Source organism: Bifidobacterium amazonense, from assembly GCF_018555435.2.
In the GTDB taxonomy this organism is placed as follows: Bacteria; Actinomycetota; Actinomycetes; order Actinomycetales; family Bifidobacteriaceae; genus Bifidobacterium; species Bifidobacterium amazonense.
Genome location: NZ_JAFEJT020000021.1, coordinates 1 through 47,995, shown reverse-complemented (window position 1 = coordinate 47,995; position 47,995 = coordinate 1). Strand labels below are relative to the sequence as shown.

The following is a 47,995-nucleotide window of genomic DNA, read 5'->3' as shown; positions in this document are numbered from 1 at the left end:
CCGATCGTCGCGCAACTGCCTGCCCTCTCGCAGGCGTTCGCCCAGCTCGGAGAAGCGCTCGTGGCCGTCGGGCAGCAGAGCGCGCCGTCAATCCGCCTGCTCATGGACACGATCGCGCAGGCCGCGGCCCAGATCGCGCCCATGCTGGCCCAGCTCGTGGCGAGCCTCGTGCCTTTGGGAGCGAGCATCGTCGGCATGCTGGCCCAGCTCGTGCCGCCCATCATGCAGATCGTGACCACGCTCGTCAGTGCGCTCGTTCCGGTCATAGGCCAGATCATCTCGGCCGTCGTGCAACTGCTGCCCGCGGTCATGCAGATCGTGACCACGCTCGTGAGCGCATTGGTGCCGGTCATCGGCCAGATCGTGAGCGCTCTGGCGTCGCTGCTGCCCGCGGTCGTGCAGATCATCTCGGCCGTCGTGCAGCTCGTGCCGCCCATCATGCAGGTCGTCACGACCCTCGTGTCGGCGCTCATGCCGGTCATCTCGACCATCGTGACGGCCATCACCGCATTGGTGCCGGTCATCGTGCAGCTCGTGACCACCGTCGTGAGCGCGCTCATGCCGGTCATCACCGCCATCGTGACGGCCATCACCATGCTCGTGCCGATCATCGCGATGATCGTGACCACGCTCGTCAGCATGCTCGTGCCGGTCATCACGACCATCGTGAACGTGATCACGGCCCTGCTGCCGATCGTCACGAGCATCATCCAAGGCATCGTGAGCGTCGTCGTGCCGATGGTCACGACCATCAGCGGCGTCATCCAAGGCGTCATCACCGTGCTTCAAGGCGTCATCACGTTCCTCACCGGCGTGTTCTCCGGCGACTGGAGCATGGCATGGCAGGGTATCCAACAGGTGTTCTCCGGCATCTGGCAGGCCATATCCAGCTACTTCACCGGCATTTGGAACACGTTGCAGGCGGCCCTACAGGCCGGCCTCAACGTCATCCAGACCGTGTGGAGCAGCGTATGGAACGCGGTCAAGGCCGTGGCGCAGACCATATGGGACGCGATCAAATCGCTCATCGGCTCGGCCGTCGACGGCGTCAAGAGCGCGATCAGCAACGCGCTCAACGCCATCAAGGGCGTGTGGGACTCCATCTGGAACGCCATCAAGAGTGTCGCGCAGAGCGTGTGGGACGCCATCAAGAGCCTCGTCACCAGCGCCGCCAACGGTGTCAAGAGCACCATCGACGGCGTCATGAACGGCATCAAGAGCATGTGGACCGCCGCGTGGAACGCCGTCAAGACCACCGTGCAGAACGCATGGAACGGCATGGTCAGCGCTGTCAAGAGCGCCGGCAGCAACATGCTCGGCGTCGTCAAGTCCATCCCGTCCAGCATCCAAGGTGTGTTCTCCGGCGCCGGCTCATGGCTGCTCAACGCCGGCCGCAACATCGTCCAAGGCCTCATCAACGGCATCAAGGGCATGATCGGCAACGTCGTGAACACCGTGAAGAACATGGCCTCGTCTGCGCTCGACGCGGCCAAGAGCTTCCTCGGCATCCACTCGCCGTCCACCGCGTTCTACTATGTGGGCGAAATGAGCGGACAGGGTATGGTCAACGCCCTCGCTGACATGGCCCCGACCGTTCAGACCGCGGCCGAAGGCATGATGCCGAGCGTCAACCCGCTCGAAGCCGACATCACACCGCCCGGATACGCACAACACACTCCGGCCACGGCCTACGTTCAGGCATCGCCGCAGGAAAGCCAACAGGCCGACCTTGAGGCCGCGTTCACCACCGCATTGAGCAAGCTGCCGCTCGTGATCACCTACACCAACGAACGCGAGGCGGCGCTCGCCCTCGCGCCCGCGTTCAACCGTCGCATCGGCGAACTACAGGAAATGGAGACCCTACTGTGAGCCGCTTCAACTACCGCCCCGGAGACGACAGCCTACTGCTCGGCGGACACCCCCTGTCCTACTGGAGCTGCTTCATCGGCCCCGACGGCATCACCGTCGAAGCCGCCGAACCACGGCTCACCCGCACGTCGATACCCGGCCGACACGGCCTCTTGGACCAAACCCTGAGAGACCGCAAAGGCCGGGCCTACGACGACAAGGGCCGCGACATCACCGTGGACATCGTCATGACCGCCGACGAACTCGACCAACGCAAGCTCCGCCAACGCCTCGGCGAATACCAAGGCATGCGCACGAGCATCTGGTGGCAGCGCATGTGGGACGGCGAATACCGCGGAACCCTCCAGATCGGCGAATGGAAGGACGTCATACTGCCAGGCATGCGCTACCTCTGCACCGGAACCACGCTCACCCTGTCCGCCGACGACAGCGTCCAACACGGCCCCCGCGAACGCCTCGCGCTCAACGAGGGCCGTAACCAGCTCGGCATCAAGGGCAACCGGCTCGCCATGCCCACCCTCGACCTGACCACCAAGAACGTCACCGAGATCAGCGTCAACGACGGGGCGAACACGCTGCGCTTCACGCAGGAAACCGCGTTCGCGGCAGGCCGGGCGCTCGCCGTCGACAGCGAACAGGGCACCGCCACGCTCGACGGCACGCCCCTCGCCCCGACCTTGGACAGCGACTATCCCGAACTCGCCAGCCCCCAGACCACCATCACCCTCACCGGGTGCGACGGCTGGATTGAATACGAACCCCTCTACTTCATCTAAGGAACTGCCATGCGTTTCCTCCACATGGACCGATGGGGCCAGCCCATCGCCGACGGCCAACTCCACGACGTCGTCAAGGCGTCGCGCGAGCTCGGCACCGACGGCACCAACACCCTCACCATCACCACCGGCACCCCGGTCGATCAGGGCGACATCATCGCCTACCGGGACAAGAGCGGCATCTGGCGCGAGCACAGCGTAAGCGTGCCCGAACAAGTCCACGACACGGCCGGAAAACCATACTGGCAAGTCACCGCCCCCACCATCCTCAACGAACTATCCCTCAAGGGCATCGACCGGTACAAGCTCAACGGGGGAGCACAGGGCGCGCTCGCGTACTGCCTCAACCAAACCCGCTTCAAGGTCGGCAAGGTCGAATCCAACGGCGTGAACACCGCCGACCTCGACATCTCGCAGACCAACGCCCTCGACATGCTCCAGCAGATCGCCAACACCTACGATCTGGAGATCGAGGAAACCTGCGAGCCGGACGAGACCGGCACGCGCATCGTGAACCGGACCGTGAACCTTCTGGCCTCGACCGGCGACGAGCTCGGCCGGCGCATCGAATGGGGGCGCGACCTGACCGGCGTCAGGGTAGCCACCGACAGCCGCCGTCCGATAACCCGCCTGTACGTGTACGGCAAGAGCAAGATCGGCGCGGACGGCAACACCAGCGACGACAAGGTCTCCATCGATTCGGTCAACGGTGGGAAGAAGTACATCGACGTCACCGACCCCGCCCTGCTGAAGCTCTACGGGCGTCCCGGGCCTAACGGTGAAATCCTCCCCTCCGAGGGCTTCATCGAATACGACTCCGACGACCCCGCCACGCTGTTGCGCTTGGGCAAGGCCCAGCTCACCAAGTGGAGCACCCCGTCGGTCACCTACGAGATCAACAGCATTCAATTGGAGCAGGCCGGTCAGGGCGTCAAGGGCATCGGCATCGGCGACACCATCCAAGTCGTCGACCGGCTCTTCCCGACCCCGCTGCGCCTCTCCGCCCGCGTCCTCAAGATCGAGGAAGACCTATTGGAGTCCGCCAGCGGCACCACCCTGACCTTCGGCAACGTGACCCCCAGCTTCACGAAGACCAACAAACAGGTCCAGAACACCGTGCAGCAACTATGGTCCCATTCGGGCGTCTGGGACGACGCCGCCAACCTCACCGGCCCCTACTTGGACGGCGTCATCAACGGCCTCAACGGCAAAATGAACCAGACCGGCGGCTACACGTACCTGAAACCCAACGAGGGCATCATCGTCTACGACAAGCCCCTCCGAGCCGACGGCAGCGACCGCGACGCCACGATGGCAATCCAGATCGGCGGCGGCTACTTCCGCATCGCCAACAGCCGCAAGTCGGACGGCACATGGAACTGGAGAACGATGGGCACCGGCGCCGGCCTCGTCGCCGACACCATCGTCACCGGCATCATCCAAGGCGGCAGCAGCTACTTCAATCTGGACACCGGCGAAATCAACTTCACCAGCGGCATCATCCACAACAACGCCAACACCGTCAGCATCAACCTCAACACCGGCGAAGTCATCCTCAAACGAGGCCGCATCACCGACGGCGCCGGCAACACATGGGACCTCACGAGCGGCGGCGGCATCCAGATCACCGACGGCACCATCCGCATCAGCGGCTACGTCGACGGCAAATGGACCACCACCACCATCGACGCCAGCGGCTTCCACGTCACCGGCAGCGGCGGAGACGCCGGCACCATGACCGACTACAACGGCAACGTCAGCCTCAGAGGCAACACCATCGGCCCCGACGACAACAACTACCTCACCGTAGGCGGCAGCAACGCCATGAAACTCGTCTCCAGCGGCCGAGAACTCTTCACCATCGCCGGAAGCACCAGCTACTCAAGCCTCTTCCGCGCCAGCGCCCTCGGAAACCAGCCGTTCCTCGAAGTCGGCAACGACCCGCAGGGGCAAAGCGGCAGCACCGTCATCCACACCGCCAGCGGCGACGACTACCCGTGCATCGGCATCAGCCCCAGCGCATGCTACATGCTGCTCACCGGCAACAGCTACCTCGTCGCCAGCGACTCAGGATGGGCCAACGTCAGAGGCATCGAAATAGGCAACCACGGATACCACGTCTACGCCACCGACAACAGCATCCAACTCCTCACCCCAAGCCACAACGCCCGCATCGACGTCACCAACAACTACAGCGCCATCGTCTACAGCAACTACCACGTCATGGTCAGCGCCGACGGCGTCGGCACCGTCACCAAAGCCGCCAGCGCATCAACCGCCAGCACCAACGTCCTCGACACACTCCTCATGGCGCTCGCCGACGACGGGCTCGACCTCGACAGCCCCGACGCCTACACGAGCATGCCGGCCGGCATCGAGGAAATCCCGCTCGGCAAGCTCCATGACGTGCTCAGGCTGCTCGTGGACGGCGACACCGCCGGGGCCAAGACGTTGCTCGACCAATACGAGAGCGAACAGAAGGTGTGGACCCAAGCCGACTACGACCAAATGGACATCCCCGTCCCATCGGCGTCGTTGTCCCTGAAGTAAAGGAAAACCAATGGCAGACAAGCTCAACGACTACAAGGCCATCACGCTGCGCTGCGACACCGCGTCCGACTACATGCCGCAGATCGCGGCCGTGACCGGCGACCGCAACGGGCGAGTCGTCCGCGCCGTCCTCACCAACGGCGGCAAGGACGTCGACCCCGAGGGCATCACCGCCCGACTGCTCTACGACCCCGAACCGGACAACCCGAAGGTGTTCGGCGACCGCATCACCATGACCCCCGTCGCCGGGGCGGCCACCGCGACCTTCGAGGCGCCCATCCCATCCAGCGCCATCCAATCGGTCGGCAAGAAGACGCTCGGCCTCCAGTTCACCCAGAATGATGGCAAGGCCAACGAAAGCACCGTCGTCACCCGCCCCTTCACGCTCTACGTCGAGTCCGGCGTCCTCAAGGTCACCTCGGGCGACGCCGCCGGCGAGTTCGAGGAAGCCGTGCGCCGAGCCGAGGCCGCGCGAGATCAGGCCGAGGTATCCGCCGCGAACGCCGCCGACAGCGAGAAACTGGCCGCCCAGCACCTCGCCGACATCGGCACCAGCAAGGAAGAGGCCGCAGCAAGCGCCGCCGCGGCCCTCGCCTCGCAGAACGCCGCCAAGGCCTCGCAGGACGCGGCCAAGACGAGCGAGACCAACGCCAAGGCCTCGGAAGCCGCAGTCGCCACCAGCGCAAGCAACGCGGCCGACTCGGCCGCCGCGGCCCTCGCCTCGCAGAACGCCGCCAAGGCGAGCGAGGACGCCGCAGCGGCTTCCGCGGCGGCGGCCAAGGTCTCCGAGACCAACGCCAAGACGAGCGAGACCGCGGCCAAGACCTCCGAGACGAACGCCAAGGCCAGCGAGACCGCGGCGACCGAATCCGCCGCACAGGCGGCCGCCAGCGACGCACAGGCCGGCCGCTACGCCGATCAGGCCGAGGAATCCGCGACCGACGCCGCCAGCTCGGCCACCACCGCGACCCAAGCCGCCGACAGCGCCACCGCATCCAAGACCGCCGCCAAGGCATCGCAGGACGCCGCCGCAGCAAGCGCCGCCGAAGCGAAGGCCGCCGTGGACGGCTTCGGCCTCGTCGTCGACCAAACCAACACCGTCGCGCCCGGCACCAAGGCCAATGTGGCCCTGACCAAGACCGGCAACACCTACCACGCCACGTTCGACATCCCGCAGGGCGAACGAGGCGAGAACACCGCCGCCATCTCATCGATCACCCTCGAATACACACCCGGCACCGGAACCCCGGACGTCCACGTCGAAGCCGGCGGCACACCCACCGACCGCACCCTCAAGTTCGTCATGAGCAACCTCGAAGGCGCGGACGGCCACACGCCCCTCGTCAAGATCGGCACCGTCACCACCCTCGACCCCGGAAGCAAGGTCACCGTCACCGGCACCACCGACGGCAACGGCGACGTCACCTTCGACTTCGGCATCCCCCGCGGCGCCGACGGCTCGAACGCCACCGTCACCGCCGGCAACGGCATCACCGTCACCGACGGCGTCGTCACCGCCAAACCGGCCCCCGGCAAGGCTGTGAACGTGTCCGCCGACGGCATCGGCGTCCAAGTGGACGACACCACCGTCAAAATCGTGGACAACAAACTCACCGCCCTCGGCGGCGCCCACATCATCAACGCCACCTTCGCCGTCGCCGACTTCGACGACAACCTCACCGCCACCAAAGCCATCCAAGGCCTACAGGCCGTGAACCTCGTCAGCCCGGCCACCACCAGCGTGGACAACGTCGAGACCTACATCAACGCCAACCCCGTCATTCAGGACCACACCGACAACCCCGACGTCCCCGACGGCTCGCTGCGCATGATCTGCACCAACGAACCCGACGGACCAATCACCATCCGCATCGCAACCATGAAGGAGAACTGATGGTAGTCATCCAAACCCTCTACGGCTCGTTCAAACCCGCCGTACCAGTCACCGGCGTCACCCTAAGCAAGACCGCCGCCACACTGAAGACCGGCGAATCGACCGACTTCACCGTCACCATCGCCCCGGACACCGCCAGCAACAAGCGGTTCACCGTCGCCGTCGACAAGCCCGACCTCGTCACCCTCACCAAGGGCGCCGGCAACACGTACACCGTGGCCGCCAAGGAAGGCACGGACGGCGGCACCGCCATCGTCACCGTGACCTCCAAGAGCAACCCCGCCGCGACGGCCAAGCTCACCATCACCGTGCGCGTCCCCGTCACCGCGATCACCGTCGACAAGCCCACCGTCCAAGGCGACACCAAGACGTCCGTCGATGTCACCTTCACTGTCGCGCCGACGAACGCGACCGACAAGACCCTCGTCGTCACCTCCAGCGCCCCGACGATCGCCAGTGTGGCTCTCAAGTCCGGCACCACGTACACGATCAGCTACCTCAAGGGCGGCGAGGCGACCATCACGGGCGCTTCCAAGAGCGACCCGACCGTCAAGGCCACCGTCGCCGTCACGTCCATCCAGACCGGCCCCACCGACGACGAGAAGGTCAAGTACTACACCGACAACCTCGCCAAGGCCAAGGCAGGCACCTACGTCGGCAAGGAAATCAAGGCCGGCGTCGAGCTCTTGGAGGGCTGGACCCCGTTCGACGACACCGGCAAGGCCACGCCCGCCGAAATGGTCGCCGCCATCGCCAAGGCCGGCGACGCGAACATCAACGCGATCATCCCCGGCGACTACTTCAACGTCACCGCCGGCGGCACCACGTACAAGTACGTGTGCAACGGCCGCGATCAGTACTACATCAGCGGCGACGCGACCAACGGCAAACACCACTTCACGTTCGTGCCGGACAAGCTCTTCCCGACCGCGATGGCCTACGCCTCCAGCAACTCCAACGACTGGGGTAATTCCGACCTCAAGAAGTGGATGGAAGGCACCTTCTACAACAGCCTGCCCACCGCGGTCAAGAACAGCATCGTGGGCCTCAAGGTGCCGTTCACCAACTACAGCGGCCAGCGCAGCGGCGTCGTGTCCAAGGTCTTCCCGCCCAGCGAATGGGAAGCGTTCGGCAAGAAGAACTACTCGGCCGAGACCGCGGGCGGCACCCCGCCGAACAACGCCTACGTCGTCCTATCCCGTAGCGACGCCAACCGCAAGCGCACCGGCGCCAATAACTGGTACTGGCTACGTTCTGCCGGCTCCGGCCGCACGAACTACGTGCCCATCGTCTACACGGACGGCACCGCGAACGTCAACTACGCCAACATCGCGTACGGCGCTGCCCTGCCCTGCTTCAACCTCGGCTAACCGACAGGTTAGCCGTCCACGCCCCGCGCCCTAGCGCGGGGCCATCCACTGGAGGAAACCCCTATGAGCGTGCCGGTCGGCAAACGCAAGACAAGCCCACTCGAATGGCAGGTGCTCGCCACGGACATCCGCGTCGAGATCATCCGCCTCATGGGCAGCGAGAAGATCGTGCCCAAGAGCATGCGCTTCACCTTGGCACTGCCTACGGTGAAGGACGCGCACGCGCTCGTCCGATCGGTCATCCACGCCCGCGACGTCTACCCGACCGACCGGCAGGCCTACGAGCTGCGACGCCGGCATCTCATGGACGCCGTCGGCTGGTGCGACGTGCTGGAGGACGACATGGCCCTGATAAAAGCGATCTGGGACAACGCCGACCTCAACAGGTTCGACCACGCCATCGGCCGTCTCGAACGCGAGAAACTGCTGCTCCGCAACCGCATGGCCGCGGACAGGAAGACCGCGCGCGACAAGGGCTTCCTCCCCTCATGATCTTGGTTGACGGCCAGTAACGTTCTGCCAACTCCGGCAACACGAACAACGTGCCCAACGTCAACACGGACGGCACCGCGAACAACAACAACGCCAACAACACGAACGGCGCTGCCCTGCCCTGATTCACCAACCGACCCCGGTCGGCCCCAGTCCAAGTAGCGAAAGCGAACGCAGCGGGATTCTTTGTTGAAGGGGCCGTCAACCATCGCGAAGCCCCTATGGGGCCGAGCGTGAACAAGCACCCGGACGGCGCGGGGCAACCCGCTGTCGTGCATGGCCGGACACTGCCGCTCGCCGTCGAACCGGCTCCATGCCCACGCGCCTACGCCACCTGACCCCGACGGCGCACAGAGGTGGCGCCGGGTGCCCCCATTTCAGGAAAGCCCATATATGTCCAATCAGGACCGGCGCGAGGCGAGACGACGCCGTCGCGACGCCAAACGCCAAGCCCATCGCGAAGCCCGACGGGCGGAGCACTCGTATGACCGCATCCTCGACCTCAACGTCCTCCATCGAGCCGCGCACGACGCGGCCAAGGGCGTCCGATGGAAGACCGGCACGCAGGCCTACGAAACCCACCTCATGCGCCAGCTTCTGGCGACCCGCGACAAGCTCGCCGCAGTGGAGGACGTCACCATGCCGCTCCGCAGGTTCGACCTCATGGAACGCGGCAAGCTCCGGCACATCCAAGCCGCCAAGTTCCCCGAGAAGGTCGTCCAGAAGGCCCTCACCACCCAGCTCATCCGCCCCGTCTACAGCCCGTCCTTCACGGCCGGCAACTCGGCGAACATGAAGGGCAGGGGCACCAAGTACGCGATGGACCGGCTCAAACGCCAGCTCGTCCGCCACTACCGGAAACACGGGCGGGACGGCTGGATACTCCTAGTCGACTTCAGTGACTACTTCGGTTCGATACCCCATGAGGGCGTCATCCGACAAGCCTCGACGTACATCACGGACCCGCGCACCATGCGCCTCATCACCCAGCTCGTCGACCGCGAGGACGGCACCCACGGCCTCGGCCTCGGCTCGGAACCCTCGCAGGTGTTCGCCGTGGCCTATCCCAACCGGCTCGACCATTGGCTCGAACAGCAATCCGGCTGCGAAGCCTGCGGCCGGTACATGGACGACACGTATGTGATCGACCACGACAAACCACGCCTCGAACGCGCCCTAACGCACATCGAGGCCGAAGCCCTGCGACTCGGCATCCGCATCAACCCCCGCAAGACCAAGATCGTCAAACTCGGCCACGGCTTCACATGGCTCAAGAAGAAGTGGACGATCACCGACACCGGGCGCATCGTCGTCAGGCCCTCGCGCAAGGCCATCGTCAGGGAACGCCGCAAGCTCAAGAAACTCGCCCGCCAAGTCATGGAGGGGCGCATGAGCATGGTCACCTTCCGCAGCTCCTACGCCTCATGGCGCGGTTCGCTGGACCATCTCGACGCCCGCCGCTCACAACGATCGATGGACGCGCTCTATCTGGAGCTCTGCGACCGAATCGAGAAAGGAAACCCATGTCAGACCCCTCCACCATCACCGTCGTCGTCGCCATCATCGGTTCCGGCGGCTTCGGCGCCTTCATCCCGTGGCTGCTGAACAAAGTCGACTCGCATAATCCCATGCGCGACGGCATCCGCATCCTGCTGTTCCGGGAATTGCAGCAGATACAGCAGGAAACCGTCGCCCGCGGCGCCTGCCCGATCGACGACAAGCACACCGCCGAACAGATCTACGACGCCTACGCCGCCCTCGGCGGCAACGGCACCGGCACCGCCATGAACGACTACATCCAACACGCGAAAATCCCCGCGAGCAACGAATGAAGAGACCCGAGCCCGCCAAACCGGCGGGCTCACTTAGTAGGAAGGAAACCCCTTTGAACCACAACAAAGGCAACCCCATCGCCAAGCTCACCGCGGCATGCTGCGCCACGATCATGCTCGCGACCCCGGCGATCGCGACCGCCGACAGCGGCGTGGACGTGTCCAACTGGCAGGGCTGCGTCAACACCAGCCGCGCCCAATCCGCGAAGGCCGCGGGCACGTCGTTCGCGTTCGTCAAGGTCACCGAGGGCGCCGGCTACACCGACAAGTCCGCCGACTGCTCCATGACCGGCTTCGCCAACGCCGGCATCCGCCGCGGCGTCTACCACTTCGCCCGCCCCGACCTCGGCAACAGCCCGGAGAAGGAAGCCGACTGGTTCATCAGTCAGACCAAGGGCTATGTGAATCAGGGCGTCATCCCCGTGCTCGACTGGGAGCCGGGCGGCAAGTGGAACACGCAGACATGGTGGGCCAAGCGATGGCTCGACCGCGTCGCCTCCGCGTGGGGCGTGAAGCCCATGATCTACATGAGCGCGTCGGTCGTCCAGTCCGGCGACTGGAGGGCCGTCGCCTCGGCCGACTACGGCCTGTGGGTCGCCGGCTACCCGAGAGGCTACACCGGCGACCGCCTGCGCAACCCCGGCAACGTGCCCTACAACGTCAGCCCGTGGAGCTTCGCCGCCGCATGGCAGTACTCCAGCAGCGGCAACGTCGCCGGCGTCGGTCAGGCTGTGGACGTCAACTGGTTCTACGGCGACGCTGTCACATGGGCCAAGTACGCCGGACAGGCCGACACCAAGCCCGTCACCCCGCCGACCGTCACCCCGTCGGAACCCAAGCCCTCGACCCCGACCGGCGACACGGACACCCTCGCCCGCGCCGTCATCCGCGGCGAATACGGCAACATGCCACAGCGCAAGACGCTGCTCGGCAGCCGCTTCGACGAGGTACAGGCCCGCGTCAACCAGCTCCTAGCCTCCAGCGGTTCCACGTCGTCCGGCTCGTCCGGCTCGACGAGCGTGACCGTCCGCGCCGGCGACACCATGAGCGCGATCGCCCAGCGCACCGGCCTCTACCCGGTCACCGCGTGGAGCGTGCCCAGCGGCAACATCAACCGCATCTACCCCGGCCAGACCGTCACCTACCGCGGCGCGTCCAAGACCACCACGTCCACCACGCGACGCCACACCGTCAGGGCAGGGGAGACACTGGGCACGATCGCGGCCGCCAACGGCGTCAGCGTCTCGCAGATCAGAGGCTACCGGTCCGGTAACCCCAACCTGATCTACGTCGGCGAAACCCTCTACTGGTGAAAGGATATGGAGATGAACGAGGACAACGTGCCCCAGTGGCTCATCCCCAACAAGGTCTATGACGTGCTCAAATGGGTCGGCCTGCTCGTCCTGCCAGCAGTAAGCACCTTCATCGGCACCGTCGGCCCCGCGTGGGGCCTGCCGTACTCCAACCAGATCATCATCACGCTCAACGCCAGCGGCACCCTCATCGGCGCCGTGATCGGCGCCAGCGCGGTAAAGGCCCAACTGGCCGCCGCGCGCACCGCCAAGGCCCCGGACAAGCCCGAGGCCTGACAAACCACCCCCACCCCCATAGGGTGGGGGCTTTTTCGCGTTTGTGGCACAATGGGACGTGCCATGGAGCCCCACGGGCCGGTGCGATCGAACCGGCGGCACGAAGTCGCAGCCTAGGAGCGGCGGACGTCGCAAAGGCGTGAGCCGAAAGAGCGGGCTTGCCGGTAGCCAAGACGGTTGCGGCCCGGACATGGCACCTAAGCGCCCAAGGCGACGGCGTCCACGGCGACCCTCAGCCGCGAGTCCGGCAGCGCGACGTAGCGCTGCGTCGTCTCCACGCTCTCATGCCCCAAGAGCTTCGACACGAGGAAGATGTCGGCCGTGGCCTGATAGGTCATCGTCGCGTACCGGTGCCGCAGGCTGTGCGTCGTCCACCCGCCCCCTAGGAGCGCGCCGACGTGCTTGCCTATGTAGGACTGCTCGCAGTGCGGCTCCCAACGGCCGGGGAAGAGATACCCCCTGTGCTTCAGTATCTCGGCGGCGAGATCGTCGGACAATGGGACTATGCGTTGCTTGTCGCCCTTGCCTCGGACTATGAGGCTCTTGCCGTGAAGGTCGTCCATGACGTCGTCGGAGCTTACGCACGCTATTTCGGCCCTTCTGAGGCCCGCTTCCGCGCCGAGACGTATCATCAGCCGTTCCGACTCGGTTGCGCGGCCCAGAGCGGCCAGAATGACCCTGTCCGGGCATGGTCTGGGGTGCGCCTGCGGTCGCTTCACGCTGGGAAGCCCCTCGGAGGGGTCGTCTGGGCGCCGTCCCGAGTGCTTGAGCCATCGAAAGTACGACACGGCAGCGTTCCGCGAGCTCTTGCGCGTCTCGGGCTTCCAGTCGTGGTCCGCGTACCACTCGACGATGTCCTCGACGGTCACGTCCAAGGGGCTGCCGCCGAGGCCGAGGCTGAGGGCCTGTATCTGGTAGCGGCGCGTCTTGAGCGTCTGTTCGGAGTAGCCGGCCGCCCTCAGTGAGGCCAGCCATTTGTCTATCGATTCGCGCCATTGCGGCGCCGGTTGTTTAGTAGCCATGTCACGCCATCGTCAATCGCTGTGGAAGGGTAGCCGGGAGGGGAACGCCGGGGATACGAAAAAGGCCGCCAACGATTACGTTGACGGCCTTCCGCTGTTAGTAGCGGGGCTAGGATTTGAACCTAGGACCTCTGGGTTATGAGCCCAGCGAGCTACCGAGCTGCTCCACCCCGCGACGGCTTGTCATTCAGACAGCTCAATCTAATTTACCGGTGAATGGGTATATGTCAAATCGGCGTGTCGCACCGGATGGGTCATTGGCGTGCGGTCGGTGCACGGTTGTCGCACGGTCGTCGTGCGGTTGCTCTCGCATGCCGAAACGGTCGGCGTCGGACCCGATTGCGCCTGTTCCGGCGTGCGCGAATGCGCAAACGACCGGATAGGTCACGCGCCTTGTCATAATAGGAACCATGCCTATCAAGATCCCCAGTGGCCTGCCGGCCCGTGCCATCCTCGATTCGGAGCGCATCTTCGCGCTTGAGAAGCCCGAAGCGGAGCGCCAGCGCGTGCGTCCGCTCAAACTGGTGATCCTGAACCTCATGCCCAAGAAGATCGAGACGGAGACGCAGCTGCTGCGCCTGATCTCGAAAAGCCCGCTGCAGGTCGAGATCGACTTCATGAAGACCTCCACGCACGAGGCCACGCATGTCTCCGCCGACCATCTGCTCAAGTTCTACGAGACACTCGACGCGTTCGAGGACAACTACTACGACGGCTTCGTCGTCACCGGCGCGCCCGTCGAGCACATGCCGTTCGAGGAGGTCGACTACTGGGGCGAGTTCAAGCGCATCCTCGACTGGGCCTCGACGCACGTCTTCTCGACCATGTACCTGTGCTGGGGCGCGATGGGCGCGCTCAACTACCGCTACGGCGTGCGCAAGGTCGACTATCCGCAGAAGGTCTTCGGCGTGTTCCCGCAGTATCTGCAGGACGAGTACTGCTTCCTGACGAACGGCTTCGATGAGATCGCGCTGCAGCCACATTCGCGTCTGGCCGGCGTGAACGAGGACGACGTGGCCGCCAACCCCGACCTGCAGGTGCTCACCTGGGGCCCGCAGTCCGGCCCCGGCCTGATCGCCGCGCGCGACTTCTCCGAGGTGTTCGCGCTCGGCCACTGGGAGTACGGCAAGTACACGCTCGCCGAGGAGTACGAGCGCGACATGAAGAAGGACATGACGAACGTGCCGTTCCCGCAGAACTATTTCCCGCACGACGATCCGTCGCTCGAACCGCTGTTCAGCTGGCGTGCGCACGGCAACCTGCTGTGGCGCAACTGGCTGAACTGGGTGTATCAGACCACGCCCTACGACCTGACCGAAGTCCCGCAGCTGCGTCGTGAGAAGCGGCTCGGCACGGACCGTTCGATCCGTCATGAACCGGGAAGCCCGCGCAAGGATGGTTTTGCGCCGTTCGTGCACGACGGCTACGGTGTGATCGCCGGCTGACGAACAAGACCCCGTCCACAACGTGGACGGGGTTATGGTCAAGAAGTGAACCTGGGAACAGCCGCATCCCGGATATCACCGTGAGCGCTAACAAGACATATGCTAGGCGGGCGTCTAGTAATCCCACGCATACGAAACGCCGAAGAAGTGGCGGTTTTGCGCCGGTTTGCCGATTTGTCCGAACACGGGCCAATAATCACTCTTCAGCCATTCGGAGTCGAATGCACAACGTCGACTCCAAGCCGCGCTGCGCAGACCCTGAACGGGGGAGGAAGAAGTAACCGCAGCGTCACATTCGCCCTGCCCCTTGGACTAAACTGACACCGGAAACAAGAAGCAGGAGGCGTGATATGGTCGGTTCATTCGGCACCGGTTTGCTGTTGGCGGCCGAGACGGGCGCGCATCTTCCGTCGGTCGATGACTTTCTTCCCCCGGAGATCCTGTTCCAGGGCACCCCGTTCGCGATCAACCGCATCATTCTTATCCGTATCGTCGCCACGATCGTGCTGCTGGCCGTGCTTGGCGTGACCGCCAGCCGAGCCAAGCTGATCCCCGGCCGCTGGCAGGGCGTCGTCGAGATGGGCCTCGACTTCGTGCGTGACAAGATCGTCTACGACATCATGGGCGAGACGCGTGGCAAGCGCTACGTGCCGATGATCACCACGCTGTTCTTCACGATCTTCGTATTCAACCTGTGCGGCATCGTGCCGGGCATGAACATGGCCGCCAACGCGACCGTCGTCATGCCGCTGGTGTTCGCGCTGTGGACCATGGTCCAGTACTGGATCGCCGCCGCCCGCTCGCAGGGCCTCGGCCACTACCTGCGCCACGAGCTGTTCACGCCGGGCGTGCCGTGGCCGGTCTACATCCTGCTCGCGCCGATCAACATCCTCGAGCTGCTCATCATCCGTCCGGCCTCGCTGACGATCCGACTCTTCGCGAACATGGTCTCCGGCCACCTCATGGTCGCCACCTGCCTTGCGTTCGCGCAGTACTGGCTGGTCGACGCGGTCAACAAGCTGCAGGGCGTCCCGGTGGGCGCGCTGTGGTTCGCGGGCGGCTTCGCGATGACCTGCTTCGAGGCGTTCGTCGCGTTCCTCCAGGCGTACGTGTTCGCGATCCTGTCGACCGTGTACATCAACCTGAGCTTCCCGGAGGAGTGACCCCAGCGGGTTCTTCCGGGCAATCCCCCACGTTCCGCGGCACGACGGCACAACAAACCGCAGCCACACGGGATGCAGGCGGGAACCCAAGATTTATAACGTCACCTCGTACGTTAGAAAGGAAACAAAATGGATATCATCACCCTCGCTGAGGTCGCCGGCAACCTGTCCGTCATCGGCTACGGCATCGGTACTCTGGGCCCTGGCATCGGTCTGGGCATCCTCTTCGGTAAGGCCATGGAATCCACCGCCCGCCAGCCCGAGATGTCCGGCAAGATCCAGACCATCATGTTCATCGGCCTGGCTCTGGTCGAGGTGCTGGCCCTGATCGGCTTCGTCGCCGCCCTGATCCTCTAGTAGCGGTCGCACGACGTACGAAACAACGATCCATGTCCAACAATGAAAGGAGGGCTTCATGATGACACTGGCAGAAGGCGGAATCGATCTGTTCATCCCCGAGGTCTATGACATTGTGTGGTCCCTGATCATCCTTGTCATCGTTGCGCTGTTCTTCTACAAGTTCTTCATGCCGAAGTTCAATGCGATCTTCGACGAGCGTGCGGCAAAGATCGAAGGCAACATCGCCAAGGCCGAACAGGCCAAGAAGGACGCTGACGAAGCGAAGGCCAAGTACGAGGCCCAGCTGAGCAACGCCCGCGTCGAAGCCTCCAAGATCCGTGACGACGCCCGCGCCGAAGCCTCGCACATCATCGCCGACGCCCGCTCCCGCGCCGAATCCGACGCGGCGCAGATCACCGCCAACGCGCAGCGCTCCATCGAGTCGCAGCACCGTCAGGCGATGGTCAGTCTCAAGGGCGAAGTCGGCACGCTCGCCGCTGCCCTCGCGGGCAAGATCCTCGGCTCCAAGCTCGAGGACGCGGACGTGCAGTCGAGCATGATCGACAACATGCTCGACGAGATGGACTCCGACAAGAAGTGACCGTGACCGTTCGTCACACCAGTCACACAGCAACGCAAACGTCAAGGAAAGGGAGGTGACCAATGCGAGGAGAAGCATCGCGCATCGCAGATCGCGTCTCTCGTGACTCGCTGGCACCCAAGCTGCGCGAAACGGGCGAGGATGCGTGGCGCATCGGGAACGAGCTGTTCTCGATCACCAACGTGCTCGATCACAACGTCCAGCTTGAACGCGCGCTCACCGACCCGTCGCGCCCGGTGGCGGACAAGGTCGCCGTACTGAACACCCTGATCGGTGGTCAGGCGCACCCGATGACGATGGAGATCATGACCGATCTGGTCGGTCGCCGTTGGAGCCGCGTGTCCGACATCGCCAACGCCGTGGAGGACTTCGGCGTGGACGGCATGATGTACTACGCGGACGCCACCGGCGCCACGCTCCAGGTCTCGATCGAGCTGGCCGAACTGCATTCGGCGCTGCTCGGCATGCCGGTCCTGCGCTCCGAACTGTCGGACGACAGCGCGCCCGCCGAGGCCCGCACCAAGCTGCTCAACAGCCTGATCGGCTCCAGCGACCTCAACAAGGTCACCAAGCGCCTCGCCGAACACGCGACCTGCAACCTGCGCAACCGCCGCTACCTGCAGACCATCCAGTGGCTGATCAACAAGTTCTCGCGCCACATGGGCGAGTCGATGGTCACCGTGACCACCGCCACCCCGCTCAAGCTCGAGCAGATCAAGAAGCTCACCGCGATCTACACGAAGAAGGTCGGCCGACCGGTGCACATCAACTCCGTCGTCGATCCGTCCGTGATCGGCGGCATGCGCATCCAGGTGGGCGACGAGGTCACCGACAACACGGTGGTCGCCCAGCTCCAGCATCTGAACCGCACCGTCCAGGCCAGCGCCTGACGGCATATATCCCGCGGCCGCAGCCGCAGCGAACGGCAAGCCAACCGGCACGCCGCGACGCCACGGGATCCCAAAGATTTACCAATAACAACAAGGAGTGATCATGGCAGAACTTACCATTGATCCCACCACGATACGCAAGGCGCTCGATGATTTCGTCGAGTCGTACAAGCCGTCGGACACGCCCACCCAGGAAGTGGGCTACGTGGCCACGGCCGGCGACGGCATTGCGCACGTGACGGGACTGCCTGGTTGCATGGCCAATGAGCTGCTGACCTTCGAGGACGGCACGCTCGGCCTGGCGTTCAACCTTGACGCCCGTGAGATCGGCGTGGTTATCCTCGGCGACTTCGCAGGCATCGAGGAGGGCCAGGAGGTCCGTCGCACCGGCGAAGTGCTCTCCGTGCCTGTTGGCGACGGCTACCTCGGCCGCACCGTGGACCCGCTGGGCAACCCGATCGACGGTCTGGGCGAGATCACGGGCATCGAGGGTCGTCGTATCCTCGAGGCTCAGGCCCCCGACGTGATGCACCGTCACCCGGTCGACGAGCCTATGTCCACCGGCCTCAAGGCCATCGACGCGATGACGCCGATCGGCCGCGGCCAGCGCCAGCTCATCATCGGCGATCGTCAGACCGGCAAGACGGCCATCGCGATCGACACCATCATCAACCAGAAGAAGAACTGGGAATCCGGCGATCCGAAGAAGCAGGTCCGCTGCATCTACGTCGCCATCGGCCAGAAGGGCTCGACCATCGCCTCGGTGCGTCAGAGCCTCGAAGAGGCCGGCGCGATGGAGTACACCACCATCGTCGCCTCCCCGGCTTCCGATTCCGCTGGTTTCAAGTACATTGCCCCCTACACCGGTTCCGCCATCGGACAGCACTGGATGTACCACGGCAAGCACGTCCTCATCGTCTTCGACGATCTGTCGAAGCAGGCCGAGGCGTACCGCTCGATCTCGCTGCTGCTGCGTCGTCCGCCGGGGCGTGAGGCCTACCCGGGCGATGTGTTCTACCTGCACTCCCGTCTGCTCGAACGCTGCGCGAAGGTTTCCGATGACCTCGGCGGCGGCTCGATGACCGGTCTGCCGATCGTCGAGACCAAGGCGAACGACGTGTCCGCCTACATTCCGACCAACGTGATCTCCATCACCGACGGTCAGATCTTCCTGCAGTCCGACCTGTTCAACGCGAACCAGCGTCCCGCCGTGGACGTCGGCATCTCCGTGTCCCGAGTCGGCGGCGCTGCGCAGACCAAGGCCTTGAAGAAGGTCTCCGGCACGCTGAAGATCTCGCTGGCGCAGTACCGTTCGCTGGAATCCTTCGCGATGTTCGCGTCCGATCTGGACGCCGCGTCCAAGGCCCAGCTGAACCGTGGCTCGCACCTGACCGAGCTCCTCAAGCAGCCGCAGTTCTCGCCGTACTCGATGGAACAGGAAGTCGTGTCCGTGTGGGCCGGCACCCACGGCAAGATGGACGATCTGCCGCTGGGCGACGTGCTGCCGTTCGAGCATGCGCTGCTCGACTGGCTCGACCACAACACCGACATCCTCAAGACCATCCGTGACACCGAGAACTTCACGTCCGACACCGAAGCGGCCCTCGACAAGGCCGTGGACGAGTTCCGCGCGACCTACGTGACCAAGGCGGGCAAGCCGCTGGTCGAGAAGAAGAAGGTCTCGAAGAACCCGACGCCGGTCGAGCAGGAGAAGATCGTCGCGAAGGCCGAGAAGCCGGAGGTCGATCCGAACAAGCACCCGATGGCCGGAGAAAAGAAGTAGCCCATGGGATCGCAACTCGCATTGAAGAGCAGGATCGCCTCCACGGGTTCGTTGGAGAAGATCTTCAACGCCCAGGAGATGATCGCGTCTTCGCACATTGCCAAGGCACGTGATGTTGCCCTGAACGCGAAGCCCTATGCCGATGCGATTTTCGATGCCGTACAGGCTGTGGTAGCCCATTCGCATATCACGCATCCGATCGTCAAGAAGGAGGAGGACAACCCGAAGGTTGCCGTCCTCGCCTTGACGTCGGATCGTGGTATGGCCGGCGCGTACACGTCGTCGATCATCCGTGAAACGGAGGATCTGCTGAACCGTCTCGAAGCGGACGGCAAGCAGCCGGAGCTGTACGTCTACGGTCGCCGCGGCGTCACGTACTACAAGTACCGCAACCGCGACGTCGCCGATACGTGGGAGGGCGATACCGACAAGCCTGGCGTCGAAGTCGCCGAGGCGATCTCCACGGCACTGATGAACGCCTACATGAAGCCGGCCGCCGAGGGTGGGGTTTCCGAACTCTACATCGTCTACACCGAGTTCATCAACATGGTGGTTCAGAAGGTGCGCGTGCTGCGCATGCTGCCGGTCGAGGTCATCGAGGCCGAGCATGAGGCCGCGCAGCCCGGATTCGACGCGCCGAGCGATGCCGCCAAGGCCACGCCGCTGTATTCGTTCGAGCCGAGCCTTGAGGAAGTGCTGGACGCCGTGCTGCCGAAGTACATCCAGTCACGCATCCACGAGTGCCTGCTGGAGGCCGCCGCATCCGAGACCGCAAGCCGTCAGAACGCCATGCATACGGCCACGGAGAACGCCCGCAACCTGATCGACGATCTGACCCGCAAGCTCAACGCCTCGCGTCAGGCATCGATCACCCAGGAACTTACCGAAATCATCGGCAGCGCCGACGCGCTGAACAACAAGGAAGAGTAGGAACATGGCTGAGAATCTTCAGACCACAGCACCTGCCGAGACGGCCGCAGAGCCGATCAATGGTCGCGTCACGCGTATCCAGGGTTCGGTTATCGACGTCGAATTCCCGGTGGGCCACCTGCCTGACATCTACAATGCACTGACCGTGCAGCTGACCAACACCGGCGCTCACGAGGAGGGCGAGACCGCCCACTCCATCACGCTGGAGGTCGAGCAGCACCTCGGCGACTCGACCGTGCGCTGCGTCGCGCTCAAGCCGACCGATGGTCTGGTCCGTGGCGCCACCGTCACCGATACCGGCGGCCCGATCTCCGTGCCGGTCGGCGACGTGACCCTCGGCCACGTGTTCGATGTGACCGGCCACGTGCTCAACAAGAAGGCCGACGAGACCATCAAGGTCACCGAGCGTTGGCCCATCCACCGCAAGCCGCCGGCATTCGACCAGCTGGAGTCCAAGACCCAGATGTTCGAGACCGGCATCAAGGTCATCGATCTGCTCACCCCGTACGTGCAGGGCGGCAAGATCGGTCTGTTCGGTGGTGCAGGCGTCGGCAAGACCGTGCTGATCCAGGAGATGATCCAGCGAGTCGCGCAGAACCACGGTGGTGTGTCCGTGTTCGCCGGCGTCGGCGAGCGTACCCGTGAGGGCAACGATCTGATCGGCGAGATGGGCGAGGCCGGCGTGCTCGAGAAGACCGCACTGGTCTTCGGCCAGATGGATGAGCAGCCGGGCACCCGTCTGCGCGTCCCGCTGACCGCACTGACGATGGCCGAGTACTTCCGCGACGTGCAGAACCAGGACGTGCTGCTGTTCATCGACAACATCTTCCGCTTCACGCAGGCCGGTTCCGAGGTGTCCACGCTGCTGGGCCGTATGCCTTCCGCCGTGGGCTACCAGCCGAACCTGGCCGACGAGATGGGTGCTCTGCAGGAGCGCATCACCTCGACGCGCGGCCACTCGATCACCTCGCTGCAGGCCATCTACGTGCCGGCCGATGATTACACCGACCCGGCCCCGGCCACGACCTTCGCCCACCTCGACGCGACCACCGAGCTTTCGCGTGACATCGCCTCGAAGGGCATCTACCCGGCCGTTGACCCGCTGAGCTCGACCTCGCGAATCCTCGATCCGCGTTACGTCGGCCAGGCCCACTACGAGTGCGCCAACCGCGTCAAGGCGATCCTGCAGCGTAACAAGGAGCTGCAGGACATCATCGCCCTGATCGGCATCGACGAGCTCTCGGAAGAGGACAAGACCACCGTCAACCGCGCCCGCCGCATCGAGCAGTTCCTCGGCCAGAACTTCTACGTGGCCGAGAAGTTCACCGGTCGCCCGGGCTCGTACGTGCCGGCCGACGAGACCATCGAAGCCTTCACGCGCATCTGCGATGGCGTGTACGACGACGTTCCGGAGCAGGCGTTCTCCGGCATCGGCGGCATCGACGACCTCGAGAAGAAGTGGCACGACATGCAGAAGGAGCTCGGTGAGTGATGGCTGGATCCTCAAAGACCTTGATGCAGGTGAATATCGTCGCCGCTGACCACCCGGTGTGGCACGGCGAGGCGACGTCGGTGACCATCCCCGCCTCCGAAGGCGAGATGGGCATTCTGGCCGATCACGAGCCGGTGCTGACCGTCATCAAGGGCGGTTCGCTCACCGTGGTCGACCCGGCCGGCGAACGCCACGTGTTCGAGGTCACTGACGGATTCATCTCCTTCGACTCGAACAAGCTCACCGTCGCGGTCGAACGCGGCCGCGACGTGGTCCGCACCGCCGGTACGGACGCCGACGCCGAGTAACCGGTTCGGTTCTCGCGCATTGTCGTAACGGAAGCCTCCCCACGCATCCCGCGCGGGGAGGCTTCCGTCGTATTGTGCGGGATGCTGTGCATGGCAGAAATCGCTCACTGGCACATACCCCAGTGAGCGATTTCTGCCACGTCGGGTTTGTAGTGGCGGTTTTCTCTCGCTGAACCTACGTCAGCGAGAGAAAACCGCCACGCGGGGCATGGTACAGTGTTGCGACGTGCGAATTATTGTTGCTGACTGTTCCGCCGAGTATTCCGGCCGTCTGACCGCCTCGCTGCCGCCGGCCAAGCGCGTGCTGCTGATCAAGGCCGACAACAGCCTGCTGATCTTCTCCGAGCTCTGCTCGTACAAGCCGCTCAACTGGATGGCCGCTCCGTGCACGATCCGCGAGATCGTGCCGGACACGGCCGTGACGGACGACGGCACGGAGACGGACGATACGACGACCACGGACACGTCGGTCGTCGGTCGCGACGCGTCCGAACTCACGCCGATCAAGCTGCTGCGCGTGTCCGCGGACAAGTCGAGCGACATCCTCGAGGTTTCGCTGTACCGCATCTATACGGACGAATCGTATGATCTCGGCGAGGATCCGGGCCTGGTCAAGGACGGCGTCGAGGATCATCTGCAGCGCTATCTCGCGCAGCAGATCACGCGCATCGGCGACGGCGCGCGGCTGGTGCGGCGCGAATACCCGACCGCGATCGGGCCGGTCGACATCATGGCCACCGACGCGGACGGCGTGCACGTGGCGATCGAAATCAAGCGGCACGGCGGCATCGACGGCGTGGAGCAGCTGACGCGCTACTGTGAGCTGCTCAATCGCGACCCGCTCCTGGCGCCGGTGCGCGGCATCTTCGCCGCGCAGACCATCACGCCGCAGGCGCGCGTGCTGGCCGAGGACCGCGGATTCGAATGCCTGATCCTCGACTACGACGAGATGCGCGGCGTCGAGGACGACTCGCTGCGCCTGTTCTAGGATGAGATCCAGATCGAAAAAGGGGTTCCCGCTCGTCAATGAGCGGGAACCCCTTTTTCGTGTGCGGTCTCGTGCACAATCCGCGGGATCAGTATGCGGCGAGAATGTCGATCACGAAGACGAGCGTCGAGTTCGCCGGGATCGAACCGGTCGCGTTCGAGCCGTAGCCGAGGTCCGGTGGGATCACGAGCAGCACCTGCGAGCCGACCGTCTGGCCGATCAGGCCGTCCTTCCAGCCCTGGATGATCTGGCCGCTCTCGGACAGATCCGCGTCGAACGTCGTGTCCTTGTCCCACGAGGAGTCGAACTGCGTGCCGTCGAGCAGCCAGCCGGTGTACTTGACCTTCGCGGTCATCGAGTCGGTCAGCTTCGTGCCGGAGCCCTTGATGAGCGTCTGCGCGAGCAGCTTGTCGCCGTTGCCCTTGTACCCGTTCATGTCGATCGACGGCTTGCCGTCCTTGGCACGCGTCACCTTCGGCAGATCGGAGGGCACGTCGGCGACCTCGTCGCCGGTGGCCTTCGTGTAGTCCTTCGACGTGGAGACGATCGTGAGCGCCATGATGTACGACGTGCCGGACGAGTTCGAATCGTTCACGCCGAACGCGACCGTCGAGTTGATCTTCTGCTTGAGGAACAGCTCCTTGTACGCCGCGGCCAGGTTCGAGCTGGTCATGTCCCACGAGCAGTCGGGCGTGTTCTTCTCCCACGTGCTCATGAGTTCGGAGCCGTCCTTGACGTTGATCGCGATGCCCTGCACGCACACGCGGTCGTCGGCCTCGACGGCCTTGCCGTTGCCTTCCTGCAGCACCGCGTACGAGTTGTTCGCGACGGTCATCGGCGTGGTCGCCAGCTTGATCGTCGGCTTCTTGCCGAGCTCGCCGGTGGCCGTGACGCCGGTGATCTGGTCGAGGTCCTTGAGTGAGGACGTGTCGCCGGACGACGTGGACGACGACGAGTCCTTGGACGAATCGGACGATGAGGACGACGAGGAGGAGCCGGACGCGTCCTTGGACGCCGAGTCGGAGGAGCCGCACGCGCCGAACGCCAGGCACAGGCCCAGCGCGCACACGCCGGCCAGAACGTTGCGGAAATGCTTGGATGTTGTCGTATTGCGCATAGGCACCACCCTAGCGCCCAACCTTGATCTGCCGCGCGTTCGGCCGCATTCCCAAGGTCTTCACGGGCGGGATTGTAGAATGGTGTGGATATGACTGCGAACGAACAAGAATCTCGACAAGAACATGCGAACGACGATGAGGGGATGTCCCCCTCCCGCCGCGCGTGGATCATGCGCGGCCTCGTGACCCCGATTTTCGGCCTGCTGGCAGTGACCTGCATCGTGTTGGGACTGTTCAACGCGACGGTCTGGAAGCCCAGCAGCGAGATCACCGCGACCGGCACGGTGAACGGCGTGCGCTATATCGCCACCGATCCCGGCGTGCTGCCGTTGGTCGACGACGCATCCACGCTTACCGTCACCACGTCCGGCGGCAGCGACGTGTGCGTCGCGCTCGGCTCCAGCAAGGACGTCAACGGCTGGATCAACGGCGAATCGTACGCGCGCGTGACCGGACTGTCCGACTGGACCACGCTGTCCACGGAGGTGTCCAGTGCCAAGCAGAGCGCCTCGGCCGACGACCAGTCGCAGGACGTGGCGTTCCGCGACTCCGACATGTGGACGCACGTCGTGTGCGGCAGCGGCAAGGCGACGCTGAAGACGACGGTCAGCGACACGTCCGACAGCATCGCGCTCGTCGACCTGGGCGAATCGGGGCAGGCCACGGTCTCGCTGCACTGGGTGCGCGAGACGCTGCCAGACTTCGCCATGCCGTTCTATTTCGCCGGCGGTCTGCTCGCGCTGATGGCCGTGCTCACCGCCTCGCTGTTCGCGATGCCGCCGCACAAGCGCCGCAAGCGGGTGATCGAAAGCAGGCTGGTGCAGGAGGAGGTGACCGTCGCGCAGGCCATTTCCGGCAGCCTCGCGCGGGTCATGCCGTCGCGTCGTCCGCGGGGCAGCCGTCGCCGTCACGCCGGCGGACGGTCGCGTTCGGATATGGACGAGACCGCGATCGTGACGTCCGGTGGCTCGCATGACGACGTCGCGCAGCCGACGATCATCGACCCGTCGTCGCGCAATCTGGTCGCCGATCAGGCCGCGCGCAACGAACAGGCCGAACGTGCGGAACAGTCGGACGTGCAGGTTCCGGACGTCGCGCGTGCGGACGGCGGATCGTCGCACGACCGGTTCGCGCCGGCCGCGCAGCCGGCGTCGGCGCTACGATTCGACGTGGACGTCGCGACCGACGACCGTACGGCGGCCGACGAACCGGCTGCGGACACGACCGTTACGGCGGCCGCTGAGCCGGACCGTGAACCATCCTCCGGGCCGGTTGCCGGTCCTGTTACCGATACGACCGACGAGCCGGTCGCCGAACCGCGGGGCGCGCACGCACGCGTCGCACAGTCGACGAACGAGGAGCCGCCGGTCGTGCAGCCGTCGCTGCCGCGCAGAAGACGTCACCGCGCGTCCGGATCCGGGCATGCCGCCGACGAGGCCAACAACGAGGTCACGTCCGTGATCAGCAGCGAGGAATTGCAGGCGTACTTCGCCAGACTTGCGCAGGAAACCACCGGGTCGGACGCCGACGGCGAGAAGGAGGAACGGCAGTGACGAAGCGAATCAGGAACGCCGTGACGGCCGTGCTCGCCCTCATGCTCACCGTCTCGCTCGCCGCATGCGAAGGGCAGGTGCCGCAGCCGACGGCCGCGGACACGTCGTCCAAGGCCACACCGGACCTGAGCGAGGCGCAGGAGAAGCACATCCGCGAGCAGATCCTCATCGCGCTGGGCGACGCCAACGACGCGAAGGACGCGAGCGGACTGTCCGCACGCATGACCGGCCCGCAGCTGGCCATCCACAGCGCGCGCATCGCGATCGCGAAGAAAACCGGCTCGATCTCGCGCTACGCGACGATCCCGAACGACATCGTGCAGACCGTCATCCCCACCGATTCAGGCTGGCCGCGCACCGTGTACAGCATCACCACCACCACCGACGACCAGCAGTCCAAGCGACTGCTCGTCCTCACGCAGGACTCGGCCCGCCAGAACTACAAGCTGTGGGGCGTGGCGCGACTGTTCCAAGGCACCAAGCTGCCAAGCTTCGCCGTGCCGGACATCGGCGCGAAAATGGGCACCGCGAAGGACGCCGGGCTCATCATGACGCCCGAACAGGCCGTCGAACGCTACGCCGACGTGCTCACCAACGGCGACTCCAGCCAGTTCGCCTCCAGCTTCGCCGACGACGAACTGCGCCAGACGCTCGCCAGCACCACCGAACAGGTGCAGCAGGGCATCTCCAGCAACAAGGGCACCCAGCAGCAGACCTTCACCGCCGAACCCGGCGCGATCCAGGTGATGCGATCATCCGACGGCGGCGACCTGGTGGTCGCGCAGATCAACCTCGAATGGACGCGCCAGGCCGGCGAGGGACGTGAATCGCTGCCCGCGAACGACCAGGAGAACGCGCTATTCGGCAACGCCAAGGCCACCAGCACGCTCAAGGCGACCTACGTGTTCGTGGTGGCCATGTACGTGCCGGAGGCGAACTCGGGCAAGCAGGTCACCGCGGTGGGCGCGGACCGTGAGGTCGTCAAGGTCGAGGCGCAGTAGGCGGTCTTTGCATCGGTCTTTGCGTCGCCGGGCTGAATCGGCAGGGCGGCATGCGTGGAAGACGGCACTGGAACTATAGTGAGTTCCAGTGCCGTTTTTCGTTGAATCATGGAGGTAGATATGGCAGATCAGCAGGAGTTCCATCCCGGTGTGTCCCTCGCGGGGGCCGTGGACCTGGAGGCGCTGAAGCATCAGGTGAAGGCCGAGCCGGGGCAGGCGGGCGGCGCGCCCGCGGCCGGCGGCTACGTGATCGACACCACCGAGAACACGTTCCAGGCGATGGTGCAGACCTCGGCCACGTTCCCGATCCTGCTGCTGCTGTGGGTGCCCACCGACGACCGCCTGTTCCCCATGGCCCGCGCGCTCGGCGACGCGGTCAACAAGCTCAACGGCCAGATCCAGCTGAGCCGTATCGATATCGCGTCCAGCCCGTCCATCGCGCAGGCGTTCCAGGTGCAGGGCGCGCCGGCGCTGTTCGCGCTGATCGGCGGCCGTCCGATGCCGATCCTTGAAGGACTGCCGTCCGACGAGGAGCTCAAGCAGATCACCGATCAGGTACTGCCGAAGCTCATCCAGGCCGCGCAGCAGGCCGGCGTGACCGGCACCGCGCCGTATTCCGGCGATCCGTCCGCCGACGGTGCCGCGGGTGCCGGTTCGGGTGCGGCGCCCGCCGAGCAGATCCCGCCGGAGCATGCCGAGGCGCACCAGCTCGCGCAGGCCGGCGACTACGCCGGTGCGGCCGTCGCGTACGAGAAGGTGCTCGAATCCGATCCGAACGACAAGGTCGCCGCACGCGAACGCGCCAAGGCGCTGCTGCTCGCCCGTTCCGCGAATGCCGACGTGCGCGAGGTGCGTGCCGCCGCGGCCGCGCATCCCGACGACGTCGACGCGCAGCTGGCCGTGGCCGACGTGGACATGATCGGCGGGCAGATCGCCGACGCGTTCGACCGTCTGCTCGACTATCTGGCGGCCGGCCACACGGACGAGCTCGAGCCGGTGCGCAAGCGTCTGCTCGAGTACTTCCTGATCCCCGATCCGGCCGACGAGCGGCTCAAGCGCGCCCGTCGCCGCCTGGCCACGCTCATGTACTGAGCTCGACGCTCCCGTGTCACGCCATGCGGTTGCGGCCGAATAACTGCTGGAATTGCGGGCCCTCCTCGGCGAGTTCGCGCTCGAAGTCGGCCTGCCAGCCGCCGAACGGGCGGGCGGCGAGACCATCGTTGCTGAAGCGCGGCTGGTCGGTGATCTCGGTCACGCAGAACTTCGGAATGACGAGGTTCGTCACCGGCGTGGACCGCTGCGCCGAGGCGACCACGAGCGGCGCGTTCGGCCCGCCGAACACGTCGATGCTCCAGCCGTCCTCGCCCAGCCACACCGAATAGCGGTTCTTGATGATCGGCGCCCCGCCGCGCTTGATGAGCTCGGCCGCGATGCGCGAGTCGATCTCGCGTTCGGCCTCGTAACGCGTGCCGCCCACGGACGGTCCCTTGACCGTCACGTACGCTTCGCGGAAATCGTCGCGGTACAGGTCGAGTACGGCGAGCGGGTCGAGATCGGGCGTCATCGTCACACGCACGGCGCGGGTCGTCAGCCGCACGCGCAGCGCGTAGTTGTCGTCATGAACGTAGTAGCTCTGCACGATCAGCGCAGGGGCGTCGCCGTCATCGGCCTCCGGCGGCAGCGAACGGCAGAAGAACCGCCGTTCGTACTCGAAATCGTTCATATTCTCGTCCATGAAACCAGTGTAGGCATGTTTCGGCGTGGTGCGCGTGCATTCGGTCAAGGCGGCGTGTAAAGTAGTGGCGTGCTTGGGTCCGTAGCTCAGTGGATAGAGCGTCTGTCTCCGGAACAGAAGGTCGAGGGTTCGATCCCCTTTGGGCCCACCATCAAGCCCGTTTCCCCGTTTGAGGAAGCGGGCTGTTTTTCATCTCAGGCGGTTTCTTCAGCCTATCCGCTCGGACCTATCCGTTCGGACTCAACACGACGGGAACCGGTGGTGGAGACCGGTGGTGATCGTTCGAATGTGGGGAAATCGGAACGTTTGCGTGCGCCCATATCCGAAAGTGGGGAAGAAGCGACGCGACACGCCGGTTTCCGGTCTCGTATAAGCTGCCGGTTTCCCCACATTCGGATCGTTATGTCGAATGTGGGGATATCGGCAGCATGAACGCTCGTCACGAGCGGTACTGGTGCTGCCTGTTTCCCCACTTTCGGAAACGACCGGCATCCGCCGTCCTGTCGGGGTCCGTTCATGCTGCCGGTTTCCCCACATTCGTTGTCGCCCGGCACCTTGTGGACACTGACTAGACCCATATGTGACCCATATGTGTCAGAAACGCGAAGAGACGATTCTCCGTCGGCAACAGTCGGACGACAGGAAGCTTTGCCCCGTGGTTATAGTGCCTGTTCCCGCATGCGGACACCGGTTGTCGGGAGCCGGTGCGAGGGGACTATATTGAAGCCAAGCGCGGGCTTCGCGTGGGATCGGCGCGGCCGCGAGCGGCGGCGACCGATGCGAACGGCGAATATACGACTTGTATATGATTTGTCAAAGGAGCAGCATCATGAGCGAGAAGATGGAAGCGGTGGCCACCTCCGAGGCGCCGGCGGCGCTGGGCGCGTACAGCCAGGCGGTCAAGGCCAACGGGTTCGTGTTCGTTTCCGGCCAGCTGGGCATCGACCCGGCCACCGGCGAGCTGGCCGGCCCGACCGCGGGCGAGCAGGCCGCGCAGGCCCTCAAGAACATCAAGTGCATTCTCGACGCGGCCGGCACCGGCATCGAGCACGTGTGCCGCGCCACGATCTACCTCAAGAACGTCGAGGACTTCAAGGAGGTCGACGCCCGCTACGCCGAGGTGTTCATCGGCTCCGTCAAGCCGGCCCGCTGCGCGTTCGGCGGCAACGACATCCCGAAGGGCGCGCTTGTCGAGATCGACGCCATCGCCGTGCTGTGACGCCGGCCGGTCCGTTCTGGCCTGTTGCCCGTTGGAAGTTGGGCTTCTGAGCCTCGACCATATTGTGCAGGCTGACTCTCATCGAAAGGATGATGCAAAGTTCTGGCGATGATCGGCGGGAAACCCGCACTATCATGTCGTAAACCTGCACTGTCGTGCTGTGGCACGATCGCGCATCATCATTCCCGCGGCTGATGGCCGCCGCATTGCGGGCCGCGTACGCTGAATGCCGTCTTCGGTTCCTCTCGGTCGTTTCCAGGCAGGGATCGGAGGCGGCATTTATCGTATGCGTCGCTTGCCGTCCGCTACTTGCGCGGCGTGCTGCAGACGCACATAATCGTCGGCGGAACACGATCGCCGGCGGACGATGATCGGACGGGAAGGCAGGGGAGTGATGCGCAGGTTGAACGTGGGCGGACGACGCGGCGTATTCGCCGTCGTTGCCGTCGTGCTGGTCGCCGTGATGCTGGTGTGCGACGTGGCCGTCGGCTTCGGACATCTGGTCGGCATCGCGCATTCCGGCACGAACGGCATCGCCCCGGCCGTCATCGCGCATCGCGGCGACGCGGCCGCTCCCGAAAACTCACTCGCCGCCATCCGTGGCGCCGACCGGATCGGCGCGGACTATGCGGAAATCGACATACGGCTCACGTCCGATGGCGAGCCCGTCGTCTTCCACGATCGCGCGACCGGACGGCTCAGTGCCGCCGGGCGCAACGTGCTCGTCTCGCGTACGCCGCTGCGTCAGCTGCAACGCATGACCATGCGGCAGAACGGACAGAACTATCGCATCCCCACGCTGGTCCAGGCATTGCGCACGGCCCAGCGCACGCGTGGACATCTCGGCCTGCTGCTGCACGTCAAAACCGACGACCGGCACGCGCGCGCCGTCGCGGACACGGTCATCCGCTCGGTCGAAACCGCGCGGTTCACCAACAATCTCATGATCATGTCCACGAGTCGGGAGGCGATCGTCGTCTTCAAACAGCGCGAACCGAACTGGCGGATCGGCCTATGCGCGAGCGGCGAGCCGCAGCTGACCGGCTGGGACATCCGCGACTGGCGTACGCGGCTGCTCGACCGGCTGGCCCGCGGCAGCGGCAAGTCCGGCCGCGGACGGTCCGGCGGCAGGCACGGCGACGGTGCGGGAGAGAACGGCGGCACGACCGACCGCAACGTGCCGCGCGGCGGGTCGGGCAGCGGCGCGGACAATGGCACGACGAACGGCACGCAGGGCGACGTCGTGCGCGGCGGCGACTGGGACGGGCGCGAACTGCCGATGGACTTCGTCGTCGTACGCGCCCGCGAGGCGACGCGCACGTTCCTGCGCGAGGCGAAACGGCACGACGTGCCCGTCTACGTGGGAGCCGTCAACGACGCGCGCACCGCACGCTCGCTGATACGACAGGGCGCGGCCGGATTCCTCGGCGAGGACGTCGAACAGCTGCGTCGCGCCGCCGACGAATACGCGCTGGCGTGACGCTCCCTCAGTGAGGACATCGACGTGAAGCAAACGCCGGAGGCGTTTGTAGGCGATGTGCGAGCCGACAGGCGAGCCAGCAAAGCGCGGGCGAAGCCCGTCCATAATTGCAGGACGCCGAGGCTCCGCCGGCTTCATGCGCGCTGGAAAAGAAGACGAGCGCAACGGGATCAAGGCTGTCAGACGGGCCGGTAGACTGGGGAGAATGAGTCCTGAAGCCCTGAGCGAACTGATTTCGCATATTGCCCATGAACTGGTTGCGTCCGGCAAGGCCGGCAACCTCACCGACGATCTCATCCCGCCCGTCGAGAAGCTCACCGTCATGCGTCCGAAGGATCGCGCGCACGGCGACTGGGCCTCGAACGCGGCCATGCAGCTGGCCAAGAAGGCCGGCATGAAGCCCCACGATCTGGCCGAGCTGTTCGCCGCCGATCTGACCGCCGCGGACGGCGTCAAGTCCGTCGAGGTGGCCGGCCCCGGCTTCATCAACATCACGCTCGACTCCGCGTCCGCCGCGGCCGTGGTCGACCAGGTGCTCGCCGCGCCGGCCGACGCCGAATCCGGCGTCTCCACGTTCGGCCGCAACACGCATCTGGCCGGCAAGACACTCAACCTCGAATTCGTCTCCGCGAACCCGACCGGCCCGATCCACATCGGCGGCACCCGCTGGGCCGCCACCGGTGACTCGATGGCCCGCGTGCTCGAGGCGAACGGCGCGAAGGTCGTGCGCGAATACTACTTCAACGACCACGGCGAGCAGATCAACCGCTTCGCCAAGTCGCTCGTCGCCGCCGCGCACGGCGAGGAGACGCCGATCGACGGCTACAAGGGCGCCTACATCAACGAGATCGCCGACCGCGTGATCGCCGAGGCCGAAGCCGACGGCGTGGACGTGCTCGCCCTGCCGCGCGTCGACGGCGGCCTTGACAAGGACGGCAACCCGCTCGGCGAAGGCGATTCCGAACAGCGCGAGGAGTTCCGCAAGCGCGCCGTGCCGATGATGTTCGACGAGATCCGCAAGTCGATGAAGGAGTTCCGCGTGAACTTCGACGTGTGGTTCCACGAGAACAGCCTGTACACCGACGGCGAGGTGGACCGCGCGATCGAGGTGCTGCGCGAGCGCGGCGACATCTACGAGAAGGACGGCGCGACCTGGTTCGAGTCGACCAAGCACGGCGACGACAAGGACCGCGTGATTTTGAAGTCGAACGGCGAGTTTGCGTACTTCGCGGCCGACATCGCGTACTACTGGAACAAGCGTCACCGCGCGACCGATCCGGCCGACGTGGCGATCTACATGCTCGGCGCCGACCACCACGGCTACATCGGCCGCATGATGGCCATGTGCGCCGCGTTCGGCGACAAGCCGGGCGAGAACATGCAGATTCTGATCGGCCAGCTCGTGAACGTCCTCAAGGATGGCAAGGCCGTGCGTATGTCGAAGCGCGCCGGCAACGTCGTCACCATCGACGATCTCGTCGAGGCGATCGGCGTGGACGCGTCGCGTTATTCGCTCGCGCGCACCGACTACAACTCGCCGGTCGACATCGACCTCAACCTGCTCGCCTCGCACTCCAACGACAACCCGGTGTACTACGTGCAGTACGCGCACGCGCGCTCCTGCAACGTGGACCGCAACGCGGCCGCCGCCGGCATCACCTACGAGGGCGCCGATCTTGCGCTGCTCGACACCGAGGCGGACGGTGAGGTGCTCGCCGCGCTCGCCCAGTGGCCGGCGCTGCTCGCCCTCGCCGGCGACGCGCGCGCCCCGCACCGCGTGGCTCATTACCTCGAGGATCTCGCCGCCGCGTACCACAAGTGGTACAACGTGGAACGCGTCGTGCCGATGGAGCTCACCGACCCGGAGGAGCGCGGTGATGAGGCCGAGCGCGAGGCGCTGCGCATCGCCAAGGCCCCGGAACCGGCTCGCGCCGCCGCGCGTCTCAAGCTCAACGACGCCGTGCGCCTCGTGATCGCCGCAGGCCTCGACCTGCTCGGCGTCACCGCTCCGGAGAAGATGTGATCGATATGGCAATCACCTCGATTTGGCCTGCCGCCACGGCCATCGACCCCGCAACCGGCGCGATCACGTTCCACGGGCGCACCGCCGAGTCGCTGCTCGACGAGTTCGGCTCGCCGCTGTACCTGATCGACACCGACGAGGTCGCCGCGCGCGCGAAGCATTTCGTCGCCGCCGCGGCGCACGCGTTCAACAACTCGACCACGCACGTCAGCTTCGCCGGCAAGGCGTTCCTGTCCAAGGAGATCGTGCGCCTCGTGCTCGCGGCGGGCATGTACGTCGACACCTGCACGATGGGCGAGATGCGCATCGCACTCGCCGCGGGCGCTCCCGGCCGCCGTCTCGTGCTGCACGGCAACAACAAGTCCGATGCGGAGATCGAGCTCGCGATCGAACAGGGCTTCGCGAAGATCGTGATCGACTCGCCCGACGAGCCGGCCCGCATCGCCGAAATTGCGAAGCGTCTCGGCAAGCGCGCACGCGTCATGCTGCGCGTCACGTCCGGCATCCACGCCGGCGGCCACGAGTACATCTCCACCGCGCACGAGGACCAGAAGTTCGGCGTGCCGCTGCTGCCGGCCGGCGCGGACACGAGCGTGCTGTCGATCCTCGACGACCTGACCGGCGTGACCCCGGCCGCGACCAACGCGCGCGTCGGCGAAGTCGCCGCAGACGGCGGTAACGCGACCGAGACGGCCGCCAAGCCGGCGCGTACGCTGCGCTACGACATCAAGTATCCGTACGACCTGCACGGCGAGGAGGTCTCGGAGTCCGACCGTGCGCTCGCCGCCGCGATGACGGCCGTGGCCGACGGTCCGGCGCTCGCCGTGCTCAAGGAGATCCAGAAGCATCAGGATGTGCTCGAGCTGGTCGGCGTGCACTCGCACATCGGCTCGAACATCCACGACGCGGACGCGTTCATTCAGGCCGCCAAGCGCATGATGCTGCTGCGCAAGACCTTCTACGCGACCGACGCGTTCACGCTGCCCGAGGTCGACCTCGGCGGCGGTTATTCCGTCGCGTACACGGACGGCGAGGATTCGATGGACATCGATGTGGAGCTCGGCCGCCTGGCCGATGCGGTCACGTCGATCAACCGCGCGCTCGGTATGCCCGCGCCGGCGATCTCGTTCGAGCCGGGACGCTGGATCGTCGCGCCCGCCGGCGTCACGCTGTACCGCGTCGGCACGATCAAGCACGTGCTGCTCAGCGCGGACGCGGAAGGCCACCAGCCGACCGATTGCGATGGCAATCCGATCGCCGAGCGCGTGTACGTGTCGGTGGACGGCGGCATGTCCGACAACATCCGTCCGGCGCTGTACGGCGCGGACTACACGGTGCGGCTCGCGAACCGGCACGGTTCGGACGAGTCGATGCTGGTGCGTGTGGTCGGCATGCACTGCGAGTCCGGCGACATCATCATCCACGAGGACCGTCTGCCCGCCGACTTGCAGCGCGGCGACGTGCTCGCCGTGCCGGTGACCGGCGCGTACGGGCGCACGATGGCGAGCAACTACAACCAGGCGCTCATCCCGGCCGTTGTGGCCGTGAGCGAGGCCGGTGCGCACGTGATGATCCGCCGCCAGACGATCGACGACCTGCTGGGCTGGGATCTCGGCTGATACGGAATCGCGCTGCGCGCGATGCCGCGGCGGCGTGACGTATAGGAATAGTAAGGGGCCCTTCCGGATGAACCGGAAGGGCCCCTTACTGTTGGGTGATTCAGTTATGGGTCGCGGGGCGGATCAGGCGAGGGTGCCGATCGGGGTGCCGGCGGCCACTGCGCCGTGGGCGGTGATCGACAGATCCTTGATGAGCGCCGGGTTGGTGAACACCACGATCACGTCGGTGGGCTTGCCGGCGGCCTTGATGGCGTCCCAGTCCACGTCGATGATCGGGGTGCCGGCGGCGACCTTCTGTCCGACGGCGACGCGCACGGTGAACGGCTCCCCGCCCATCTGGACCGTGTCGACGCCGATGTGCACGAGCACCTCCACGCCGGAGTCGGTGGTGATGCCCACGGCGTGGCGCGCGTTGGCCACGGTGGTCACCGTGCCGGAGACCGGGGCCACGACCGTGGCCGAGGCCGGCACCACGGCGAATCCGTCACCGAGGATCTTCGCGGCGAACGTCTCGTCGGGGACATCCTCGATCGCCTTGATCGAGCCGTCGACGGGAGCCAGGATGCTGCTGCCTGCGGGCGCCGCGGCCGGAGCGGCCTTGGCGGGTTGCGGAACGGCGGCGGGAACCGCCGTCACGCTTTTGGGGCCGAGCCTCCCGTGATCACCGGGGCGCCGTGCAACACCTCCATGGCATCCGCCACGGCCTGCACCTGCGTGCCGACGATGACCTGGATGTTCTTCGAGTCGAGCACCTTCACGCCCGGCACGCCGGCCTTCTTGATCGCGTCGAGGTCGACCTTCGCGGTGTCGCGAACGCCCATGCGCAGACGGGTCGTGCAGTTCTCGATCTCGACCACGTTGGCCTTGCCGCCGAGGGCCGCGTACAGCTTGGCTGCCATGACCTCGTACTTGTCGCCGGTGGAGGCCGGGACGGCGGACGAATCGGTGTCGGCGGTCGCGTCCTCGATCTCGTCATCGCCGCGGCCCGGGGTCTTCATGTTGAACTTGCGGATCATGAAGTCGAACACGAAGTAGTAGATGACCGCGAACACGAGACCCTGCACGATGAGCATGAACGGCATGTGCGCGCGGGGCACGTTGAGCGAGAGGAACCAGTCGATGAAGCCTGCGGAGAAGTTGAAGCCGGCGATCCACTGGAACGCGGCGGCGATGAACACCGACAGGGCGGTGAGCAGCGCGTGCACCACGTACAGCGGGAAGGCGGCGAACATGAAGGAGAACTCGAGCGGCTCGGTGACGCCGGTCAGGAACGCGGCCAGCGCGCCGGCGAGCATGAGGGAGCCGACGGCCTTCTTGTTCTCGGGCTTGGCGTTCTTCCAGATGGCGAACGCGCCTGCCGGCAGGCCGAACATCATGATCGGGAAGAAGCCGGCCTGGTACATGCCGGTGACGTACACGCCGAACGGGTGGAAGCCGCCGGTTGCGGTCACGGCCGCGACGTCGCCGTTCAGGCCGCCGACGCCGGTCCAGAACTTGGTGATGTCGTCGATGCCGGCGAGGTTGAACCAGAACACGTTGTTGAGCGCGTGGTGCAGGCCGGTCGGGATGAGCAGGCGGTTGAAGAACGCGTAGATGGCGGCGCCGACGGCACCCATGCCCATGATGCCCTCACCGAAGGCGACCAGGCCGTTGTAGATGACCGGCCAGATGAACAGCAGGGCCAGAGAGATCACCGACATGAGGGCGGCGGTCAGGATCGGCACGCAGCGGCGGCCGGAGAAGAACGCGAGGAAGTCGGGCAGTTTCACCTGATGGAACTTGTTGTACAGCGCGCCGGCGATGCAGCCGACCATGATGCCGAAGAACACGTTCTTGTTGCCGATGGCACCGGGGGCGAACGCCGGATGCTCGGTGGCGATGACCGCGGGATCGGAGTCGAAGCCGAGGAACATCGAGGCCGAGCCCATGATCGTGGTGACAGTCAGGAAGCCGACCAGGCCCGAGAGGGCCGAGGCGCCGTCCTTGTTGCGCGCCATGCCGATGGCGACGCCGACGGCGAACAGCAGGCCGAGGTTGTCGAGGATCGCGCCGCCGGTCTTGCACAGGTAGGCGGAGATGACGTTGTTGCCACCCCAACCGCTCGGGTCGATCCAGTAGCCGAGACCAAGGAACAGCGCGGCGGCCGGCAGGCAGGCCACCGGCAGCATAAGCGCGCGTCCTAGACGCTGGATATACGCTTTCATTTCTTCCATCCTCCCTCTGCGACGATGCAGGGTCATGTTGAGCGACGGGTTTCTTCTTTCTGTATGAGCCGGCTTTCGTCATCGATCGCGTTTCCGCCATCCTTGGCGGAAACCCCGGAATCTCCGGACGGCTTATCGCTCTAACCGCTAGTCTACGTCACCGGCGACGCCGTTTACGACCATTTTGTTAAGTTTCTTTACGGCAGGGGTCTTGCAGCAACGTTTGCCGTCGCCGCTAAGCGCTACTGGCGATTAGTGACGACGGTTCGCGGTGCGTCGACGCATGTTTGTTAAGGAACTTACGTCCCGGCGTGTCGGATTGCAACCGTAGGATAGTGGAGGAATTGTGATCGCCGGCCGTTCCGTTGGGGCGGCGTGAGTGACGTTGCAAGGGAAAGGACGCCAGTGGCACAGCTGAACGAAACCCCCATCCGCGTGGGACTTCTGGGCGCGGGAACCGTAGGATCGCAGACCGCGCGTCTGCTCGTCGAGCAGAAGGACGAGCTGGCCGCCCGCATCGGCCGGCCGATCGAGCTGGTCGGCGTTGCCTGCCTCGACCCGGATGAGGTGAACTATCCGTGGATCGACAAGTCGCTGCTGACCACCGACACGATGAAGGTCGCCACCAACGCCGACATCGTCATCGAGCTCATCGGCGGCACCGGCGTGGCCCGCACGTTCGTGATGGCCGCGATCGAATCCGGCGCGTCCGTCGTGACCGCCAACAAGGCGCTGCTGGCCAAGTACGGCCCCGAGATCTACAACGCGGCCGCCGCCAAGGGCGTCGACATCTACTTCGAAGCGGCCGTGGGCGGCGCGATCCCGTTCCTGCTGCCGTTGCGCGAGTCGCTCGCCGGCGACAAGGTGACGAGCATGCTCGGCATCGTCAACGGCACCACCAACTACATTCTCGACGAGATGACCACCAAGGGTCTCCAGTTCGACGACGTGCTCAAGGACGCCCAGGCCAAGGGCTACGCCGAGGCCGACCCGACCGGCGACATCGAGGGCCACGACGCGGCGAACAAGGCCGCCATCATGGCCACGCTCGGCTTCCACACCAACGTGACCATTGACGACGTGTCGGTCGAGGGCATCACCAAGATCACCGCCGACGACATCGCCGCCGCGACCGCCGAGCACAAGGTCATCAAGCTGCTCGCCGTCGTCGAGAACGGCGAGGCGGGCGTCTCCGCACGCGTCTACCCGGCGCTCATCCCCGAAACGCACCCGCTGGCTTCCGTGCACGGCTCGTTCAACGCGATCTTCGTCAAGGCCGAGGCCGCCGACGACCTCATGTTCTATGGCCGCGGCGCAGGCGGCGCGCCGACCGCCTCCGCCGTCGTCGGCGACGTCGTGACTGAGGCACGCCACATCGCGCAGGGCTGCACCGGCCCGACCATCCCGATGTACAACGACCTGCCCAAGGCACCGATCGAGGCGAGCCGCGCCGCGTTCGCCGTGCGCTTCCTCATCCACGACAAGCCGGGCGTGCTGGCCGCCATCGCCAAGGAGTTCGCCGACAACGGCGTCTCCATCAACGGCGTGAACCAGGACCTCAAGCCCACGCTCAACGACCCGGGCTACGACGGCGAGATCCAGCAGCTGCGCATCGTCACGCACCAGACCGACGAGGTCACGCTGCGCAAGACCGTCGAGGCCGTGCGCAAGCTCGACTGCGTGACCGGCGAACCGTCGATCCTGCGCGTGCTCGACTGACGGAAACCTTCGCTTTCGGGAGCGTTGCACGATGCCGTCGCCGCGGCTGACGCGGCCGTCGCGCGACGCTCCGTTCAGTGTTCATAGGGGGACATATGGAACCGATCTGCAGACAGGTCAAGGTCAGCGTGCCGGCCACGAGCGCCAATCTGGGCTCCGGCTTCGACACGGTCGGCCTTGCGCTCGACTATCACGACGAGCTCACGTTCACGCTGAGCGCCGACCCGTCGAACCGCGCCGCGCAGGTGCTCATCTACGGCGAGGGCGAGGACACACTGCCGCGCGACGAGACGCACCTGGTGGTCTCCACCTTCCGCCGCGCCTGCCAGACGTTCGGCCTGGGCCGCGTGGGCTTCATCCTCGAGGCGCACAACAACATCCCGCAGGCGCGCGGCATGGGCTCGTCGGCCGAGGCGATCGTCGCCGGCATCGCCGCGGCGGCCGCGTTCGCGCACGACGACGACCTCAACCGCGACGCCGTCTTCGAGCTCGCGGCCGCGATCGAAGGCCACCCGGACAACGTCGCGCCGGCCGTGTACGGCGGCATGACCGTCTCGTGGAACTTCGACACCGCCGAAGGCGTCGGCTCCATCCCGATTCCGGGCGGCGAGCCGCTGCACGGCGGCTTCCACACCGTCAAGTACCGCGTCGACCCGAAGATCCGCACCTCCGTGTTCGTGCCCGACTATGAGCTGAGCACCGAGAAGGCCCGCGAGGCGCTGCCCTCCCACGTGCCGTACAAGGACGCCGTGTTCAACGTCTCGCGCGTGGCGCTCATGGCCGCCGCGATGAACCCGGGGGCGCTCGCCGCATCCTCCGATCCGAATGCGCTGCTGTTCGCTGCCACTCAGGACCGGCTGCACCAGCCGTACCGCAAGGATCTCATGGCCCCCTCGTGGGAGCTCATCAAGGCCCTGCGCGCCCGCGGCTACGCGGCCATGGTCTCCGGCGCCGGCCCGTGCGTGCTCGTGCTGCACTACGGCGACGAGGCGGCGGCCGTCGAGGAGGTGGCGGGCGACCGTCTGTCCGACGGTCATTGGCGCGTGCTGCACCCGACCGTCAATGCCAAGGGTGTGGAAATCGAACGTAAGTAATCGCGTGCGGTAGCATGGCTGGAGAACCCGGGGTGCGGTCCGTTGTCGCGGGCCGCGCCCCGGTCTGAGCATTTCGAGCATTGTCGAGCGAAAAGTGAGGCCGGTCATGTCCATTCCGCTGATTCTCGCATCCAAGTCGAAGCCGCGTCGCGACGTGCTGTATTCGGCCGGCATCTGTCCGACCATCCGCGTCTCGCACGTCGACGAACCGGCCGCGCTGGCCGCCGCCGCGCGCGAGGAGGGCGTCGACGTCGAGACGCTCACCGTCGACAAGCGTGTGCTCATCCTCGCCGCGGCCAAGGCGCACGCCGTGTATCAGGCGTATCGCAACGTGGCCGACGCGGCCGAGGCGGCGACCGGCGAGCGCGTGATCGCGTATCCGCTGCAGTCCGCACAGCTTGCGCGGGAAACGGACCGCGACGGTTCGTCCGTGGGATCCGTGCATGTCGACGACGTGCCGGGAGCCGTGGCCGCGGCCGGCACGCCCGCGATGGGCAGGTCGGCGGCCGGCGACGACGCCGACGCGACGACGCGCGACTTCTCCAGCGTGGACGTGCCGACCGTGACCGAGCCGATCTCGAACGTCGTCGCGATGCAGCCGGGACTGACGCGGGCGGAGGTCGGCCCGCTGATCGTCGGCTGCGATTCGATGTTCCTGTTCGACGGCGAATGCTACGGCAAGCCGCACAGCGTCGATGTGGCGCGCGAACGGCTGCGTGCGATGCGCGGGCGGACCGGCGAGCTGTGGACCGGCCACTGCCTGATCGACTTCGCGTCCGGTCGCGCGGTGCGTGGCACGAGCTACGCGAAGATTCATTTCTGCGACTATTCCGACCTGGACATCGAACGGTATCTGGCGACCGGCGAGCCGCTCGAAGTGGCCGGATCGTTCACGCTGGAGGGTTTCGGCGGCGCGTTCATCGACTCGATCGAAGGCGACCCGCACGGCATCATCGGCATCAGCCTGCCGCTGCTGCGCCGGCTGACCGGCGAGCTCGGCGTGGAGTGGACCGATCTGTGGAACGTGGAGCGCGGCGAGCTGTTCCCGTCCGACAAGGCCGATCCGCGCGGCCTGACCCCGCCGAAGGAGAACGTGCACCAGCCGGGCGACGGCTGGATCGACTGCGCGTGCGGGCGCCGGCATTGGGGCACGAACGGCGCGTCCGGCGTGCTGCTGGCCCGGCGCGACGCGGCCGGCAACGTGACCGACGTGGTGATGCAGCACCGCGCCGCGTGGAGCGCCGAGGGCGGCACGTGGGGCATTCCGGGAGGCGCGACCGCGGACGGCGAGTCGCCGATCGAGGGCGCGTTGCGCGAGTCCTACGAGGAGGCGAACATCACCCCGGAGGACATCGAGGTGGTCGGCTCCTATCGTGAGGACCACGGCACGTGGGCGTACACCACGGTGTTCGCGTTCGAGAAGCCGGGGCACACGGTCGAGCCGCGTGCGAACGACGACGAAAGCATGGAGATCGAGTGGATCCCGATCGACGAGGTGCCGGACCGCAAGCTGCTTACCGCGATGAAGACCGACTGGCCGCGCTTCCGCGCCCGTCTCGACGCGATCGCGGCGGCGCATCGGGACATGTGATCGTTCCCACGCTGACGTACGAAGGGTGGATACTGATCGCGCTGGTACGCCAAAGTCTGGAAAGTTATCGTTAACTCTTGGGGTGGTCCTACAGTGGATGGGGAAACGAACACCAACACACACCCACACGGCAGGAGCATCGAAGCCATGTCTGAACCCCAGTCGTTCCGCAACCTCATCACCGTCAACGCCGACCCCAAGAGCCAGGCGCCCATCCAGTTCCACCTGCACAACGGACGGATCAGCGTCATCCTCGGCGTGCTCGAAGGCAAGCTCGTCAACCTGTACACCGGAGCCGCCGTGCCTGCGGCCGGCGACTTCGGCTACCTCGTCGACGACCGCTTCCGCGTCCAGTCGTCCACCGTTGAGGAGGGCGCGTCGCGCTACGCCGAACACGAGCGCTTCGCCTACCCCGAATTCGGCCGCGGCGACTATCGTCATCCCGCCATCGAAGTCGCGCAGCCCAACGGATCGCACGTCACTGACCTGCGCTACGTGAGCCACTCGATCACCGCAGGCAAGCCGGCCCTGCCCGGCATGCCGTCCACGTACGCGGCCGACGACGAGGCCGAAACACTGTCCGTCGAACTCAAGGACGAGCTGATCGGGCTCACCGTGACGCTCCGGTACACGATCTTCCGCGACGAGCCGGTCATCGCACGCAGCGCCGTCATCCGCAACGACGGCGAACAGCAGCTCACGCTGGAACGCGCGGCCAGCCTCAGCCTCGACCTGCCCGACAGCGACTACACGATGACCGAATTCACCGGCGCGTGGGCGCGCGAACGCGAGCCGCACACGCAGCCGCTGCACCCCGGCATCCAGCAGATCGAATCGCTGCGCGGCGCAAGCGGCCCGTACTTCAGCCCCAACGCGCTCTTCGCGCGACCGGCGACCACCGAGGACGCGGGCGAGGCGTTCGGACTCGCGTTCGTCTACTCCGGCAACTTCGACCTGCACGCCGAAGTCGACACGTACGGCGCGACCCGACTGCAGCTCGGCATCAACCCGCTCGGCTTCAGCTGGGCGCTCGGCCCCGGCGACGAATTCGCCACGCCCGAGGCATTGCTCGGCCACACCGACCGCGGCCTGAACGCGCTCAGCCAGACCTTCCACCGCATCGTGCTCGACCATCTGCAGCGCCCCGCGTGGGCGCGCCGCGAGCGCCCGGTGCTCATCAACAACTGGGAGGCCACGTACTTCGACTTCACCGAGGACAAGCTGCTCGAACTCGCCCGGCTCGCCAAGGCCGCCGGCATCGAACTGTTCGTGCTCGACGACGGCTGGTTCGGCGCGCGAACCAGCGACCGCGCAGGCCTCGGCGACTGGGTCGCCAACCCGGACCGACTGCCCGAGGGCATCGCCGGCATCGCGCGCAAGATCAACGAGATCGGCATGGACTTCGGCCTGTGGTTCGAGCCGGAAATGACCAACAAGGACTCCGACCTGTACCGCGCCCACCCCGACTGGATCATCGCCACGCCCGGCCGCGGCCAGTCCGTCTACCGCAACCAGTACGTGCTCAACTTCGCCAACCCGGCCGTGGTCGACAACATCTACGACCAGATGCACGCGATCCTGTCGACCGCGAACGTGGCCTACATCAAGTGGGACATGAACCGCTTCATCTCCGAGGCGTTCGACGCGACGCGCGGCGCCGAGCATCAGGGCGAGATCATGCACCGCTACATCCTCGGCGTGTACGCGCTCTACGAGCGCCTGTTCGCCGCGTTCCCCGACCTGATCATCGAAGGCTGCGCGTCCGGCGGCTCCCGCTTCGACTACGGCATCCTCGCGTACTCGCCGCAGGCGTGGACCAGCGACGACACCGACGCGATCGAACGCCTGTCGATCCAGTACGGCACCAGCTACTTCTTCCCGGTCGCGACGATGGGCGCGCACGTCTCCATCACGCCGAACCACCAGACCGGCCGCTCCGAATCGCTCGCCACGCGCGCCGCGGTGGCCATGTTCGGCACGTTCGGCTATGAGATGGACCTGACCAGCGTGCCCGCGGCCGATCTCGACGAGATCGCCGGACAGGTCGCGTTCTTCAAGCGGCACGCGTCGCTGCTGCACAACGGCGACCTGTACCGTCTGCGCGCGCCCTACGACCACCGTCAGGCCGCGTGGATGAGCGTGTCGGCCGACCGCGCGCACGCGATCGTCGGCGACTACGTGATCCTCGGAGTGCCGAACCGGCCCAAGTCGCGCCTGTACATGCGCGGTCTTGACGAGGGCGCGCGCTATCACGTCGTCTCCTCCGACGGCAAGTTCGACGCGGTGCGTTCAGGCGGCGAACTCATGCACATCGGCATCGACGACACCGATCTCGGCCCGGACTTCGCCGCGCGCGTCTACCTCGTCGACCGCGTGTGACCCTTGCGGCGGCGCGGCTCCTCGCCTTGCGGTCCTACGGGGATCCTACGAGGCGAGCGCCGCGCCGCGTTTGCGGAATTCGATGGGGGAGACGCCGGTCTTGCGTTTGAAGGCGGCGCAGAACGCGCTCGGGTCGGTGAAGCCGCATTCGTCGCACAGCTGCCTGAGCGTGACGTCCGAGTTGAGCAGCAGGTATCTGGCGGCGTGCATGCGCGCGTCGATGATGTACGCGTGCGGCGTGTAGCCGGTCTCCTTTTTGAACACGCGGATGAAATGATATTCGCTCATATACGCCTGTGCGGCCAGTTCGTCGATCGGCAGCGGCTCGCTCAGATGGTTCGCGATGTACGAGAGCACGTTTTCGATGATGTGCGGCTGGCGTTGCGGCGACGGCGTGCTGTCGGAGGCGGCCACCGCGAATTCGGTGAGGATGTCGGTGATGTGCTTCGCCATTTTTGGTTCGGACACGCGCTGCTGCGTGTGGAACGTGGTGAAGATGCCCGACAGTCGGGTCAGGGCGTAGCTCGGGTCGCGCAATGAGAACACGGTGCCGAGCTTGCCGTTGATGAGTTCGAAATAGGCACGCGCCTGCGGCCCGTCGAAATGCAGCCACAACACCTCGCTGTCCTCGAGGGCTCGGTAGGAATGGTGCGCATAGCAGTCGACGAGCGCGAAGCTTCCCGCGCCCGCGCGTTGCTCGCCCTGTTCGGTGGAGACGGAGAACGCGCCGCGGCGGATGGCCATGAGCAGGAAGCTGTCGAACGAGCTGCGCTCCTGCCGGTAGCCCTGCTCGTAGCGGAACGATCCGACGCGCAGCGGGTAGAAGAACGTGTGCAGCGCGGTTTTGCTCGGCGTGTAGATGTAGAAATCCGAGCCTTCGTCGAGAATGCTGTGTTCCGCTGGCTTCATGGCGAAACCCCCTTCCTTGGGCGTGCGCGACCGCGCGCCATGCGACGGTGCATCATATGGCAATTATCCTACATGCACGGCAATGATTCGGCATCCTCGCCACTCGGATGGATTGGGGCAATTTTTATATATGTAATGGCAGGAAAACCGGAAAAGAGCCATGTATAGCCGTTTTAGACTATAGGCAAGTAATCAATACATTACGAGCGGCGGCCATACGGCCGCGCAGGTTCCAACGAAGGAGCTCACCATGTCGGCAACCGCAACAACCGCAACAATCGCAGTCAACCCCGCAACCAACGCGACGGCAGCCGCGGCGCACGCGGTGACCATCAGGGACACCGTCATCACCATCCCCACGTACGAGATCGGAACCGCGGACAAGAATCCCGAGTTCATCGAAAAGCGCGTCTATCAGGGCAGCTCGGGCCGCGTCTATCCGTACCCGGTCATCGAAACGATCAGCGACGAGAAGCGCGACAAGGACTACCGCGCGGTCATCATCGACAACGAGTATCTCGAAGTGACCGTGCTGCCCGAACTCGGCGGCCGCATCCAGTACGCGAAGGACAAGACCAACGGCTACGACTTCGTCTATCGCAACGACGTGATCAAGCCCGCGCTCGTGGGACTCACCGGCCCGTGGATCTCCGGCGGCATCGAATTCAACTGGCCGCAGCACCACCGCCCCACCACGTACCTGCCGGTCGACTACAAGGTCGAGGACCTGCCCGACGGCGGCAAGGCCGTGCTGTGCCACGACACCGACCAGATGTACGGCACGCAGGTCGTCACCAAGATCGCGCTGCATCCGGGCAAGGCGTACATCGAGATCACCGCGCAGCTGTACAACGGCACCGCGCTGCCGCAGACTTTCCTGTGGTGGGCCAACCCGGCCGTGCCGGTCAACGAGCACACCAAGACCGTGATGCCGCCGGACGTGACCGCCGTCATGGACCACGGCAAGCGCGACGTCTCCCGCTATCCGATCGCCACCGGCACCTACTACAAGCACGACTACTCCGAAGGCGTCGACATCGGCCGCTACAAGAACGTGCCCGTGCCGACCAGCTACATGGCCGCGCACTCCGACTACAACTTCGTCGGCGGCTACGACTTCGGCGTCGGCGCGGGCATCCTGCACGTGGCCGACCACCACGTCAGCCCCGGCAAGAAGCAGTGGACGTGGGGCAACGGCGACTTCGGCCGCGCATGGGACCGCAACCTCACCGACGCCAACGGCCCGTACGTCGAGCTCATGACCGGCGTGTTCACCGACAACCAGCCCGACTTCACCTGGCTCAAGCCGTACGAGGGCAAGACGTTCACCCAGTACTTCATGCCGTACAAGGGCGTGGGCCAGGTCAAGAACGCGTCCATCAACGCGGCCGTGAACCTCGAGATCGGCCCCGAGGACACGTTCGGCTCGGCCGGCGAGACCGAAGGCATCGAAGCGCAGGGGCTCGCGGCCGGACAGGGCCGCGTCACCGCGTACGCGACCGGCGTATACGAGCATGCGACCGTCACCGTCACCGACAAGCGCACCGGCGCCGTGCTCTACGCGTACGAAGGTACGATCAGCCCGAACGACATCGTGCGCGCCGAATTCGAGACCGGTGACGCGAAGCCGACCGACATCACCGCGACCGTCGCCGCCGCCGACGGCACCGTGCTCATCGACTACACGCCGAAGCCCGTCACGATCGAGAAGCTGCCCGAACCGGCACGCGCCGCCGACGAACCCGCCGACATCGCCACCAACGAGGAGCTGCTCCTCGCCGGCACGCACCTCGAACAGTACCGTCACGCCACCTACCTGCCCGACCCGTACTATCTCGAAGGGCTCAAGCGCGATCCGCTCGACGCGCGCATCAACAACGCGTACGGCCGGCTGCTGCTGCGTCGCGGCGACTTCACGGGCGCCGAACGGTACTTCCGCAACGCGATCAAACGCCTGACCAAGCACAATACGCAGCCCTACGACAGCGAGCCTCACTACAACCTCGGCCTCGACCTGCTCTACCAGGGCCGCGACGACGACGCGTTCGACATGTTCTACAAGGCCACGTGGGACGACACGCAGAAGGAGCGCGCGTTCTTCTGCATGGCCGCCATCGCCGCACGCCGCGGCGACTTCACGGACGCGCTCGACTACGTCGAACAGGCGCTCACCCGCAACACGATGAACATCAAGGCCCGCGCGCTGCGCGCCTACGTGCTGCGCAGACTCGGCCGCGACGCCGACGCGGCGGTCGCGCTCGCCGAAAACCTCACGGTCGACGAATTCGACTTCGTCTCCGGCAACGAGCTCGTGCTCGCCGGCGCCGACCCGGCCGAACTCAAGGGCCTCATGCGCGGCTTCCACGAAAACTACCTGCAGGCCGCACGCGACTACGCGTTCTTCGGCGCGTACGACGAGGCTCTGGCGCTGCTCGGTGAGGCCGACCGGACCAAGCCGATGGTCCGGTACTACGAGGGCTACTATCTCGCGCGGCTCGGCCGCGACGCGGAGGCGAAGGCCGCGTTCGAGGCCGCCGAAGCCGCGCCGAGCGACTACTGCTTCCCGAACAAGCTCGAGGACATCGCGCCGCTCGAAGCCGCGATCGACGTCGTGAACGGAGCCAAGGCCCCGTACTATCTCGGCTGCCTGTACTACGACAAGACGCTCGCCGAACGTGCGATCGCGCTGTGGAAGCGGTCGCGCGACCTCGACCCGGGCTTCCCGACCGTGCACCGCAACCTCGCGCTCGCCTACTACAACAAGCGCGGCGACGCGGCGGCGATCCAGTCGGCCCGGCATGAGATCGAGCGGGCGTACGAGCTCGACGAGACGGACGCGCGCGTCTTCCTCGAAGCCGACCAGCTGCACCGCAAGATCGGCTGGACGTACGCCCAGCGCCTCGCCGAGTTCGAGAAGCACCTCGACGTGGTGGCCGAACGCGACGACCTGACCATCGAATACCTGACCGTGCTCAACCTGACCGGCAACTACGCCCGCGCCTACGAGCTCATGGGCCG

The 47,995-nt window shown here is 65.7% G+C and carries 38 protein-coding genes and 2 tRNA genes; 33 read left to right on the top strand and 7 right to left on the bottom strand.

Going from position 1 to position 47,995, the window contains the following annotated elements; genetic code table 11:
• From JS533_RS06605 to JS533_RS06560, 10 genes are all read left to right on the top strand, one after another.
• Positions 1–1,869 (top strand): phage tail protein (locus JS533_RS06605; protein ID WP_241513645.1); only part of this gene is annotated, 1,869 nt, incomplete at its 5' end.
• Positions 1,866–2,645 (top strand): phage distal tail protein, encoded by a 780-nt coding sequence (locus tag JS533_RS06600; protein WP_241513644.1) that lies wholly within the window; start codon positions 1,866–1,868, stop codon positions 2,643–2,645. The genes JS533_RS06605 and JS533_RS06600, both read left to right, overlap by 4 nt.
• A gap of 9 nt (positions 2,646–2,654) precedes the next feature.
• Positions 2,655–5,195 (top strand): phage tail spike protein, encoded by a 2,541-nt coding sequence (locus JS533_RS06595; protein WP_241513643.1) that lies wholly within the window; start codon positions 2,655–2,657, stop codon positions 5,193–5,195.
• A gap of 10 nt (positions 5,196–5,205) precedes the next feature.
• Entirely contained in the window at positions 5,206–7,089 is a 1,884-nt protein-coding gene (locus JS533_RS06590; RefSeq protein ID WP_241513642.1) for a hypothetical protein, read from the top strand.
• The gene (locus JS533_RS06585; protein WP_241513641.1) at positions 7,089–8,459 is read left to right on the top strand and encodes a DUF6273 domain-containing protein; all 1,371 of its coding nucleotides are present in this window, start codon (positions 7,089–7,091) and stop codon (positions 8,457–8,459) included. Before JS533_RS06590 ends, JS533_RS06585 begins: the two co-directional genes overlap by 1 nt.
• A gap of 63 nt (positions 8,460–8,522) precedes the next feature.
• Positions 8,523–8,951: a hypothetical protein gene (locus JS533_RS06580; protein WP_241513640.1), complete on the top strand. Its 429-nt coding sequence runs from the start codon at positions 8,523–8,525 to the stop codon at positions 8,949–8,951.
• A 393-nt stretch (positions 8,952–9,344) separates the two neighbouring features.
• Complete coding sequence (locus JS533_RS06575; RefSeq protein WP_241513639.1) at positions 9,345–10,556, top strand: RNA-directed DNA polymerase; 1,212 nt, start codon at positions 9,345–9,347, stop codon at positions 10,554–10,556.
• Positions 10,475–10,783, top strand: a complete 309-nt coding sequence (locus JS533_RS06570; RefSeq protein ID WP_241513638.1) for a hypothetical protein — start codon at positions 10,475–10,477, stop codon at positions 10,781–10,783. The genes JS533_RS06575 and JS533_RS06570 overlap by 82 nt, the downstream gene beginning before the upstream one ends.
• A 53-nt stretch (positions 10,784–10,836) precedes the next feature.
• Entirely contained in the window at positions 10,837–12,096 is a 1,260-nt protein-coding gene (locus tag JS533_RS06565; RefSeq protein WP_241513637.1) for a GH25 family lysozyme, read from the top strand.
• Positions 12,097–12,108: 12 nt separating this feature from the next.
• Positions 12,109–12,372: a phage holin gene (locus tag JS533_RS06560; protein WP_241513636.1), complete on the top strand. Its 264-nt coding sequence runs from the start codon at positions 12,109–12,111 to the stop codon at positions 12,370–12,372.
• A gap of 197 nt (positions 12,373–12,569) precedes the next feature.
• Here the strand turns inward: JS533_RS06560 and JS533_RS06555 are convergent, their stop codons facing one another.
• Positions 12,570–13,394, bottom strand: coding sequence for a tyrosine-type recombinase/integrase (locus JS533_RS06555; RefSeq protein WP_241513635.1), 825 nt, complete (start codon positions 13,392–13,394; stop codon positions 12,570–12,572).
• Positions 13,395–13,495: 101 nt separating this feature from the next.
• Positions 13,496–13,569 (bottom strand) — tRNA-Met (locus tag JS533_RS06550).
• Positions 13,570–13,804: 235 nt separating this feature from the next.
• On the opposite strand from JS533_RS06550, the gene JS533_RS06545 reads away from it, so the two are divergent.
• The 10 genes from JS533_RS06545 (at position 13,805) to nucS (ending at position 23,333) form a co-directional block, all read left to right on the top strand.
• Positions 13,805–14,839 carry a homoserine O-succinyltransferase gene (locus JS533_RS06545; RefSeq protein WP_241513634.1) on the top strand — a complete coding sequence of 345 codons (1,035 nt, stop codon included), beginning with the start codon at positions 13,805–13,807 and terminating at the stop codon, positions 14,837–14,839.
• Between the two features lie 350 nt (positions 14,840–15,189).
• Positions 15,190–16,002 (top strand): F0F1 ATP synthase subunit A, encoded by an 813-nt coding sequence (atpB, locus tag JS533_RS06540; protein ID WP_241513633.1) that lies wholly within the window; start codon positions 15,190–15,192, stop codon positions 16,000–16,002.
• Between the two features lie 129 nt (positions 16,003–16,131).
• A complete protein-coding gene (gene atpE / locus JS533_RS06535; protein ID WP_094730084.1) occupies positions 16,132–16,359 on the top strand; it encodes an ATP synthase F0 subunit C in 228 nt (75 codons plus the stop codon).
• A 61-nt stretch (positions 16,360–16,420) separates the two neighbouring features.
• Entirely contained in the window at positions 16,421–16,942 is a 522-nt protein-coding gene (locus tag JS533_RS06530) for a F0F1 ATP synthase subunit B (protein ID WP_241513647.1), read from the top strand.
• Between the two features lie 62 nt (positions 16,943–17,004).
• On the top strand, positions 17,005–17,832 hold the full coding sequence (locus JS533_RS06525; protein WP_241513632.1) for a F0F1 ATP synthase subunit delta: 828 nt from the start codon (positions 17,005–17,007) through the stop codon (positions 17,830–17,832).
• Positions 17,833–17,935: 103 nt separating this feature from the next.
• Entirely contained in the window at positions 17,936–19,615 is a 1,680-nt protein-coding gene (gene atpA, locus JS533_RS06520) for a F0F1 ATP synthase subunit alpha (RefSeq protein WP_241513631.1), read from the top strand.
• 3 nt (positions 19,616–19,618) lie between these two features.
• On the top strand, positions 19,619–20,545 hold the full coding sequence (locus tag JS533_RS06515) for a F0F1 ATP synthase subunit gamma (protein WP_241513630.1): 927 nt from the start codon (positions 19,619–19,621) through the stop codon (positions 20,543–20,545).
• Positions 20,546–20,549: 4 nt separating this feature from the next.
• Positions 20,550–22,037, top strand: a complete 1,488-nt coding sequence (gene atpD / locus JS533_RS06510) for a F0F1 ATP synthase subunit beta (protein WP_241513629.1) — start codon at positions 20,550–20,552, stop codon at positions 22,035–22,037.
• Complete coding sequence (locus JS533_RS06505; protein ID WP_241513628.1) at positions 22,037–22,345, top strand: F0F1 ATP synthase subunit epsilon; 309 nt, start codon at positions 22,037–22,039, stop codon at positions 22,343–22,345. Before atpD ends, JS533_RS06505 begins: the two co-directional genes overlap by 1 nt.
• A 226-nt stretch (positions 22,346–22,571) precedes the next feature.
• Positions 22,572–23,333 carry an endonuclease NucS gene (gene nucS, locus JS533_RS06500; protein WP_241513627.1) on the top strand — a complete coding sequence of 254 codons (762 nt, stop codon included), beginning with the start codon at positions 22,572–22,574 and terminating at the stop codon, positions 23,331–23,333.
• A gap of 88 nt (positions 23,334–23,421) precedes the next feature.
• Here the strand turns inward: nucS and JS533_RS06495 are convergent, their stop codons facing one another.
• Entirely contained in the window at positions 23,422–24,450 is a 1,029-nt protein-coding gene (locus JS533_RS06495; RefSeq protein ID WP_241513626.1) for an FKBP-type peptidyl-prolyl cis-trans isomerase, read from the bottom strand.
• A gap of 90 nt (positions 24,451–24,540) precedes the next feature.
• Here JS533_RS06495 and JS533_RS06490 point away from each other — a divergent pair, with 90 nt between their 5' ends.
• The 3 genes from JS533_RS06490 (at position 24,541) to JS533_RS06480 (ending at position 28,097) form a co-directional block, all read left to right on the top strand.
• Positions 24,541–26,004 carry a hypothetical protein gene (locus JS533_RS06490; protein WP_241513625.1) on the top strand — a complete coding sequence of 488 codons (1,464 nt, stop codon included), beginning with the start codon at positions 24,541–24,543 and terminating at the stop codon, positions 26,002–26,004.
• A gap of 41 nt (positions 26,005–26,045) precedes the next feature.
• Positions 26,046–27,005 carry a DUF8094 domain-containing protein gene (locus tag JS533_RS06485; protein WP_241513646.1) on the top strand — a complete coding sequence of 320 codons (960 nt, stop codon included), beginning with the start codon at positions 26,046–26,048 and terminating at the stop codon, positions 27,003–27,005.
• A gap of 120 nt (positions 27,006–27,125) precedes the next feature.
• On the top strand, positions 27,126–28,097 hold the full coding sequence (locus JS533_RS06480) for a tetratricopeptide repeat protein (RefSeq protein WP_033493426.1): 972 nt from the start codon (positions 27,126–27,128) through the stop codon (positions 28,095–28,097).
• 16 nt (positions 28,098–28,113) lie between these two features.
• On the opposite strand, the gene JS533_RS06475 is transcribed toward JS533_RS06480, so the two are convergent.
• Positions 28,114–28,740 carry a CYTH domain-containing protein gene (locus JS533_RS06475; RefSeq protein ID WP_241513624.1) on the bottom strand — a complete coding sequence of 209 codons (627 nt, stop codon included), beginning with the start codon at positions 28,738–28,740 and terminating at the stop codon, positions 28,114–28,116.
• Between the two features lie 75 nt (positions 28,741–28,815).
• Here JS533_RS06475 and JS533_RS06470 point away from each other — a divergent pair.
• From JS533_RS06470 to JS533_RS06450, 5 genes are all read left to right on the top strand, one after another.
• Positions 28,816–28,891 (top strand) — tRNA-Arg (locus tag JS533_RS06470).
• 678 nt (positions 28,892–29,569) lie between these two features.
• On the top strand, positions 29,570–29,959 hold the full coding sequence (locus JS533_RS06465) for a Rid family detoxifying hydrolase (RefSeq protein WP_033493429.1): 390 nt from the start codon (positions 29,570–29,572) through the stop codon (positions 29,957–29,959).
• Between the two features lie 394 nt (positions 29,960–30,353).
• Positions 30,354–31,439, top strand: coding sequence for a glycerophosphodiester phosphodiesterase family protein (locus JS533_RS06460; RefSeq protein WP_241513623.1), 1,086 nt, complete (start codon positions 30,354–30,356; stop codon positions 31,437–31,439).
• Positions 31,440–31,644: 205 nt separating this feature from the next.
• Entirely contained in the window at positions 31,645–33,462 is a 1,818-nt protein-coding gene (gene argS, locus JS533_RS06455) for an arginine--tRNA ligase (RefSeq protein WP_241513622.1), read from the top strand.
• A 5-nt stretch (positions 33,463–33,467) separates the two neighbouring features.
• Positions 33,468–35,081, top strand: a complete 1,614-nt coding sequence (locus JS533_RS06450; RefSeq protein WP_241513621.1) for a diaminopimelate decarboxylase family protein — start codon at positions 33,468–33,470, stop codon at positions 35,079–35,081.
• Positions 35,082–35,204: 123 nt separating this feature from the next.
• Here the strand turns inward: JS533_RS06450 and JS533_RS06445 are convergent, their stop codons facing one another.
• Both JS533_RS06445 and nagE read right to left on the bottom strand, forming a co-directional pair.
• Complete coding sequence (locus tag JS533_RS06445; protein WP_241513620.1) at positions 35,205–35,717, bottom strand: PTS sugar transporter subunit IIA; 513 nt, start codon at positions 35,715–35,717, stop codon at positions 35,205–35,207.
• Complete coding sequence (gene nagE, locus JS533_RS06440; protein WP_241513619.1) at positions 35,714–37,285, bottom strand: N-acetylglucosamine-specific PTS transporter subunit IIBC; 1,572 nt, start codon at positions 37,283–37,285, stop codon at positions 35,714–35,716. Before nagE ends, JS533_RS06445 begins: the two co-directional genes overlap by 4 nt.
• Positions 37,286–37,690: 405 nt before the next feature.
• Here nagE and JS533_RS06435 point away from each other — a divergent pair, with 405 nt between their 5' ends.
• From JS533_RS06435 to JS533_RS06420, 4 genes are all read left to right on the top strand, one after another.
• Positions 37,691–39,004, top strand: coding sequence for a homoserine dehydrogenase (locus tag JS533_RS06435; protein WP_241513618.1), 1,314 nt, complete (start codon positions 37,691–37,693; stop codon positions 39,002–39,004).
• Positions 39,005–39,099: 95 nt separating this feature from the next.
• Entirely contained in the window at positions 39,100–40,098 is a 999-nt protein-coding gene (thrB, locus tag JS533_RS06430; RefSeq protein WP_241513617.1) for a homoserine kinase, read from the top strand.
• A 106-nt stretch (positions 40,099–40,204) separates the two neighbouring features.
• The gene (locus tag JS533_RS06425) at positions 40,205–41,689 is read left to right on the top strand and encodes a Maf family protein (RefSeq protein WP_241513616.1); all 1,485 of its coding nucleotides are present in this window, start codon (positions 40,205–40,207) and stop codon (positions 41,687–41,689) included.
• A gap of 147 nt (positions 41,690–41,836) precedes the next feature.
• Positions 41,837–44,068 carry an alpha-galactosidase gene (locus tag JS533_RS06420; protein ID WP_241513615.1) on the top strand — a complete coding sequence of 744 codons (2,232 nt, stop codon included), beginning with the start codon at positions 41,837–41,839 and terminating at the stop codon, positions 44,066–44,068.
• 45 nt (positions 44,069–44,113) lie between these two features.
• Here JS533_RS06420 and JS533_RS06415 read toward each other — a convergent pair whose 3' ends face one another.
• Positions 44,114–44,977, bottom strand: coding sequence for an AraC family transcriptional regulator (locus JS533_RS06415; protein WP_241513614.1), 864 nt, complete (start codon positions 44,975–44,977; stop codon positions 44,114–44,116).
• Between the two features lie 250 nt (positions 44,978–45,227).
• Between JS533_RS06415 and JS533_RS06410 the strand changes: the two genes are divergently transcribed.
• Positions 45,228–47,995, top strand: a 2,768-nt coding sequence (locus tag JS533_RS06410; protein WP_241513613.1) for a DUF5107 domain-containing protein, incomplete at its 3' end; no start/stop codon positions are given.

Bases quoted from the DNA above. Each gene is read 5' to 3' on its own strand.
- JS533_RS06595 (WP_241513643.1), top strand. From the start codon at position 2,655: ATGCGTTTCCTCCACATGGACCGATGGGGCCAGCCCATCGCCGACGGC.
- JS533_RS06590 (WP_241513642.1), top strand. From the start codon at position 5,206: ATGGCAGACAAGCTCAACGACTACAAGGCCATCACGCTGCGCTGCGAC.
- JS533_RS06585 (WP_241513641.1), top strand. From the start codon at position 7,089: ATGGTAGTCATCCAAACCCTCTACGGCTCGTTCAAACCCGCCGTACCA.
- JS533_RS06580 (WP_241513640.1), top strand. From the start codon at position 8,523: ATGAGCGTGCCGGTCGGCAAACGCAAGACAAGCCCACTCGAATGGCAG.
- JS533_RS06575 (WP_241513639.1), top strand. From the start codon at position 9,345: ATGTCCAATCAGGACCGGCGCGAGGCGAGACGACGCCGTCGCGACGCC.
- JS533_RS06570 (WP_241513638.1), top strand. From the start codon at position 10,475: ATGTCAGACCCCTCCACCATCACCGTCGTCGTCGCCATCATCGGTTCC.
- JS533_RS06560 (WP_241513636.1), top strand. From the start codon at position 12,109: ATGAACGAGGACAACGTGCCCCAGTGGCTCATCCCCAACAAGGTCTAT.
- JS533_RS06555 (WP_241513635.1), bottom strand. From the start codon at position 13,394: ATGGCTACTAAACAACCGGCGCCGCAATGGCGCGAATCGATAGACAAA.
- JS533_RS06545 (WP_241513634.1), top strand. From the start codon at position 13,805: ATGCCTATCAAGATCCCCAGTGGCCTGCCGGCCCGTGCCATCCTCGAT.
- atpB (WP_241513633.1), top strand. From the start codon at position 15,190: ATGGTCGGTTCATTCGGCACCGGTTTGCTGTTGGCGGCCGAGACGGGC.
- atpE (WP_094730084.1), top strand. From the start codon at position 16,132: ATGGATATCATCACCCTCGCTGAGGTCGCCGGCAACCTGTCCGTCATC.
- JS533_RS06530 (WP_241513647.1), top strand. From the start codon at position 16,421: ATGACACTGGCAGAAGGCGGAATCGATCTGTTCATCCCCGAGGTCTAT.
- JS533_RS06525 (WP_241513632.1), top strand. From the start codon at position 17,005: ATGCGAGGAGAAGCATCGCGCATCGCAGATCGCGTCTCTCGTGACTCG.
- atpA (WP_241513631.1), top strand. From the start codon at position 17,936: ATGGCAGAACTTACCATTGATCCCACCACGATACGCAAGGCGCTCGAT.
- JS533_RS06515 (WP_241513630.1), top strand. From the start codon at position 19,619: ATGGGATCGCAACTCGCATTGAAGAGCAGGATCGCCTCCACGGGTTCG.
- atpD (WP_241513629.1), top strand. From the start codon at position 20,550: ATGGCTGAGAATCTTCAGACCACAGCACCTGCCGAGACGGCCGCAGAG.
- JS533_RS06505 (WP_241513628.1), top strand. From the start codon at position 22,037: ATGGCTGGATCCTCAAAGACCTTGATGCAGGTGAATATCGTCGCCGCT.
- JS533_RS06495 (WP_241513626.1), bottom strand. From the start codon at position 24,450: ATGCGCAATACGACAACATCCAAGCATTTCCGCAACGTTCTGGCCGGC.
- JS533_RS06490 (WP_241513625.1), top strand. From the start codon at position 24,541: ATGACTGCGAACGAACAAGAATCTCGACAAGAACATGCGAACGACGAT.
- JS533_RS06485 (WP_241513646.1), top strand. From the start codon at position 26,046: ATGCTCACCGTCTCGCTCGCCGCATGCGAAGGGCAGGTGCCGCAGCCG.
- JS533_RS06480 (WP_033493426.1), top strand. From the start codon at position 27,126: ATGGCAGATCAGCAGGAGTTCCATCCCGGTGTGTCCCTCGCGGGGGCC.
- JS533_RS06475 (WP_241513624.1), bottom strand. From the start codon at position 28,740: ATGGACGAGAATATGAACGATTTCGAGTACGAACGGCGGTTCTTCTGC.
- JS533_RS06465 (WP_033493429.1), top strand. From the start codon at position 29,570: ATGAGCGAGAAGATGGAAGCGGTGGCCACCTCCGAGGCGCCGGCGGCG.
- JS533_RS06460 (WP_241513623.1), top strand. From the start codon at position 30,354: ATGCGCAGGTTGAACGTGGGCGGACGACGCGGCGTATTCGCCGTCGTT.
- argS (WP_241513622.1), top strand. From the start codon at position 31,645: ATGAGTCCTGAAGCCCTGAGCGAACTGATTTCGCATATTGCCCATGAA.
- JS533_RS06450 (WP_241513621.1), top strand. From the start codon at position 33,468: ATGGCAATCACCTCGATTTGGCCTGCCGCCACGGCCATCGACCCCGCA.
- nagE (WP_241513619.1), bottom strand. From the start codon at position 37,285: ATGAAAGCGTATATCCAGCGTCTAGGACGCGCGCTTATGCTGCCGGTG.
- thrB (WP_241513617.1), top strand. From the start codon at position 39,100: ATGGAACCGATCTGCAGACAGGTCAAGGTCAGCGTGCCGGCCACGAGC.
- JS533_RS06425 (WP_241513616.1), top strand. From the start codon at position 40,205: ATGTCCATTCCGCTGATTCTCGCATCCAAGTCGAAGCCGCGTCGCGAC.
- JS533_RS06420 (WP_241513615.1), top strand. From the start codon at position 41,837: ATGTCTGAACCCCAGTCGTTCCGCAACCTCATCACCGTCAACGCCGAC.
- JS533_RS06415 (WP_241513614.1), bottom strand. From the start codon at position 44,977: ATGAAGCCAGCGGAACACAGCATTCTCGACGAAGGCTCGGATTTCTAC.